Consider the following 46,461-nt stretch of genomic DNA (forward strand, 5'->3'; position numbering starts at 1 on the left):
CGTCCTGCAGGGTCTTCCCGGTGCCGCGTATGCCGTCCAGCGCAGCAGGCCAGACCCCGGTGCCAAAGGCGAGCGTTGCCAGCCCGCAGGCGGCGCCGACAGTACACAGCGATATCGCAACCACCGACCAGCGCCGGTCGAGCAGCGCCCAGAGACCGACCCCAAGTGCCAGATGCGGCTTGATCGCCATCAGGCCCAGCGGCACCCCGGCCCAGCGGGATTTGCGCAGCGCCAAAAGAGCGGTCAGCCCGAAAAGCGTCCCGATCAGGAAACTGTTCTGCCCGGCGCGCAGGATCAACGCAATCAGCGGCAGGAACGCCACCAGAACCGCGTGCCAGTTCTCTCCGGCGATCTTGCGCAGCACCAGCAGATAGGCGGTCAGGGTGCCGCCCATGAACAGGATATAGCCAAGCCAGTCCGGCACCAGTGACAGCGGCGCGACGACCAGATCGAAGGGGGGCGGATAGCTCCAGATCAATAGCGTTCCGTCATAGCCGGGCATGCCGGGCTGACGTGCAAGAAACACCTGCGGGTCATAGGCCGCGTACAGGTTACCTTCGCGGATCATCGTGCTGACAAGGTAGAACACGTCGAAATCGCTGATCTTTTCCTTGCCAAGCGCGACCGGGGCAACAAGCTCAAGCGCCATGTAGCCGATCATCGCCGCGAGCAGGGCACAGATCATCAGGATGGTCACAGGTTTCAGACGGATCATGAATGGGCCTCGAAAGGGGGCGCGAAGGCCCAGAGCCGGGCGCCCAAGTATGACATCAACGGAACAATCCCTGCCACGCCCAGCATCGCCATGGCAAGGCTTGCGCCCAGAGCTGTCGCAACGGCAGTTATCAGGCTGCTCGTACCAAGCGAAAGCAGCGAAAGGGCGATGAACCGCGCAAGATACGGGAGACCGGGCCCGCTGCGCCGAAAGCTGAAGCGCAGGTGGCCCACAAAGGACAGCGTGACGGCAGCGGCAAACCCGGCAAGGTTGCACAGCCCGGCGGGCAGCTCGAACACCGCGTCAACGACAAGGGCGACCAGCACATGTACCAGCGTCGCCGAAATGCCGACCATGCCAAAACGCAGCATCTCGCCGCCAAGTGCCAGGACCTTCGATCTGTCAGATGCCATGCGGCCTCGCACCGGCGGGGCGGGTGGCCTCTGCGGGATGGGACGACCGGACGATGTAAAGCGGCCTTTCGCGGACCTCCGTCAGGATGCGCCCCACATATTCACCAAGGATACCGATGGCGAAAAGCTGAACGCCGCCGAACATCAGGATCAGCACGAGTGTCGAGGCATAACCCGGCACATCGACGCCAAAAACCAACGTGCGCAGGAAAATCCATGCCGCATAAATGAACGACGCGAAGGCGAGCGCGCTTCCGACATAGGTCCAGACGCGCAAGGGCTTGGTGCTTGACGCGAAGATTCCGTCCAGCGCCATATTCCACAGCTTCCAGTACCCCATGCTTGTCTTGCCGGCGCGGCGGCAATTGCGCTGGTAGGTGACCTCGTCGCTGTCGAAACCGACCCAGGCAAAGAGCGCCTTGTTGAGCCTGACCTTTTCGCCCAGCGAGCGGATGATATCGACGACCTGCCGGTCGAGCAGGCGGAAATCGCCCACGTCCGAGGGCATGGGCTGGTCCGACAGCGCGTTGAAGACGCGGTAAAACCCGCGCGCCGTGACCCGTTTCAGCCAACTGTCCGAGGACCGGTCGCGGCGCTTTGCGTTCACGATCTGCGCGCCCAGCTCCCATTTCTCGATCATCTCGGGAATGATCGACACATCGTCCTGAAGATCCACGTCCACCGGAATGACCGCGTCGCCGCGCGCATGGTCCATCCCCGCGCAAAGCGCCGCTTCCTTGCCAAAGTTGCGCGACAGGTTGATCAGGCGGATCCGATCGTCCTTTTGCATGTAGGATCGCAGCACGAATTCGGTGCCATCGCGGCTGCCGTCATTTACGAACAGGATTTCGGTGTCAAAGCGCGCGTCCAGCACGGCGAGTGCCGCTCGGGCCGCGTCAAGAAACGGGCCGATTGCGTGTTGTTCGTTATAGACCGGAACGATGAGGGTCAGCAGCCGCTCCTGCGGTCGGGCAGGTGGTCTGCCACGCTCTCGCTCTTCGACGTAAGTCGATTTCATGTTGCGGTTCCTCATGCGCAGTAATCGCTGCACGGTTCGGCGCCTCTGATGCCGGATAAAACGGGCGTAATTATGACGGGGCGAGCGAAAGGAAATCCGGTTGGCAATTTACGGTCGTAAAAGAAACCAGACCAGGCCCTCCGCGAAGGGAAAACTCCAGACGGAATCGGCAGCGATGTAGCTAAAAGAATGAGAGGCGTTTGACGCTTCTGCGCGTCAGGTTGTTGAATTATAATAAATTAAAAAAGTTGAACCGTGTGATATAAAGATTAACATAAGATGAATGATTAAGATCGCTAAAAAAGCAAACGAATTCTGGATCGTAACTCTGGTCCGGAGATGGGATAGAAAAGAAACTCGCAACTCTGGATAAGCGCCGCGTGGTGTTTCACTTTGGCGTTGAGTAAGTCTCAGAACGTTAAATGGCTTTTGTCTGACACATCCATTTGCGAGTTCGAAGCGAACGAAAGCCGTGTTTGACGCGAACAGCTCTACGGACAGAGTTCACAGGTCAAGCCAATGTAACGGTACGATAAGACGACAGCCCGGGGAGGGGCGATGAATCTTGACCGTACGAGGCTGCAAAGAAAATCCTGTTTTACGTTCACATCAGTCTGCGATGTGGGCACTGCCACGACCGCTCATCACACCGGAAATTCCGAAATTCACGCCCTCCGATTTCAGAGAGGAGAAAAAGCATGCCTGATCGCATTGCGAAGGTTGCGAACCGTCTCAAGGTGATGCCAACCCGCAGTCCGCGCGCCTTGATCGCCGTTGCAGGGCCTCCCGCGTCTGGTAAATCCACCTTTGCCGCGCAACTTGTCGCCCATCTCAACCAGTCCACGCATTCTGCGGTTCTGGTGCCGATGGACGGGTTCCACCTGGATAATTCCGTCCTTGCCCGGCGCGGCCTGCTGGCGCGCAAGGGCGCGCCGGAAACCTTCGACGTTGATGGGCTGGTCAGCGCCATGTGGCGGCTGGCGACCGAACAGCATCTTTATCTGCCCTGTTTCGACCGAGGACAGGACAGGTCCGTCGCCGGGCGGATCGAAGTCAACTCTCAGCACACGCTGGCGGTGATCGAAGGCAATTACCTGCTCTGCCGCGATGCGCCGTGGAACCACCTGCGCCCGCTCTGGTCCATGTCGGTTTTCCTGAATGAACCGAACCACGTGCTCTTCGACCGTCTCGTCCAGCGTTGGCTCGACAACAAACACGACCTGCGCGAGGCTCAGGCGCGCGCGCAGAACAACGATATGGCCAATGTCGCTTTTGTGCGCCGCTCGCTCGACCCGTCTGTCGATCTCGTCTTTGGCAGCGAGGTCGAAATCCAGCAGGGCGCCTGATCCCGGCACCTTACCACGGGGCCGGTACGTCTCTTGACAATCGCTTGACATCACCTGATCCGGCTGCGCAGATGTTGCGCGTTGGTGCCCGGGGTCTGCCCGGGTGAAAAGGGAATGCGACAGGGGCACGACACCGCGCCCCAAGCGCAGCCGCCCCCGCGACCGTGACCAGAGAGGTTGCCCGCTTGCCACTGATCTCCCAAGGTCGGGAAGGCAGGGAAACCGCCAGGGCCCGCCCTGACATCTGCAAGCCGGGAGACCTGCCAGCACAAGTTGACGTGAACCGGGCGGGGTGCCCCGGAGGCGGGTCCGCACGAGGATTCTGGCTCTTTCCCCGCTGAATAAGAATTGGACCCGGCCCGTGCCCGAACCCGACAAGACCGAAGTGCTGGTCTGCACCAAGTGCCGCATGACAGACGATCCGGTGGAAGGCATCCGCCCGGGTGCCGCTCTGTTCAGCGCGCTCGACGCGATGGACTGGCCCGACGGTGTGTCCTTTCGCCCCGTCGAATGCCTGTCGAACTGCACCCGTGGGTGTTCGATCGTGCTGCGCGGCGGCGCCGAGAGGTGGAGCTATGTCTATGGCAACCTGACCCCGGACATGGCCGACACCGTGCTTGATGGCGTCACCCGCTATCAGGCCACTGCCGACGGTCTTGTACCGTGGCGCGAAAGACCTGAACACTTTCGCAAGAATTGTATCGCTAGAATACCCCCATTGGAGTTCCCCGAATGAACGACCTCGCCAAACTGCCGGTTACCGTGATCACCGGTTTCCTCGGCTCCGGCAAGACCACCCTGATCCGCCACCTGATGCAGAACCCGCAGGGCAAGCGTCTGGCCGTGATCGTCAATGAATTCGGCGATGTGGGTGTCGACGGTGAAATCCTGAAATCCTGCGCCATTCCCGACTGCCCCGAGGAAAACATCCTCGAACTCGCCAATGGCTGTATCTGCTGCACCGTGGCCGATGATTTCATTCCTACGATCGAGGCGCTGATGGCGCTTGACCCGCGCCCCGATCACATCCTGATCGAAACCTCCGGTCTCGCCCTGCCAAAACCGCTGCTCAAGGCGTTCGACTGGCCCGATATCCGCTCGCGCATCACCGTCGACGGCGTGATCGCGCTCGCCGATGCCGAGGCGGTCGCGTCGGGTCGTTTCGCGCCGGATGTGGCCCGTGTCGATGCCCAGCGTCTGGCCGATGACAGTCTTGACCATGAAACTCCGCTCTCAGAGGTGTTCGAGGATCAGATCTCCTGCGCCGATATCATCCTCCTGACGAAACCCGATCTTGCCGGCCCCGACGGTCTTGCGAAGGCGCGTGAAGTAATTGCCGCCGAGGCACCGCGCCCGCTCCCGGTGGTCGACGTGGCCGAAGGTGCGGTCGATCCGCGCGTGATCCTCGGTCTCGAAGCCGCCGCCGAAGATGACATGGACGCGCGCCCCAGCCATCATGACGGGGCTGACGATCACGAACATGATGACTTCGACAGTATCGTCGTCGATATCCCCGAGGTGACGGACCCCGCCGATCTGGTCGCGCGCATCGAAACACTGGCGAAATCGCAGAATATCCTGCGGGTCAAAGGCTATGCCGCCGTCGCGGGCAAACCCATGCGCCTTCTGGTGCAGGCGGTTGGTGCGCGGGTCCGCCACCAGTTCGACCGTCCGTGGAAACCGGGCGAGGCCAAGCAGGGCCGTCTTGTCGTCATTGCCGAACATGACGATATCGACGCAACCGCCATCCGCTCGGTGCTGGTGGGCTAGGGCGATGGGATATGCCCGCCATATCCTGACCCGGCTGAAAGGGCGCTGACCCATGCATGTGGTGTTTCGCGAAAGTCAGGGGCTGGAGGAAACGGAAACCCCGACAGATCTGGGCCAGAGCCCGGGCGATCTGGCGGTTCTATCCTTTTCCGACAGCGATCTCGGCGCATTTGCCGCCGGTTGGCACCGTGCGCGCGAAGGCGGTTTCGAACCGACCCTGCGGCTTGCCAACCTGACTGCGCTGAAACACCCGCTTTCTGTCGACACCTATGTGGAACAGACACTTGCCGGGGCCAAGGGCATCCTGATCCGGCTGATCGGCGGTATTTCCTACTGGTCCTATGGGATTCAGCAGGTTCAGGATCTGGCGCGGCGCAATCGCATTGCACTCGCGGTGCTTCCTGCCGATGGCCGCGCCGATCCGCGACTGGATGAGGTGTCGACCCTGCCGGTCTCGACCCTCGCGCGGCTGACCCGGCTCTGCGATATGGGCGGTACGGTCTCGGCACAGGCCGCGCTGGCGCAGCTTGCGCTTGCCGCCGGGTTCTATGCTGGCCCGGTGCGCGGGGCCAAGGCGCTGCCGCAGGTCGGGCTCTGGCACCCTAAGGATGGCGTGATCTGCCCGCTCTCGGCCTATCCTGTCACCCGGGATCGCCCCCGCGCGCTGATCACCTTTTACCGCGCCTATCTCGCCGCCGCCGATACCGCGCCGATCAAATCGATGTATGACGCGCTGACAGGGCAGGGGTTCGACGTGGCAACGCTCTTCGCGCCCTCGCTCAAGGCGCCTGAGGCCGCTGGCTGGATCGAACGGCAGGTTCAGGGCCTCGCGCCGGATATCATCATCAATGCGACCTCATTCTCTGGCATCGGCGCCTCGGGCCATTCCCCGCTCGACATAGCCGGGGTACCCGTCATGCAAGTCGCGCTCTCCACCTCGGGTCGCAAAGCGTGGGATGAGTCCGAACGCGGGCTGTCGCCCAGCGATCTCGCCATGCACGTTGTGCTGCCCGAGGTCGATGGCCGTCTCTTTGGCGGTGTCGTGTCCTTCAAGGAACCCGGCCAGCGGGACACGGCGCTGGAATTCTCTCGCGCCGCCCACATGCCCGAGGATGACCGTATCAATGCCATCGCCCGGCGGGCTGCACGACTGGTGCACTTGAAGTGTACGGATAATGTACGGAAATCACCCGCTCTGATCCTGTCCACCTATCCCGGCAAGGACTGGCAGATGGGCCATGCGGTTGGGCTCGACGCTCCGGCCTCGGCCGAGGCGATTCTGACCTCGCTGGCTGGGCAGGGATGGCAGATCGAGCCGGGCGCACCGCTCACACATTCCCTGCGTGCGGAAACACTCAGCTGGCCGCTGTCAGACTACCGCGCCGCGTTGGAAACCCTGCCGCAATCGCTCCGCGACGATCTGAACGCGGCTTGGGGCGATCCAGAGGACGACCCCGCCTGCAAAGATGCTCAGTTCCATTTCAAGGCCACCCGTCGCGGCGCCGCACTGGTCGCCCTACAACCCGAACGGGGGCAAATCGCGCAGCGCGAAGACGATTACCACGATCTCTCGCGCACGCCACGTCACGGCTATGTGGCCTTTTACCTCTGGCTGCGTCACGCGCTGGGCATCGACGCGCTGATTCACATCGGCGCGCATGGCACGCTGGAATGGCTGCCCGGCAAGGCCGTCGCGCTGTCCGATGCCTGCTGGCCCGAGGCGCTGATCGGCGACCTGCCGGTGATTTATCCCTTTATTGTCAATGACCCGGGCGAAGCAGCTCAAGCAAAACGGCGCATCGGCGCCCTGACGTTGGGCCACCTGCCGCCGCCGATGAAAGCAAGCAAAACGCCCGACCGGTTCATCCATCTCGAGGCGCTGCTCGACGAGTTCTCCAACGCCGACGGACTCGACCCGCGCCGCCGCGACAGGCTACAGGCTGACATCCGGGCCGAGGCGCAATCTCTCGGGGTCGAGGCCGATCTTGGTCTCGATACCGCCGCCAGCACCGCCGAGGCAATCACCCGCATCGACCGCTTCGTCTGCGACATCAAGGAAAGCCAGTTCGGCGACGGGCTGCACATCCTCGGCCAGCCGGTGACCGAAGGCGCACCGTTTGAGACAGATCATTCGGTTTTAAATGAAATCAACAGCCTGCATGCCTCTCTTAAAGCGGAACGCATCCCCGCCGGTCCTTCGGGGTCTCCTTATCGCGGCCGCCACGACGTTCTACCCACGGGTCGTAACCTCTTCACCACCGATCCACGTTCCGTACCGACTCGGTCCGCCTATGCGCAGGGGGCAAAACTCGCCGAGGAACTGGTGCGTCGTCACCTTCAGGATCACGGCGATTATCCCAAGGGGCTGGTCGTCGACCTCTGGGGCTCGGCGACCATGCGCACCGCGGGCGAGGAATTCGCTATGGCGCTGCACTTGCTGGGCGTGCGGCCGGTCTGGGACAAAGGGAGCGAGCGTGTCTCGGGGATCGAGATCCTGCCGATCACCGAACTTGACCGCCCGCGACTGGACGTCACCTTGCGTGTTTCCGGTCTTTTCCGTGACGTGTTCCCCTCACTCTCCGGCATCTTTACGCAGGCAATACAAATGCTTGCGGGCCGTGATGAAAGTTCCGACTGGAACCCTTACGCCGGGCAGCTGGCCGCAGCGCGGGTCTTTGGTCCGGCCCCGGCAAGCTATGGATTGGGCATGGGGCATCTGGCCGAAACCTTCACAGATGAAGCCCGCGCCGCCGCCGGACAGGCGTGGCTGGAAGCAAGCGCGTGGTCGATGGATGGCGAGCAGATCACCCGCGATGGCGCGGGCATCGCGGCACGTGTCGCCAATGCCGATGCCTTCGTTCACCCGCAGGACCTGCCGGAAAGCGATCTGCTCCTCGCCGCCGACTACGCCACCCATGAGGCCGGATTTGCTGCCGCGAAATCCATCACCGGCGGGCGCAAGGCGGCGCTCTATCACCTCGACAATACCCGGCCCGAGACGCCGCGCGCCCGCGCGCTGGCCGAGGAAATTGCCCGCGTGGTGCAGGCCCGCGCCGCCAATCCCGATTGGATCGCGGGCATGCGGCGGCACGGCTTTCGGGGCGCGGCGGAAATTGCGGCAACCTTGGATCATATGGCCGCATTCGCCAATCTCGCCGATGCGGTTGGCCCGCATCTCTTTGATCTCTATTATGAATCAACGCTGGGCGACGCCGAGGTCGACAGCTTCTTGCAAACCGAAAATCCCGAAGCGCATCGCGCCATGCACGACCAATTCGCCGCGCTCGATGCCGCCGGGCTATGGCAGACCCGGCGCAACTCTATACGCGCCCGACTGGACCAACCCGCATGAACATGCCACGCGTTTCCCCTCCCGAGGTCAAGGGCTGGTGCCCCGGTGCCTTTACCCCGATGCGTTCGGGCGACGGACTGATCCTGCGCATCCGCCCGCATATGGGGCGGCTGAGCCGCGAACAGGTGCTGGGCCTCTGCGTCGCCGCGCAGGAACACGCGAGCGGCTTTATCGACCTGACCAACCGCGCCAACCTGCAGCTGCGCGGTGTGCGCGACGAGGCCTATGATGCGCTGCTCGCGGCACTGCTGAAACTCGACCTGCTCGATCCTGACCCAGAGACGGAACGCCGGCGCAACATGATCGTCACCCCCTTCTGGCAGACCGGCGACCTGACCGAACGCCTTGGGCTTGAGCTGATCAGCCGTCTCTCCGAACTTCCTGACCTTCCAGCAAAATTCGGTTTTGCCATTGATAGCGGCAGTGCCCCGGTGCTGGGCGCGGATTCTGCCGATATCCGGGTTGAGCGGACCGAGACGGGCGGCGTGCTGGTGCGCGCCGACGGGACGGAATGGGCCCGCGCGGTGGATCTCGACCGGGCCATCGGCATGGTCATCGAGCTTGCCCATTGGTTTGCCGAAAACAGCGATCAGGATCGGCGCCGCATGGCGCAGGTGGTCGAACATCTGCCACAGGACTGGCGGCAGGAACTGCCCGCTCCCTCTGCACCGCCGGGCCGGGCAGGGCCGCGTGGCGGCGGTATGATGGTCGGCACGGCCTTTGGATCCTGTCCGGCGGTTGCCTTAGCAGAACTCATGCGCCAAAGCGACGCCCGCGAGCTGATCCTCACCCCGTGGCGACTGTTTTTCCTGCCCGGTGTCACGACCCTCCGCAGGCCAGGTTTCATCACCGACCCACAGGATCCGCTTTTGCGTGCAAGGGCCTGTCCCGGCGCGCCATTTTGCACTTCGGCCAGCGTTGAAACCCGCCGGATTGCCGCCGAACTCGCACCGCGCGTCTCCGGCGATCTGCACGTCTCGGGGTGTAGCAAGGGTTGCGCCCATCCGCGCAAGGCCGATGTAACGCTCGTCGGAGTCGAGGGCCGCTTTGATCTTGTCCGGAACGGCGCATCGTGGGATGACCCGGTGCGGCGCGGATTGACGCCCGATGAACTACTGTCCGGGGTGGAACCTCACTGATGCCTTATGAATACCAGACCGACGGCGCGGCGATTTACGCGCAATCCTTTGCCACGATCCGCGCCGAGGCCGATCTTGCCCGGTTCGACCCGGACGAAGAACAGGTCGCCGTGCGCATGATCCACGCCGCCGGGATGGTCGGGCTTGAGGAACATATCCGCTTTTCCCCCGGTTTCGTGAGTGCCGCCCGCAACGCGCTGAACGCGGGCAAGCCGATCCTCTGCGATGCGCGTATGGTCAGCGAAGGGGTCACCCGCCCGCGCCTGCCCGCCGATAACGCGGTCATCTGCACCCTGCATGATGAGGGCGTGCGCGAAAAGGCGACCCAAATGGGAAACACCCGCTCCGCCGCGGCTTTGGAGCTGTGGCGCCCGCATCTGGACGGCGCGCTGGTGGCGATCGGCAATGCGCCCACGGCGTTGTTCCACCTGCTGAACATGCTCGAAGACCCCGATTGCCCGCGCCCTGCCGCGATCATCGGCTGCCCCGTCGGCTTTGTCGGCGCGGTCGAATCCAAGGACGCGCTGTGGGAGGCGCAGCCAGTGCCCAGCGTCATCGTCAAGGGCCGCCTTGGCGGCAGCGCGATCACCGTGGCGGCGATCAACGCCATTGCGAGCCGCGCGGAATGAGCGGGACAGTCTATGGTCTCGGCCTCGGGCCCGGCGATCCGGACCTGCTCAGCGTGCGCGCGGACCGGCTCTTGCGGCAGGCGCGCCACGTGGCCTTCTTTCGCAAGGCTGGTCGCAAGGGGCAGGCGCGCCAGATCGTCGAGAGTATGATTCCGGCAGATGCTGTCGAAATCCCGATGGAATATCCGGTCACGACCGAAATCCCGCTCAGTGATCCGCGCTATAACGAGATTCTGTCCGCCTTTTACGCCGAGCAGGCCGAAAAGCTTTCGGCGCTGGTGGCCGACGGGCATGACATCGTGGTCCTCTGCGAGGGTGATCCGTTCTTTTACGGGTCGTTCATGCACCTGCATTCGCGGCTCAAGGACATCGCGAATGTCGAGGTCGTGCCCGCCATCACCGGGATGTCGGCGGCATGGACAGCGACTGATATGCCAATCACATGGGGCGACGACGTGCTCACCATTCTGATGGGCACGCTGCCCGAGGAAGAACTGCGTCGCCATATGCAGGACACCGACGCGCTCGTCATCATGAAGATCGGCACCAATATCGCCAAGATCCGGCGCGCGTTGGATGCCGTCGGCCTGACCGAGAAAGCTTGGATGGTGCAATACGCGGCCATGCCGCGCCAGACTGTGACACCTCTGGTCGAGGCGGATTGCGAAAAGGCACCCTATTTCTCGATCATCGTGGTGCATGGACAGGGGCGGCGCCCGTGATGGGCCGCGTGACCATCGTTGGCCTGGGGCCGGGGTCTGATGACCTCGTGACGCCCGAGGTGACGGCCGCGCTTGCGCAGGCGACCGACGTCGTCGGTTATATCCCTTATGTCAAACGGATACCCCCGCGCGACGGGCTGACGCTTCACGCCAGTGACAACCGGGTCGAGATCGAACGCGCCACTCATGCGCTTGAAATGGCAGAAGCTGGGCGGCAGGTGGTCGTGGTTTCCTCCGGCGATCCGGGCGTCTTTGCTATGGCCTCGGCGGTGTTCGAAGCGATGGAGCTTGACCTTGACCGCTGGCGCGAGACGGATGTGCAGGTCATGCCCGGCATCACCGCGATGTTGGCCGCCGCCGCCCGCGCCGGGGCGCCGCTTGGCCATGATTTCTGCGCCATCAACCTGTCGGACAATCTCAAGCCCTGGCCCCTGATCGAAAAACGCCTGCGCCTCGCGGTCGAAGGCGACTTTGCCATGGCCTTCTACAATCCGCGCTCGAAATCCCGTCCCGAAGGGTTCGCGCGGGCACTGTCACTCTTGCAGAAGGCTTGCGGCGATGCGCGCCCGGTCATATTCGCCCGCGCCGTATCGACGCCCGAAGAGGAACTGGCCTGCGTCCCGCTGACCGAGGCTACGCCGGAAATGGCCGATATGCGCACTGTCGTTATCGTCGGCAGTTCCCTGACCCGTGTCATCACCCGCAGCGGCGCACCGCTGATCTATACGCCCAGATCGGTGCCGGACACGCCGGAGGGTGTATGAGAAAGCCATCTCATAACATCCTGAACTTCATGGGTTTCATGCCGGTCGGGCAGCGCGGGGCGGTCGATCATCAGCACCGGAATGCCCAGTTCGCGGGCGGCATCGATCTTTGCCCGCGCAGCGCTGCCGCCCGCGTTTTTCGACACGACAAAGTCGATGGCATGGCGTTCCATCAACGCCCGGTCGCCGTCAAGCGTGAAGGGGCCGCGCGACACTTCGACCGCGTATTCCGGAAACGGCAGCGCTCCGGGCACATCGACCAGCCGCAGCAGATAGAAATGCTGACGCAGGGGCGCAAAGGATTCGAGGTACATGCGGCCGATCGCCAGCATCACCCGCTGCCTCGCCCCTTCCAGCGCGCGCACCGCAGCAGTAATATCCGGCACATGCTGCCAGCAATCCCCGGCCTGCGCGACCCACGGAGCTCGCGTCAGCGCGATCAGCGGAATGTTCACCTGCTGACAGGCGGCAATCGCATTCCGGCTCATCTGCGCAGCAAAGGGATGTGTGGCATCAATTACATGGCTCACCGCGTTTTCGCGCAGCCAGTTCGCCAGCCCGTCGACCCCGCCAAATCCGCCCGTGCGGATCGGCAGTGGTTGCGGTCGGGGCTGTTCGACACGGCCGGCATAGGAAAACACGCCCTCGATCCCGGCCTCGCTCACAGCCTTGGCCAGCGCCGAGGCTTCGCTCGTCCCGCCAAGGATCAGCAGGTTCGGTTTCATGTCTGACACGCGCTCCAATGACGGCCCATGGCTTACGATTATCGGAATTGGCGAGGATGGGCCAGACGGTCTGACCGTGGAAAGCCAAGCCGCTTTGGCTGATGCCGAAATAGTCATGGGCGCCGAACGTCATCTATCGCTGATCCCGGAAATAAAAGCTGAAACAGTGGTTTGGCCGGTGCCGTTCAAGAACGGGTTAAACCTTCTCGACGGCTATCGCGGTCGCCCCACTGTCGTTCTGGCGTCGGGCGATCCTTTCTGGTTCGGTGCGGGATCGGTTCTTTCGGGCCGATATGAGCGCGCGGAATGGCGAGCGATCCCGGCGATCTCTACGTTCCAGCTTGCCGCTTCCCGGATGGGCTGGCCGCTGGAAAAAACCACCTGCCTAGGGCTGCACGCGACCCCTTTGTCGCAATTGCGCCCCCGTCTCGCGACGAAAGCCCGGATGATCTTATTGCTGCGCGATGGTGAGGCGGTCGGCACGTTGGCGAACTGGCTGGTTGAGACAGGTTTCGGTGACAGCGACCTCATGGTGATGGAGGCTCTTGGCGGTCCGCGCGAAAGGCTGCGCAGCCGGAACGCACAGGGATATGACCTTAACGATGTGGCCCATCCGGTCTGCGTCGCGCTGGAGTGTCAGGGTACGGGGGCGGTCATGCCGCAAAGTTCCGGCCTGACGGACGACTGGTTCGACCATGACGGGCAGATCACCAAGCGACCGGTGCGCGCTCTGACCCTCTCGGCCCTCGCGCCACGCCCTTTCGAACATCTCTGGGACATCGGCGCCGGATCGGGATCGATCGGGATCGAGTGGCTGCTGCGTGATGCCAGCCTGACGGCCACGGCCTTCGAGTCTAACGTGAGCCGCGCCGCACGAGTGCATGAAAATGCTGGAAAATTTGGTTTGGGTGGGCGCATTGATGTGGTCGAAGGAAAAGCAATCGAGCACCTCGATCAACAATCCATACCAGATGCGGTTTTTATCGGCGGCGGGCTGGAAGAGGCGATGCTGCAAAAGCTCTGTGCCATCCTTCCCACCGGCACCCGGCTTGTCGCCAACGCGGTGACGTTGGAAAGCGAGGCCTTGCTGGCAAACTGGCAAGCCAACAAGGGCGGAGAGCTTCTCCGCATCGAACTTGCCGAGGCCGCGCCGCTGGGACGTAAACGCGGCTGGAAATCGGCCTATCCCATCGTTCAGTGGAGCGTGACCCTGTGATTGTCGCCGGTTTCGGTTTTCGCCAGACGGCAACACTGGCAAGCCTCCAATCCGCGCTGGCCGCCACAAAGGCGTTTCCAACTGCCCTTGCCGCACCACATGATAAATGCGCCGCAACCATCATGATAACGCTGGCACATTCCATGAAGCTGCCGCTAATCCCAGTGCCCGTCGACGACCTCACCAAAGCGGAAACACTCACACGGTCCGAACGAGTGATGGAAGAACGCGGCACGGGAAGCGTCGCCGAAGCCGCCGCACTGGTTGCAGCGGGACCCGGCGCGCGGCTACAAGCGCCCCGATGCGTGTCGCAAGACCGACTGGCCACCTGCGCCATTGCCGAAAGGAAGTTGCCATGACCGTTCATTTCATCGGTGCCGGGCCGGGCGCGGCCGATCTCCTCACCCTGCGCGGTCGCGATATCGTCGCTTCCTGTCCGGTCTGCCTCTATGCAGGTTCCTTGGTGCCGCAGGAAATCCTGTCGCATTGTCCCGAGGGTGCGCGGATCGTGAACACCGCGCCGCTCGACCTCGACGCCATCATCGCCGAGATCAAAACAGCACATGACGCCGGGCAGGATGTGGCGCGTCTGCATTCCGGCGATCTTTCGGTCTGGTCGGCGATGGGCGAACAGCTGCGCCGCCTGCGGGCCGAGGGCATTCCCGTCAGCGTGACACCCGGTGTGCCGTCATTCGCCGCTGCCGCCGCCGCCATTGGGGCCGAACTGACCCTGCCGGGCCTCGCGCAATCGGTGGTCCTGACCCGCACGCCGGGCCGTGCTTCGGCCATGCCAAGCGGCGAGAGCCTTGCCAATTTCGCGGCCACCGGCGCGACGCTGGCCATTCACCTGTCGATCCACAATCTTGTCCAAGTGGTAGCGGACCTGACCCCGCCTTATGGCGCGGATTGCCCAGTTGCGGTGGTCTATCGCGCAAGCTGGCCCGATCAAAAGATCCTGCGTGGCACACTTGCCGATATTGAGGCACAGATGAGCGCCGAGATCGAGCGTACCGCGCTGATCCTTGTCGGCCCCGCGCTGGCGGGTGAAGGTTTCGACGAAAGTTGCCTCTATTCAACGGATTACGACCGGAGGTTCAGGCCACAGCAGGCAGATGGAGGGCGCTGGAATGAATAACCCGCCCGGCATCCTGATTTCCGCCCCCGGGTCCGGCACCGGCAAGACCACGGTGATGCTGGGCCTCTTGCGCGCCTTCGCCGAAGACGGCCTTGCCGTACAGCCCTTCAAAAGCGGCCCGGATTACATCGATCCGGCCTTTCACCTTGCCGCCGCCGGGCGCAATAGTTTCAACCTCGATACCTGGGCGATGGACGACGCACTACTCTCTGCTGTCGGTCAGCAGGCCAAGGGCGCCGATCTGATCATTGCCGAAGGATCGATGGGCCTTTTTGATGGGGTCGCTTTCAAAGGCGCGACCGGGCAGGGCACCAGTGCCGAAACCGCGATCCGCATGGGCTGGCCGGTGGTACTGGTCCTTGATGTCAGCGGGCAGGCGCAATCCGCCGCCGCCACGGCGCTTGGCTTTGCGACCTATCGCGACGACATCAACCTCGCCGGGGTCATCCTGAACCGCGTCGCCAGCCCGCGACACGAACGGCTGACCCGGCTGGGCATGGAAAAGGCCGGGGTCAAGGTTCTCGGCTCCTTGCCGCGCCGGGGTGACCTGACCCTGCCAGAGCGTCACCTTGGCCTGATACAGGCGGTCGAACACCCCGATCTTGATGCTGCCATCGCCGGTTACGCGGCCTTCCTGCGCGAAAACGTCGATCTCGCCGCAATCCGTGCTGCCGCCACCGGCCGCCCGCTGACCCGGACGGGCAGCCTGCCTACGCCACCCGCCCAACGCATCGCACTGGCCCGGGACGCGGCCTTTTCCTTTACCTATCCGCATCTGCTCGAAGGCTGGCGCAACGCCGGGGCCGAGATCCTGCCGTTCTCTCCATTGGCGGATGAGGCACCGGACCCGGACGCCGATCTGGTCTGGCTGCCAGGCGGCTACCCGGAACTGCATGGCGCGACGCTGGCCAACGCCGGGACTTATATTAAGGGCCTTCGCAAACACGCCGAAACCAGGCCCGTCCACGGCGAATGCGGGGGCTATATGGCGCTGGGGCAGGCGCTGATCGACAAGGAAGGCAACCGCCACCAGATGGCCGGACTTCTGGGTCTTGTGACCTCTTATGAGAAACGCAAGTTCCACCTCGGCTACCGTCTCGCCCGGCTCAACGCCGCGATGCCCGGCCAGCCCGAGGGCACCTATCTGCGCGGCCATGAATTCCACTATTCCACGATCCTCGAGGAACCGGATGCACCGCTGGCCCATGTCACCGATGCCGAAGGCGCCACGGTACCGGAAACCGGGTCAATCAAGGGCCGTGTCACCGGAACCTTCTTTCACCTGATCGCGAGGTCCGCATGACCGGGTTCGTCAGCTTTGTCGGCTCCGGCCCCGGTGACCCGGAGCTTCTGACGCTCAAGGCGGTGGACCGGATGAAGCGTGCCGATGCGATCCTGTTCGACGATCTTTCCTCGGGGCCGATCCTTGCCCATGCCGGGCGCGGTGCCGATCTGGTCGGTGTCGGCAAGCGGGCAGGGCGACCCTCGCCGAAACAGGACCACGTCAGCCGCCTGCTGGTCGATTACGCGAAAACCGGCGCCCGCGTGGTGCGGCTCAAATCCGGCGATGGAGGCATGTTCGGCCGGCTCGAGGAAGAGTTGATCGCCCTGCGTGAGGCCGGGATCGACTATGAGATCATTCCCGGCATCCCCTCTGCCTGCGCCGCCGCCGCTGCAGCCGGGATCCCGCTGACCCGCCGCTTGACCGCGCGGCGCGTGCAATTCGTCACCGGCCACGATGTTTCGGGGGCCTTGCCCGAGGATCTGAACCTTGCCGCGCTGGCCGATCCGTTGGCAACCACCGTCGTTTTCATGGGCAAACGGACTTTTCCGCGCCTCGCCGATCTACTGACCGGCGCGGGCCTGCCGCCCGACACACCCGCGCTTCTGGCCGAATCCGTCTCGACCCCGGATCAGCAGTTGATGCGCTCCACAGTCGCCGGTCTGGCTGAGCGTTTCGCCAATGACCCGGGGCCCGCCCCGGCGCTGATCCTCTACGGCGCTCTGGCAACCGCCTCTTAACTGTTTCTTCCTTGACCTGAAGGCATGATTTGGCCAATGGTCACGAAACGGTGCTCTCATTTGCTTGAGGGTTAAAAGGGAATGGGGTGCAAGGCCCCGACTGCCCCCGCAACTGTAAGCGGTGTGCCTGTTCAGCGATCCACTGGCGATGCCGCCGGGAAGGAAGAACAGGGCCGATAGCCGCGAGTCAGGAAACCTGCCGTATGAAACCAATTGGGCCTCAAGGCCCGCAAAATCGCCGGGGTTGGCGGAAGGAGACGACAAATGCATATCGAACCAGGCATCGTGCATGGCGCAAAAATGGCGCTGGCCTATGGCACAGCGGCCGCAGCGGCGGGCTATTCGCTCAAGATGATCGCGGATGACCTCAAGACTCACGCGGTGCCCTCCTTTGTCGCCCGGGCCGCCCTTGCTGTCGTGGCCGTGCTGGTCTTCTTCGAAATCCTGCCGCATTTCCCGGTCGGCGTGTCCGAAGTTCACCTGATCCTCGGTACCACGCTCCTGTTGCTTCTCGGGACTGGCCCGGCAGCGGTCGGCCTTGCAGGCGGTCTCGCGATCCAGGGCATGTTCTTCGCCCCGACCGATCTGCCGATGTACTTCGTCAATGTCACCACGCTGCTGGTGCCGCTCTTCGCGATCCACGCCATCGCGCGCAAGGTGCTGCCGCAGGGCGTCGCCTATGTGGACCTCGGCTACGGCGACGTGCTGAAGCTTTCCGTGGCTTACCAGGGCGGTATTGTCGCCTGGGTCGCTTTCTGGGCCTTCTACGGCCAGGGTGTCGGCGCGGAAACCTTCGCCTCGGTTGCCACCTTCGGTGTCGCCTACATGACCGTCGTGCTGATCGAACCGATCGCCGATCTCGCCGTTCTCTGGGTTGCCAAGTCGCTGCGCGGCCTTGAAAAATCCGGCCTCGTCACCCGCCGCCTCTACAACGCGGCCTGAAGACCGGCCAAACCCTGAAGAAAGGAAGCCCCGGTCGCGCAGGCGCCGGGGCTTTTGCATGGCATGGAACATCTTTTCCTGATCGGTATCGGCACCGGCAATCCCGAACATGTCACCGGAGAGGCTCGCCGCACCCTGCGCGAGGCCGACCTTATCCTGATCCCCCGCAAAGGCCCGGACAAGGCCGATCTGGCCGACCTGCGCCAGCAGATCTGCGCCGAGGTGCTCGACGATCCCGCCACCGTCATCCGCGAATTCGACCTGCCGGTCCGCGATGCCTCGGGGGATTACCGCAAAGGCGTGGACGATTGGCACGATGCCATCGCAATGGCATGGGCTGAAGCTATCGCGCGCCACGAAAAACCCGTTCACCGCGTGGCCCTGCTGATCTGGGGCGATCCCTCCCTCTATGACAGTTCGCTCAGAATCGCCGCCCGGCTCACCCCCCAGCCGATGATCCGCGTGATCCCCGGCATCACCGCGATGCAGGCGCTTACCGCCGCCCATGCGATCCCGGTGAACGACATCGGCGCGCCCTTCATCGTCACCACCGGTCGCCAGATCCGCGATCACGGCTGGCCCGCCGGTACCGACACGGCGATTGTGATGCTCGACGGCCAGTGCTCTTTCCAGTCCCTCCCGGCAAAAGATTTCGACATCTGGTGGGGCGCCTATCTCGGCATGAAGGAAGAACTCCTGATCCGCGGCCCCCTCGACATCGTCGCGAATGAAATCGTCGCTCGCCGCGCCGAGGCACGGGCCGAGCACGGCTGGATCATGGACATCTACCTCCTGCGCCGCCGCAGCTGACCCGCGCCCCGCCGCCAAAGACAAAATCCCCTGCTTCTTTGGGTTCTAAAATATCCCCGCCGGAGGCTCCCGCAGCCGCACCCTGCGCCAACGTCCGCGCAAAGAAAAACCCCCGGTCCATCAACCGGGGGCTTCTACAAATCCTGACGGATTTTTAAAGGCTTACGCCGCTTTCGCGAGGTTGCGCAGCACGTAATGCAGCACGCCGCCATGTTCGATGTATTCGATCTCGATGGCCGTATCGATCCGGCATTTCAGCTTGATCGACTTTTTCGACCCATCTGCCATGACGATATCGCAATCGACCACTTCCTGCGGTTTGATCGTGTCGAGCCCGTGGATCGAAACGGTCTCTTCCCCGGTCAGACCCAGCGATTTGCGGGTATCGCCCCCGGTGAACTCGAACGGGATGACGCCCATGCCAACAAGGTTCGAGCGGTGGATACGCTCGAAATTCTCGGCGATCACGGCTTTCACGCCCAGCAGTGCCGTACCTTTGGCCGCCCAGTCGCGCGAGGACCCCGCGCCATACTGTTCGCCGCCAAAGATCACCAGCGGGGTGCCGGCTTCCTGATAGGCCATGGCCGCGTCATAGATCGCTGCCTGTTCGCCATCCGGACCCTTGGTATAGCCGCCTTCGACCCCGTCCAGCATCTCGTTCTTGATACGGATGTTGGCGAAAGTGCCGCGCATCATCACCTCGTGGTTGCCACGACGCGACCCGTACGAGTTGAACTCGCGCACGGGAACCTGACGCTCGACGAGGTATTTCCCGGCCGGGGTGGTGTCCTTGAACGATCCCGCCGGCGAGATGTGGTCGGTGGTGACCATGTCGCCCAGCACCGCCAGTACACGCGCGTTCTCGATGTTGGAAATCGTCCCCGGATCTTTGGACATGCCCTGGAAGTAAGGCGGGTTCTGCACATAGGTCGAGCTCGCGGGCCAGTCATAGGTCTCGCCACCGGAAACTTCGACGCCCTGCCACTTGTCATCGCCCTTGAACACGTCGGCGTATTTATCCTGGAAGGCATCGCGGGTGACGGTCTTTTCAACCAGCTCGGCGATCTCGGCATTCGATGGCCAGATGTCTTTCAGATAGACATCGTTGCCGTCCTTGTCGGTGCCAAGCGCGTCCTTGGTGATGTCGACATTCATGTCGCCGACCAGCGAATAGGCCACGACCAGCGGCGGTGAGGCAAGGTAGTTCGCACGCACATCGGGGGAAATCCGGCCCTCAAAGTTCCGGTTGCCCGACAGGATCGACGTCCCGATCAGATCGTAATCGTTGATCGCCTTGGAAATCGGTGCCTCGAGCGGGCCCGAGTTACCGATACAGGTGGTGCAGCCATAGCCGACAAGGTTGAACCCGATCGCGTCCAGATGTTCTTGCAGGCCAGCGGCCTCAAGATACTGCGACACAACCTGCGACCCCGGTGCCAGCGAGGTTTTCACCCAAGGCTTGCGGGTCAGGCCCAGCTCATGGGCCTTCTTCGCGACCAGACCGGCGCCGATCATCACATAGGGGTTCGACGTATTGGTGCAGGAGGTGATCGACGCGATCACGATGGACCCGTCATGCAACTGGTAGGCACCGTCATCGGTTTTGTACCAGCCCTTGGCGTGATGGCCTTCGTCGCCCGGAATGTCGCGCGGCTCGGGCGCGCCGCCTTCACCTTCCCAGCGGACCTCTTCCTTGACCGAGGCATCCTTGCCGCTGCGCACGCCCTTGACGTATTCGGCAAAAGCAGGCGCCGCCTTGTCGAGCGCGATGTAATCCTGCGGACGTTTCGGACCCGAGATTGCGGGCACGATGGTGCCCATGTCCAGTTCCAGCGTCGAGGAATAAACCGGGCTGTAATCCGCGCCGCGCCACATGCCGTTTTCCTTGGCATAGGCTTCGACCAGTTTCACGCGGGCTTCGTCGCGGCCGGTATTGCGCAGATAACGCAGGGTTTCGTCGTCGATCGGGAAGAACCCACAGGTCGCGCCGTATTCCGGTGCCATGTTGGCGATGGTCGCACGCTGCGCCAGCGGCAGGTTATCCAGACCTTCGCCATAGAATTCGACGAATTTCGACACCACGCCATGTTCGCGCAGCATTTCGACGACTTTCAGAACGAGGTCGGTACCGGTGGTGCCTTCCATCATCTCGCCGGTCAGCTTGAAACCGACAACTTCGGGAATCAGCATCGAAATCGGCTGGCCCAGCATCGCGGCCTCGGCCTCGATCCCGCCAACACCCCAGCCAAGCACGGCCGCGCCGTTCACCATGGTGGTGTGGCTGTCGGTGCCGACCAGCGTATCGGGATAGGCGACTTCCTCGCCGTTCTGGTCCTTGTCGGTCCAGACGGTCTGGGCCAGATACTCAAGGTTCACCTGATGGCAGATGCCGGTGCCCGGCGGCACGACGCGAAAGTTTTCAAACGCGGTCTGGCCCCATTTCAGGAACTCGTAGCGCTCCATGTTGCGCTCGTACTCGCGGTCCACGTTCATCTGGAAGGCGCGCGGGTTGCCGAATTCGTCGATCATGACCGAATGGTCGATGACAAGGTCGACGGGGTTCAGCGGGTTGATCTTCTGTGCGTCGCCGCCCAGGGCCTTGATGCCGTCGCGCATCGCGGCAAGGTCGACAACGGCGGGAACGCCGGTGAAATCCTGCATCAGCACGCGGGCAGGGCGATAGGCGATCTCGCGCGGGTTCTGGCCACCGTTCGCGCCCCATTCGGCAAATGCCTTGATGTCGTCGGTGGAAACGGTCTTGCCGTCCTCGAAACGCAGCATGTTCTCAAGAACCACTTTCAGCGCGGCTGGCAGGTTCGAGAAATCGCCCAGACCGGCTTCGGTCGCGGCGGGAATCGAGTAATACGAGATGGTAGTGCCGTCCACGCTCAGCGATTTGCGTGTTTTGGCGGTGTCCTGTCCGACGGTGATGGGCATGAATGGCCTCCTCATTATGCGGAAAATGGGAATTCGCTACACGCTATCTGCCTCAGCCCGCGTTGGCATTCAATAGCGATCATCCGAAGTGCGCGAATTTTTGTATACCATTGCACACAATTTGTGATCGCTTAGGGTTTTTGTTGGTTTTTTGTCGCGCTCAAGGATTATCAGGCGGGATTCGGGGCAGCTTTATCACCATTGTTTCACCTATGATTGATTGGCCATTACAAGCGGTGCCAACTACACCAGCCGCACGCTCACCCGGAAAGATGAATATGAAACTGCCCGCTACCCTTCTTGCCTCAGCCCTCTCCCTGATACCTGTCAGCTTGTGGGCCGAGGACGATCCGGTTGTGGTCGAACTGTTCACCTCGCAGGGCTGTTCCTCCTGTCCACCGGCCGACCGGCTGCTCAAGCGGCTCACCGCACGCGGCGACGTGATCGCGCTCGCGCTGCATGTGGATTACTGGGATTATATCGGCTGGGTGGATGAATTCGCTGATCCGGCCTTCACCAAGCGCCAGAAACGCTATGCCAAGGCGGCGGGCCGTCACATGATCTACACGCCGCAGATGATCGTGAACGGTCTCGACGATCTGGTGGGGGCACATGACCTCAAGCTGACCGACCTGATCGCGGCGCATAAGGAAAAGCCGCCGCGCGCCAAGATCAACCTGGCCGAGAAGGACACGGAACTGACCATCACCATCGCGCCTCTGGCCGGGCCGCTCAAAGGTCCGTTCGACGTGCATCTCGTGACCTACGAACCCGAGCAGACGGTCAAGATCAAAAAGGGCGAAAACGCCGGTCTCAGCCTTGATTACGTGAACGTGGTGACAAGCTGGACGCACGTGGGCACATGGGACGGGCAAGGCGAAACCGTCATGGAGACGGATCTCGGCGGTCCACTGCCGACCGTCGTGATGGTGCAGGAAACCGGCCCCGGAGAGATCCTTGCCGCCGCCGTTGCGGATTAAGCGAACCGTTTAACCGGGACGGTCGGTTTCCAGCCCCACGTCGAACCACGGTTTCCAGCGCCGGTGAATCCAGAACCACTGGCCCATATGCTCGCGCACCAGGGCTTCAAGCCCGTCATTCAGGTCCTGCGTCATGGTCTTGGCGTCGGTGTGAGGAATCGGCGGGTGCATGACGATCTCGAAATCCAGCCCGTTTTCCTGCCGGATCGCATAGACCGGCAGCATAATCGCATTGTGCTTTAGCGCCAGTTCCGCGGGCACGGTCGAGGTCACCGCCGGTTTGCCAAAGAAATTGATCGCGACGCCGCCATGGCTGTGCAGGTCTCCGACAATCGCGATCAAGCCGCCGCCTTTCAGATAGCGCACCATCTCGATCATGCCGCGCCGTCCCTGTTCGAACATCGGCGTGCCGACGGCCGACAGGGCGCGCACGTAATGCTCGTTGAAATAGGGGTTGGCCATCCGGCGATAAAGCGCGCCGATTTCATAGCCGCGATTGATCATATGCGCCCGCGCGGCATCGTAATTGCCGAAATGCCCGGTCATGAAGACCACCGGACGGCCCTCGGCCCGCGCCTCTTCCAGCGCGGCAAGCCCCGGGCCGCTGACCTTTGCCGCATAGGCGCGTTCCAGAAAGGGACGCCCGGAGTACAGTTCGATCAGCGCGCGCCCCGCATTGTCGGGCACCTCGCGGCATAGCCGCTCAACATCCGCCTTGGGCAGCTCGGGCATCACCAGTTTCAGGTTGTTGCGTATCCGTTTGCGCCCGCCCGCCAGCGGGCTCAGCACCCGCGACACCAGCCACCCCATCATTGGCACCCGCCAGCGATAGGGCACAAGTAGGGCAAGCCCGATCAAAGCCCGCAGGACTAGGTTGCTGCAGAAATACCCGGCTCGCGCCGGTCTGGAGAGTTGGGAAATGTCAGCAGGCACAGGCGTCAGCGCAATTGGTATGTTTCACGATACCAGACATAAAGACCCGCCCCCGCGATCACAAGGGAACCGATGATGGTCCAGCCGTCGGGCATTTCCGAGAACAGCGTCATCCCCCAAAACGCCGCAAAGGCCAGATTGAGGTAGTTATAGGGCGCCAGCATCGTCGCTTCGCCACGGGTAAAGGCTTGAATCAGCGCCATTTGCCCAATGGTCCCCGCCAGAACGATCATGATCATCAGCCCGATCGAGGTTGCATCCGGCGTCACCCAGCGGAACGGCACCGCGATGCTCAGCAGGATCGTGCCGACAAGTCCGGTGTAAAAGAGCGAGGTCCAGACATCCTCATCCGGGCCAAGCCGCCGCGTGAGCAGCGAATAGCTGGAATAGGACAGGGCAGCGGCCAGCGGGAAAAACGCTGCCGGTGTAAACACGTCGCTGCCGGGCCGGATGATGATCAGCGCCCCGATGATGGCGACGACGATACCGGTGATCCGGCGTGGCCCCAGTCTTTCCCCAAGGAAAAGCGCCGCCCCCAGAGTGATCAGCACCGGGTTGGTCGCCATCAGCGCGGCCGCATCGGTCAGCGGGATAAAACTCAGCCCGGTGAAAAAGAACGCGGTCGCGCTCATCAACAGGATCGAACGAAAGATCTGCAGCTTGGGATAGCGGGTGCGCACCACACGGCTGAACCTCGGCAGGATCAGGAGGGTCACAAGCGCCATCTGGCCCGCATAGCGCACCCAAAGCGAGGGCAGCACACCGACCCTTGGCGCCAGCGCCTTCACACTCATGTCCATGACGGAAAAGCAGAAAATTGCTGTTACCATCAAGAGGATGGCGCGATTCTGGTCCGACATGGGGACAGAGGTGCTCATTCCGCCACGGCCAGGCCGGGCAGGCAGGAGAGATCGAAACAGGCGGGGTAAGCGTGCATACTGTACCTGTTAAGCGTCTCTCTCCGAACTGTCCATGCCGTTCGTCGCCGTTACACCGCCACGCGGTCGCGGGGGATCACTCTTCCTCTTCGTCGTCCTCTTCCGTCTGCATTTCGATATCACCCAAATCGAAAAGTTCGCGGATCGAAGCTACAACTGCCCCCATGGCCTCTTCGGCCTCTTTCTTTTTGACCTTACCCTTGTCCGTAATCTCGTCGCGCAGGTTGTCCGCCATGCGCTGGGACATGTTGTCGAGCAGGAAATCGACAACGCCCGAGGTCTCGGGGTCGGTGGCGCCCGCCATCGCAGTGACAAGCACCGCCGGGTCGCAGGCGCGTACCACCGCTGGCACATCCGCCGGTTTCACCCGGATCGAGATATGGGCGAAGGTAAAGATCTCCTTGCGGACCCTTTCGGCGAATTCGGCGTCCGTTTCGTCGAGCCCAGTCAGCATGTCATCGCGAGTCTTTGCCGCCGACTGGTTGAGAATGGCGCCCACGCGCGTGTTGGGCCGCGCCTGAAAGGCGATTTCAGGGCGCTCGTCAAGCTGTGCGGCCAGCGACAGGCCGATCCGGTCCACCGCCTCGGGCGTCACGGATTCGGTCTGCGATACCGCGTAGGTAATGCGCCGGGCCAGCGGCCCGGGCAGTTTGCCAAGCAGTTCCGCCGCCTTCTTTGTTTCGATCTTTGACAGAAGCACCGCCGCGACCTCGATGCTTTCGTTTTCCGCGAATCCGATCAGGTCCTCGATGGGCAGGGCGCGCAGCCGCTCCCACGGGTCGCCCAGCTGCCGCACCCCGGCCTCTTTGCGCAGACGGTTGGCGGTCTGGCGGCTGATCTTGCCGTCGAGCGCGTTCAGCGCCCCCGCGATCCCGTTGGTAAAGGCCAGCCCGACCCGCTCCAGCTCATCCGCGAATTCATCGACCACCGATGCCAGCGTGTCGCGGTCGATCAGGCCCATCTGTCCCATCTGCTGCGTTAGCTTGGCCTGAAGATCCTCGGGTAGGGATTCCAGCGGAATATCCGTCCCGTCATTGATCAAGAGCCGGACCACGATGGCCGCCTTGGCCCGTGCATCCAGCTGTTTCGGTGCGCCGCCGGTTTTCATCGGCGACGGTGCCGGGCCCGACGTCATCATCGGGAGACCCGGAAAGCCCAGATCGTCTTGCAAAACTACGCCCTCGTTAACAAAAAAATGCCCCTTCCAGAGGTCGGGGCAATCTAGGACGAAAGTCGTAAATATTAACTGAAACGATCAGTAGCTATAGGTCATCCCGGTGCGGATCGCCTCGCGCAGAGAAGCCTCGGCCCAGCTACCTTCGCCGCCGCGCGCCTTGATCTCACGCCACTGGGCGATGGCTTCATCGGTGCGGCCTTCTGCCACGAAACCCTGCGCCATGTAGGACCGCGCCAGCATGTTGCCCGGGTTGGCTGCAATCGCCTGCTCATAGAACATGTTGGCGGTTTCGAGATCGCCCATCTTGCGGTGGGTAAAGCCCCAATAGGTCAGGACACGGTCGTCCTGCTGGTCGGGCATCTGGGCCAGAACCGCCTGCGCATCGGTGTAGCGCCCGGCATAGGCCAGCTCGCGCACCGCGCCGTAAAGCGTGTCGGTATCGAGCGAGGATTCCTTGGGATCGACGCAAGACTGGGTCTTGTCGTCCCAGACCTGTGTGCCTTCGCACTCGCTCGTGGTTTTCGTGGTCTTGGGCGGGCTCGACATGTCACTGCCAGCCGCAAAGGCAAAACTTGGCATCGCAACCGCAAGGGCAAGAAGAATACGCATAATGAACTCCAATCAGAAACGGGGCCTGTTGCGAATAACCATGCGATTCCATCTCGGGTTATCCGCAACAGGCGTTGAACTCGCCATCAGACTAGTAGAGGATTCGGGTTCAGCTCGTAACCTGCTTCACACAAGATTGCGATTGTGCGTCCCAGCTTGTGCCTTCGGCGCAGGATTGGGCGCGTTTTTCGGAGTTGCACCCCATCGCAAGGCCAAGGGTGGGAACAAGGGTCAGGGCAAGGGCAGTCAGGGCGGCTTTGATCGGCATCAGTTTCGTCCTCTCTTGTGCTGAGTATGTGCGCTCAGGCTAAACCCGATTGACGCTGCGTCAAAACGCTTTTGGTCCCGCTCACGCGTCTGTGCAGTGATTTGGCCCCTGATGCATCGGAATTGATTTTTTCCGGGGCTTAGTTACCCTTTGGTTGAACCATCCGGAAATTTCCGCGTTGCGTTGAAAATGCACCGGACAGGCCAAAACGCGGCAGGGCAGGCGTTCCGCGCGTTCCTGGCGACTACGGACACGTCTTTTTGAAAAGGAAAACCCATGCGTTGCACGAAATTTCTCAAGGCCCTGCCGCTTGCGACCCTCCTTGCCAGCGCCCAGAGCCTGCCTCTCCCTGCCGCCGGTCTTGCCCCGACAGCGGCCCCCGGCAAATACGAACGCATCTGCGCCACCCGGCTGGCCACCCGTCTCGGCGTGCCGCTCTTCACCATCCAATACGCGCCGCGCGAGGTCACCGAGGTCGGCAACACCGTGGTCCACGTCCATTCCAACGATGGCCTAGGCCGCGCCGCATGCGAAATCAGCAGCAGGGGCGTATTGGTGCAGGTGGTTATTCAGGTGTGAAACGGCTGAAAGCGCTGCACCCAAACTGAACCCGTCCAGAACTTCTCACCAGTCAAATTTTGTAACGATCCAGAAAAGACACTGCGTCATTGCAGCACTCTTTACAATACTTCGCCAGATCTGTTGGTATCCCCGCCAGATCGCTATTCAAAGCATCAACGCTTACCAAGTATCCGTGCAGAAATTTGATGGCTTTTTCTGCCGTCTCCATTTTTGGGATGTGCATCGTTCTTTCTTCATCAAGATGGGCGAGGAACTTATCTCGATATGTGCGCATCCCAGTGATGTAATCTTGGAATTGATCGGAGTTTAAATTAATCTCTTCGAGCATATCGGAATAAAATTCCTTACACATGACAACTTTGTTCCAGTAGTGTTTTCCTTTTCTGTCTCCAAAAATCTTGCACCATTCAAGCACAGCAATATCGATGAAGTTGCCGTCGATAGTCGCGCAGATTTCGCCCAGTTTACCGGGCGAAAGTCGCTTGTGCCAAACCCGATAGTAGGCCAAATTCCTCGAAAAATGAATGCAGAGCAGTGCAGTCCGGCGAAACCGTTCTTTGTCAGATAATGTATTCATTGTCCTCTTCTCTACTCTCACAAAACACGCTATGTACTCGTTTCTTTAAGTTCGGAGCTTTCTTTTGCCAACCAACTTTCATTTTTATCTTAACTGTTGAACTTTTGAAATTTTGGTTTTTGAAATATTAGTGTTTGCGGGAGTCAGGTTAACGAATTTGCAGATAAATGCGATGGGTTTGAATGCAAAAATGTAACGTCCTTTTTCGAGAATTCCGAATGTCTATGAACTCGATGTATGAACAGAAAAAGGCCCCTCGCGGGGCCCTCTGAACGCATCGTGTTTGTCGCCGGGACTACTCGCCGAACACCCGCTTGAAAATCGTATCCACATGTTTCGTGTGGTAATCCATGTCGAATTTCTCGTTGATCTGCTCTTCGCCAAGCGCGGCGACGACGTCCTTGTCGCCCAAGAGCTGTTCGCGGAAATCGACGCGGTCTTCCCAGACTTTCAGCGCGTTGCGCTGCACCATCGCATAGGCGTCCTCACGGCTCACACCGGCCTGAGTCAGCGCCAGCAACACCCGCTGGGACATCACCAGACCGGGGAACTTGTTCATGTTGTCGAGCATGTTTTCGGGGAAGATCAGCATGTTCTCGACCACGCCCGCCAGCCGGTTCAGCGCGAAATCGAGCGTGATGGTCGCGTCGGGGCCGATGCCGCGCTCGACCGAGGAATGCGAAATGTCGCGCTCATGCCAAAGCGCGACGTTCTCCATCGCCGGGATCACCGCCATGCGGACCAGACGCGCAAGACCGGTGAGGTTCTCGGTCAGAACCGGGTTCTTCTTGTGCGGCATCGCCGAAGAACCTTTCTGGCCCATCGAGAAGAATTCGGCCCCCTCCAGCACCTCGGTGCGCTGCATGTGGCGGATTTCGATCGCGACGTTTTCGATAGAGGAGGCGATGACGCCCAGCGTGGCAAAAAACATCGCGTGACGGTCGCGCGGGATCACCTGGGTCGAGATCGGCTCGGGCTTGAGGCCCAGCTTGGCGCAGACATGCTCTTCGACAGCGGGGTCGATATTGGCGAATGTTCCCACCGCGCCGGAAATCGCACCGGTGGCGACCTCTTCGCGCGCCGCCTGCAGACGTGCCTTGTTGCGGTCCATCTCGGCATAGAAACGGGCAAAGGTCAGACCCATCGTGGTCGGCTCGGCATGGATGCCATGGCTGCGGCCCACGCGCACGGTCATCTTGTGCTCCATCGCGCGTTTCTTGAGCGCGGCCAGCACCTTGTCCATATCGGCCAGAAGGATATCGGCGGCCCGCACCAGCTGCACGTTGAGGCAGGTATCCAGCACGTCCGATGAGGTCATGCCCTGATGGACAAAACGCGCTTCCTCGCTGCCCACATGCTCGGCTAGATGGGTAAGGAAAGCGATCACGTCATGCTTCGTCACGGCTTCGATCTCGTCGATCCGGGCGACGTCGAACTCGACATCCTTGGCCTTCCAGACCGCCTCGGCATTCTCGCGCGGGATCACGCCCAGATCGGCCATTGCATCGCAGGCATGGGCTTCGATCTCGTACCAGATGCGGAATTTCGTCTCCGGGGACCAGATGGCGACCATGTCGGGGCGGGAATAGCGGGGGATCATTGGCAGCAGCACCGTTTGTTGATTGCAAGTGTGTTCGCCCGCGTCTTAGACCGGAGCCGTCAGGTCAGCAAGACGGGGGAGCGCCGCACACCCCGAATTGCGAGATGAAAAACGGCAAAACCGAGTGTAAAAGGGCTGCAATGGCGATGAAACCGCTGAAACTCGCCGATTTCGAGGGCAACTGGACGCTGACCCGGCGCATCCTGCAGAAAAACGCGCCGTCCGCACGGTTCGAGGGAACGGCCCGCTGGCTGCCGGATGGCGACGGCATGGCCTATCATGAAAGCGGCACACTGATGCTGGATGGCCAGCCACCCATGCAGGGCGAGCGCCGCTATCGCTGGCAAGAGGATCTGACCGTCTGGTTCGAGGATGGCCGGTTTTTCCATCAGGTGCCGGGGCAGGGCGGGGCGACACGCCACTGGTGCGACCCGGACCTTTACCGCGTGCAGTACCGCTTTGGCCGCTGGCCCGATTTTGAAACAGTCTGGCGGGTGACCGGTCCGCGCAAGAATTACGCGATGATCAGTCATTTCATCCGGTTGAACCCATAGCGTCAGGTCCGGCGCTAACATCATAGACGCTTGCGATGGCACCCCAACTCGGGCATCTAAATACGAAACACCATTTCCGGAGGAATAACATGTCGTCAGTTTCTACCACGCGGGTACTCAGCCAAAGCTTTGGCGCGCAGGAAGGCACCGCGCTCCGTCTCAAGCAGGCGGCGCTGGTGGTTGTCGGGATCGCGATTCTGGCCATCTGTGCCAAGATCCGTGTACCGATGTGGCCGGTGCCGATCACCATGGGCACGTTTGGCGTGCTGGCGCTTGGCGCGGCCTATGGCGCGCGGCTCGGTCTGGTGACGATCCTTGGCTACATGGTTATCGGCATGCTTGGCTTTGATGTCTTCGCGGGCAGCTCGGCGGAAACCAATGGCATTGCCTACATGATGGGCGGCACCGGCGGCTATCTGGTCGGCTACGTTCTGGCGACCGCCGTCCTGGGTGTGCTGGCCGCACGTGGTTGGGACCGCTCCTTTGGCTGGATGGCGCTGGCTCTGTTGATCGGCAATGTCGTGATATACGTCCCCGGCCTTGCATGGCTCGGCACGCTTTACGGTTGGGACAAGCCGATCCTCGAGTGGGGCCTGACCCCCTTCCTCGTCGGCGACGTAATCAAGCTGGCGCTGGCCGCCATGCTGCTGCCAACCCTGTGGAAGCTGACCGGCAAAGCCCGCGGCTGACCCGCACCCTATTGAATACAAAGGGCGGTCCGGTGGGCCGCCCTTTTTCGTTCTGCTGAACGCCGGCAAAAGGGGTGCACGGGGGGTGTACAGTTTGTGTACGGCTTCTGTACGGATCGTGCATCTGCTTTTCCGGTTCCACGCCCGGGTTCGCACCCTCTCATGCATTCTGTGAACAGGCGCCGACCCAAGCCTAAGTTTTCCGATTTGATCAAATTCAGGGCGGACGATCGGAACCGATAGGAAATCCTTTCATGAACGCGACGTTCCGGGCGATTCCGGCTCGGGTTTTTCGCTGACCGGTGCTAGGGCAGGGCATGACCACGCCGTTACAGAAAACTCTGCCTTATGACCCGGTTGCGCAGCGTGCCCTGCCGGGAATCCAGCCCCTGCCGCCCGAGGAGTGGCTGATCATTGACGAAGCCTATGCAGGCCAGATGGCGCTGAGGGACGCGTTGCTTGCCGATCATCGGGACAAGGTGCTGGCGCTGGATGAGTCGGCCCGTGAGGCCGCGCTGGAAATGCTCGATATGGTGCTGCATCAGTCCTATCCCGGCGCGGGCGATAGCGTGACGCGCCCGGATGGGGTGACGGTAATCATCGATAGGGATGATCCGCTGGGCACTATCGGCAGGCTGATCCAGGAAGACGTGAATATCCTGCAGAAACAGGGCGATGAACATGTACTGACCGGCGGCGTCATGTGCTTCCCCGCCAGCTGGACGCTGTCTGAAAAATTCATGCGCCCAATGGTGCGCATCCACAAGCCCGTTACCGACTATGACGAAAACATCGCCAAGCGGGTACAACGGCTGTTTGACGGCATCCGGCCGGGCAAACCGCTCTGGCGGTTCAACGTGCTGGGGTATCACGATCCGGCCTTGCACCAGCCCCGCACTGAAGACGCGCCTCGCAACAAAAAGTCTGCGGAACCAGCAGGTTACCTGCGCAGCGAACGTCAGGTCATGATGCGACTGCCACGCACGGGGGCGGTGGCCTTTATCATCCACACCTACGTGATCGCGCGCAAAGATGCGCCGCCAGGCGTGTTGGACACCTGACGGCGCGGGGGGACCGGTTTACCGGACAGATTGCAGGGTCAGTATGCCAGCTGGGCCGCAATCAGTTCCCGTGCGCCGGCAGGTACTGCCAGAAAGATCAGCGTCGTGATGGTGAGCACATGCGTGTTGATGCGCAGGTCTTCGCCCCGTACCAGATTGACCACCGCCATCAGAAGCGCCACCGGGGCTGACAGGAAGGCCATCATCAGGGTCATGCCCCAGACCGCCAGTCGCCGAACGTCGTTCTGCTCTTCGGCGGGCACCAGCGCTCCACGGAAACTCGGGCTGCCGGGGCCGGTATATTCGATCGGATCGGGGTTGACCGGTGCAAAAGCCGTGAGAAACTCCTCGGCTGTCAGTAAGGACAGCGGATCGAGCCATTCGACCATGCGCACATCATGGTCGGAAATCATCCGGTAGAGCATCACCACCAGCAACAGCTCGGAAATATCCGGATCATCGCGCGATGGATCTGCAGGGTGCATGGCCAGCTGGATGCGCCGCTGCTTGTGCTCGGGCGCCGTGTCATGTGAGTGGGGCTTTGCAAAGGGTTGAAATATAAGCCCCCGCTGGCCGGCCATGCCGTGTGCCATTTCCTGTACCGGACGCAGGTCGACGCGATAATGCGCCGCCGTGATCGAGGCGCCATGATTTTCGTCAAAGGCAATGCGCTCAACTGGATGCCCGTAGTCTTCGAATGTCTCAGCGATTATCTTGCTGAACGTATTAATAAGAGCCGCCTCATCGCCTACCGCAATGAGACCGCCATGATAATAATGATCGTTATAATCGAATTTCATCGTAATAGCCTCCCAAGGACCAGTGAAACTCATTATGCACCCGAAGGTTGCGCAAAATTTGGCGAAAAAGACCAAATGTTTCTGGGAGCCTTGGGATGAGCAAGATTACGCCGGTCTTTGGAAACAATGGGGATTTACGCCGGGTTAACGTTCTCACAGGCGGAATTGTGGCCTAATCCTGTATCAAATGTGGCAGAAATGTGGCCTTACCCGGTCATTGTTCGATCCGTGCTGCCATAATTGCGATGGCTTGTTGATACACGGTTGCGCTATTCCACTGCTCAATCACTTTAAAGTTGTGTTCGCCCGGTTGATACCCCTGACCGGGCCGCCATCCCTTGGCTCGCAGAAAGTTGGCGGTCGAAGCCAGCGCATCCGTCATGTTGTAGAAATCGACCTTTCCATCTCCGGTAGCATCGACCCCGTAGGTCAGCGCGTTGCCGGGCAGGAACTGGGTATGGCCGAGCTCACCGTGTTTCGCGCCACGGGTGTCGCTGGTGATTGACCCCTGATCCACCAGTTTCAGCGCGCCGATCGCATGCGGGATAAAGAAATCGGACCGGCGGCAGTCATAGGCCAGCGTCGTGATGGCGGAAACCACGCGGCTGTCGCCCATGAACCCGCCAAAGGCGGTTTCCATACCATGCAACGACAGAAGGATCCCGGCGGGCACGCCGTAAAGCCGTTCGAGTGTCGCGTAATACTCCGGATTCCGCGCCAGACGCTTGCGGCCCTGCGCGACAATCGTATCCGCGCCGCGCACCTGCATGAATTTTTCGAGCGAATAGCGAAAGCTCTTCTGATTCCGGTCAGCGGCGATGGTGCTGGTGGCATATTGCGCCTGCGCCAGCGCCTGCAACCCCCGTTGCCCGACACCGGCGCGGCTTGCCGTTTGGGCAAAAGCTTGTTTCCAGCTATCGAACCCGGCGCCGGTATTGCCGCAGCTCTGCGCGCTTACAGCGCCGGATGACAGGATGAATGCGGTGGCAAGCGCGGTAAGGCAGGCGGGCAGGCGTGGCATATAGGAACTCCGGCAAATGGGTTACGCCGCGATGCTATCGCGACGCCTTTGGTCTGAGAACCCGTTACCGGATTATTGAGGCGGCGAGACCAGGCTCAGATCGTTGGAAAACGCAGATTTGATGACCTTCTGCGGAATATCGAGTATGGGCAGACCGACCCATAGAAACAGGCCAAGCCCGACCAGCAGGATCCAGGTCGACTTGCTGCCTTTATCTGTGCGTTTATCGGTCGAGTAAGCACCCGAACTTGGGGCCGACCAATCGTCCGGGTATTCGGCCGCAATCGGGGCAGCGGCCGGGCTGGTCGCTGTTTGAACAGGAAACGCGGGCAGCTGCGGCGAGGTGCCTTCGGGTTCGGGCCAGAAAGACACCAGAACACAGGCGCGCCCATCGCGCGAGGTCGCGTGCCGCACGTATAGGGAAATGTCCAAAGAACCGCTGATCGTGTCGCCATCGCCAAGCGCGACAGCGCCATTCAGATTCTGATGAATCAGGGTGTCGATCAGCGTGGTGACCATATCCTCCGGCACCTTGGCCGGCACGCCACGCAACACCAGTTCGCGCCCGACAAAATGCCGGGACTGATGAAAGACATATTGCTGGCCAGTCTGCCCTTCGGGTCCGACCACATCGGTCAGCTTTTCAAGCGATAGGAACAGGTGCGGGGTAAGCGTTGCGTCGAGATCTTCAAACACATCGGCGCTGAAGAACCGATCCGAGGCGGCGATATGCATGCTCTTGCAGGGCGCGGCCTCGTGTACGGACCGGGCCAACTGCTGCAACAGCGATGCCATCAGGACAACAGACACGGGTTCGGGTTTGTCAAAAGCGACGGGATCGGAGCCGCTCCGGACCGAAATCACCACATGCGCCTTTGAGACCGCGAGCTTTTCGCCGCTCGTGCCACCAAGGCGCAGCGGTGTGTCGTGAATTGCTATAGTCGCATGCAGGATGTCATTGCCGAAAAGCGCGAAAACCTCGGTGCTCTGCGGTTTGATCATCAGCGCCCCGTGCCCGGTCTCACGCAGGACCATATTGGCAGCCCCGGTCAGCGCGGCAAAATCGAACCTCGGCGCCGCGTCATAGACAAGGCTGGCCTGCATCGGGAATTCTGTGTCGGTCATGGGCGGACTCTGTGCGAAGGCGAATACCGGTTTCGGGACCTAGGATAACCGGCAATCATGGCCTCGGTAGGGCTTGTTGACGACATGAACCGGTCATCCGCTGCCGGTGGGCAGGAGGTTTCAATTAGTTCCGGTCAAACGGGGCTCGGCCTCTTCCCGGGGAAACAGCATCAGCGCGATCGGGCTGTCCGACTGCATCAGGTTCTCGCGCAGGCTCTCGGGCAGCAGCCGTTCCGGCCCGGCCGCAAAGGCGGCAATGATCGCCGTGCCCGCAACCACCGGAAAGACAAGCCGCGCAAAGAGGCCTGACAACAGGCTGCGGCTTGGGCAATCATCATGGGGCTTGACCGGTTCATCGGGAAGCGGCGCGAATTCGGCCTTCTGGCCACTGGCGGCGCGTGCCTCGATGCGGGCGATACGAGTGGCAAAGTCGGTCTGAACCGGCATGGGGGTGCTCCGTCAGTCTTGGTCTGACGGCACATTCGCCACGAAACTAGCCTGTTATGTGCGTTTAATGTGGCAATATTCTGGAAAGTCGCCCGGTTTGTCACCTCTCGGGAAACGGTGTTTTCCCGGCCCGGAAAAGAAAAGGGCGCCCCGCAAGGGACGCCCCGATAAAGGACCGAGGGAACGGTCGCTTAGCAGCTGTAGTACATGCCGAACTCGACCGGGTGCGGCGTGTGCTCATAGGTTTCGATCTCTTCCATCTTGAGAGCGATATAACCTTCGATCTGGTCCTTTGTGAACACGTCACCGGCCAGCAGGAAGTCCATGTCGGCTTCGAGCTCTTCCAGCGCCTCACGCAGGCTGCCGCAGACGGTCGGGATGTCGGCCAGCTCTTCCGGCGGCAGGTCATAGAGGTTCTTGTCCATGGCCGGGCCCGGATCGATCTTGTTCTTGATCCCGTCAAGGCCAGCCATCAGCAGTGCGGCAAAGCACAGATAGGGGTTCGAGGACGGATCGGGGAAACGGGCTTCGACGCGCTTGGCTTTCGGCGATTCCGACCATGGGATACGAACGCAGCCCGAACGGTTACGCGCGGAATAGGCCCGCAGCACGGGAGCTTCAAAGCCCGGGATCAGACGCTTGTACGAGTTGGTTGACGGGTTGGTGAACGCGTTCAGCGCCTTGGCGTGCTTCAGGATGCCGCCGATGTACCACAGTGCCTCGTCCGACAGGTCAGCATATTTGTCGCCGGCAAAGAGCGGCTTGCCGTCCTTCCAGATCGACATGTTGACGTGCATCCCGGTGCCGTTGTCACCCGCGATGGGCTTTGGCATGAAGGTCGCCGATTTGCCATAGGCATGCGCGACGTTGTGGATGACGTACTTGTATTTCTGCAGCTCGTCCGCCTGCTTGGTGACGGTGCCGAAGATCAGGCCAAGTTCGTGCTGGCAGGACGCAACTTCGTGGTGGTGCTTGTCGACCTTCATGCCCAGACGCTTCATGGTCGAGAGCATTTCCGAACGCAAATCCTGCGCTTCGTCGGTCGGGTTCACCGGAAAGTAGCCGCCCTTGACGCCGGGACGGTGGCCCATGTTGCCCATCTCGTAGTCGGTATCGGTGTTCCAGGACGCGTCGGTCGCGTCGACCTCATAGGATACCTTGTTGATGGTGTTGCAGTACTTCACGTCGTCGAAGAGGAAGAATTCAGCTTCCGGACCCATGTAGGCTGCATCGCCGATACCGGATTCGATCAGGTACTGCTCGGCCTTTTCGGCGGTGCCGCGCGGGTCTCGCTCATAGGCTTCGCCAGTGTCGGGTTCGACAACCGAGCAATGGATGCAAAGCGTCTTTTCCGCGTAGAACGGGTCGATATAGCTGCTTTCGGTGTCGGGCATCAGCTTCATGTCGGAGGCTTCGATCGACTTCCAGCCGGCAATCGAAGAGCCGTCGAACATGAAACCTTCTTCGAGGAAATCCTCGTCGACCTGGTCCGACATGACGGTGACGTGCTGCAACTTGCCGCGCGGATCCGTGAAACGGATGTCGACATATTCGATGTCTTCATCCTTGATTAGCTTGAGAACTGCGTCCTTGCTCATTCCCTATCTTCCCCTATTTCTGAGAGTTTGACTTATCAAAGCGCGTCCGAGCCGGTTTCCCCGGTCCGGATGCGGATGGTCTGTTCAACCGATGTGACAAAGATTTTCCCATCCCCGATCTTGTCGGTCTTCGCGGCTGCGATGATCGCCTCGATGGCACCATCGACCTGATCGTCGTCCAGCACCACCTCGATTTTCACCTTCGGCAGAAAGTCGACCACGTATTCTGCGCCACGATATAGTTCGGTATGGCCCTTCTGGCGGCCAAATCCCTTGACTTCGATCACCGAGAGCCCCTGGACCCCAACGTCCTGCAACGCTTCCTTCACCTCGTCCAGCTTGAACGGTTTGATGATGGCTTCGATCTTTTTCATTGGGGGCTCCTCTCAACCGCGTTTCGTCCGGGTCAGATCATTTCTGCCTACCCGCCACAATCGGTTAGGGGTATTGGGGTTTGGGTGGCAAGACAGAACCGGATTGTGCGATATTTTTTTGTGCGTTGCGATGAAAAATTAGTCATTTTGTGAACGGAGGCGGCGATATGACCGAAGTCTGGACAGCAGAGCACATGCGCGAAGCCGAACAAAGCGCCATTCAGGGCGGCCGGACAAGCGGGGCCGAGTTGATGGAAAACGCTGGGCGGGCGTTGGTAAAGGCCATTTTCGGGACCTGGCCCGGACTGGCCACAGAACCGGGAACGGCGGTGGTTCTCTGCGGTCCCGGCAATAATGGTGGGGATGGTTTCGTGATCGCCCGACTGCTTCGCGACAGGGGCTGGCAGGTCGATCTGCACCTCTTTGGCGATCCGGCGAAACTACCCCCCGACGCCCGTGCGAACCACGCGCTCTGGTCTGAAAAGAACCCCGTCATGCCTTGGGAACAGCCCCCGGTTCAAAACCCGGATCTCTGCATCGACGCGCTCTTTGGCACCGGGCTGACCCGCCCGCTCGACGACATCAACCGCCTGCATCCGGCGCTGAACGCCAGCGACGGGCGCCATCAACCGAAACGGGTCGCCGTCGACATTCCCAGTGGGCTTTGTAGCGATTCCGGCCGCGACATGGGTGCCATTCCCGCCGATCTCACCATCACCTTTCACCGTGCCAAGCTGGGCCATTACCTAGCCGATGGTCCTTCCTATTGCGGAAAGCTCGTGATTGCGGATATCGGCCTTTGATTTTCCTCTTGCCCGAAATACTCCCGCCGGAGGCGGAAAGATGACACCGGTTCACCTGCTCGAAACATCCGATATCGATCTCGACGCGCTCGCCAAGCGCAGTGCCGATCACAAATACGGCCATGGCCACGCGCTCGTGCTCTCGGGCGGTCCGGGCAAGACCGGCGCGGCAAGGCTCGCGGCGCGCGGGGCGCTTCGGATCGGCGCGGGGCTGGTGACGCTGGGCGCGCCGCCTGCCGCCTGTCACGAATCGGCGATGCATCTGACCGCTATCATGCTGCGACGCATCGCGGATCGGGCAAGTCTCGACGCCGCGCTCGAAGACCCGCGGCTCAACGCGCTCTGCCTGGGGCCGGGACTGGGGCAGGAGAGGGCGCGCGATCTCGTGCCCGCCGCGCTAAAGACGGCCCGCCCGACAGTGCTCGACGCGGATGCGCTCAGCGCCTTTGCCGATACCCCCGATACGCTCTTCGACGCGTTGCACGACGCTTGTGTCCTGACCCCGCATGGCGGCGAATTCGCACGGCTCTTTCCTGATCTCTCCGAAAAGCTCAGCGGCACGCCAACTACGGGACCGGCCTATTCTCGGGTCGATGCGGCGCGCGCGGCGGCGCGACGGGCCGGCTGCACCCTGCTGCTCAAGGGCCCCGATACGGTGATCGCCGATCCCGGCGGGCGTTGCCTCCTGAATGCCGCCGTCTATGACCGTGCGGCGCCCTGGCTTGCGACGGCGGGGGCGGGCGATGTGCTCGCCGGTTTCATTACCGGCCTGCTGGCGCGCGGATTTCCGCCACTCAAGGCGGCCGGTACCGCGGCATGGCTGCATGTGGAATGTGCGCGCAGCTTTGGCCCGGGCCTCATCGCCGAGGACCTGCCGGAACAGCTTCCACAGGTTTTTCGCGACCTGCTGAATGGCAAGTGTGGCCCGTAAGATGCGTTCGAAAATGGCCGTCAGGTAAGGTAAATTAGCCCTCGCATCCCGCATTTACCTTTGCTATGAGGCGCCAGCGCAGCGGACATCTGTCCCGGCGCAGGCGGGTGTGGCGGAATTGGTAGACGCACCAGATTTAGGTTCTGGCGCCGCAAGGCGTGGGGGTTCAAGTCCCTTCACCCGCACCATTTTTCCTCTTCTTGCATCACCCGTCAAACGCTTCGGATATCTGGCATCCGTGCCTGCAGACTTCGGCCGGCAACGACCTTCGTTTTTCGCGAATAGTCTCCGATCGTGAAATCGCCAGTCAATTGCTGGTGAGCGAGACAGGGGTAGTCGGAAGCCGCATTGCCGCTAGTTCCCCCTCATGACCCAGATGAATTCAGCAACCGGCCAAGAGCCGACAGCCAAAAATGAGGATATGACCATGGGGGCCCCAATCGAATTCGAAATCCGCCGCCGCACACTTGTCGCGAGCAGTGCGGCAGTCGCGATCGGCGCGGCGACCGGCCGGCGGTCAGCAGCGCAAAGCAGAGCGGCCCTTACGCCGTCCGGCGCCGAAAATTCAACCATCACGCTTACCGTCAATGGGGTAGAACAGGAACTGACGGTCGACAACCGCACCACGCTGCTTGATCTTCTGCGTGAAAATCTGAAGCTCACCGGCACAAAGAAGGGCTGCGACCACGGTCAATGTGGCGCTTGCACCTGCACGGTGAACGGTCAGCGGGTGAATTCCTGCCTCTCGCTCGCGGTCATGCATGACGGTGACGAGGTTCAGACGATCGAAGGCGTCGGTACGCCCGACGATCTCGACCCGATGCAGGCGGCTTTCGTGGCAAATGACGGGTTTCAGTGCGGCTATTGCACTCCCGGCCAGATCATGTCGGCCCGCTCGGTGCTGAACGAAATCCGTGCCGGAATCCCCAGCCACGTGACCGACGATCTGACCGCGCGGATCAAGATGACAGATGACGAAATCCGCGAACGTATGTCCGGCAATATCTGCCGCTGCGGTGCCTATTCGAACATCCTCGCCGCGATCACCAAGGTAGCGGAGGAACAGGCATGAGACCCTTTTCCTACGAACGCGCCGGCGACGCGGCGCAGGCAGCGGCGCGCGCCGCCGAGGTCGAAGGCGCCAAGTTCATCGCGGGTGGTACCAACCTGCTCGACCTTATGAAGCTCGAGATTGAAACGCCTGTCCACCTGATCGACGTGAACGGTCTGGGGCTGGACGAAATTTCCGCGACCGACGATGGCGGTCTTCGCATCGGCGCGCTGGTAAGCAACACCGATCTGGCCGCGCATGAAACCGTGCGTCGCGATTATGGTGTGCTCAGCCGTGCATTGGTGGCAGGTGCTTCGGGGCAGTTGCGTAACAAGGCGACGACCGCCGGGAACTTGCTGCAAAGAACGCGTTGTCCATATTTTTACGACACGGCCCAACCCTGCAACAAGCGCGAGCCGGGTTCGGGCTGTGGTGCGCTCAGCGAAGGCGCTTTCTCGCGCCAGCTTGGGGTCATCGGTACGTCGGACAGTTGCATCGCCACCCATCCAAGCGATATGGCCGTAGCCATGCGGGCCCTGGATGCAGCGGTAGAAACGATCACGCCGGTCGGCATGACGCGCCAGATCCCGCTGGCCGATTTCCACAAGCTTCCCGGCGACACGCCGGAGCAGGAAAACGCGCTGATGCCGGGGGAGATCATCACCGCCGTGACCCTGCCAGCCCCTGTTGGCGGCACTCATGCCTATCACAAGGTGCGCGACCGGTCGTCTTATGCTTTTGCGCTCGTATCCGTGGCCCTGATCCGTCAGCCGGATGGCACCGGGCGGGTGGCGCTTGGCGGCGTCGCGCCGAAACCTTGGCGGTCTGATGAGGCCGATGGCGAGCTGCCGAACGGCGCACGCGCCGTCATGGCGCGCCTGCTCGAGGGTGCACGTCCGACCGAGGAAAACGCATTCAAGATCACGCTGGCTGAGCGCACGCTTGCCGCCATGCTGGCAGAGGAGTGAAACGATGGAATTCAATGAACCAGCCGGAGAAAACGTCTTTGACGATTCCAAAGTCGTCGGCAAACCCACGCCGCGTGTCGACGGACCGCTGAAGGTATCGGGCCGGGCTCCTTATGCCTACGAACGCCATGATGCCGCCGAGGGTCAGCTTGTTGGCTACCCGGTGGTTTCGACCATCGCTCAGGGCCGCATCACCAACATGGACACCGAGGCCGCGCTCAACGCGCCGGGTGTGGTCGCTATCGTCACCACGCTCGACACGGGCGAGATGCCGATCCCCTCAGACATGAACGTTGCGCCGCTTTTCGGCGGCGCGGAGGTCGCGCATTACCATCAGGCCATTGGTGTCGTTGTTGCAGACACCCTTGAACAGGCTCGTGCCGCCGCTGCCCTGATCAAGGTGGACTATGATGTGACGAAGGGCAGCTATGACCTCGAAGCCGCGTGGCAGGAAAAGCGCGAGGATCGTTCCGATCCGGTCAGCCGGGTTGGCGATTTCGAAGCGGCGTTCGAAGCGGCCGAGGTGACGCTCGATCAGGAGTACCGCACGCCCAGTCAGAGCCATGCGATGATGGAACCGCATGCGTCCATCGCCGCATGGAAGGACGGAAAGCTGACGGTCTGGACCTCGAACCAGATGATCGAATGGACACGGCAAGCGCTGGCCACGACGCTTGAAATGGACCCGGAATATGTGCGGATCGACAGCCCCTTCATCGGTGGCGGCTTCGGCAGCAAGCTGTTCCTGCGGGCGGATTCGGTATTGGCCGCGCTTGGCGCGCGCAAGGCCGGTCGACCGGTCAAGGTGATGCTGCCGCGTCCGATGGTGATGAACAATACGACCCACCGGGCGTCGACGATCCAGCGCATCCGGATTGGCGCGCAACAGGATGGGAAAATCACCGCCATCGCGCATGAGGCCATCTCGCATACCTTTCCCGGCGGAGATGGAGAAAACGCGATCAGCCAGACCCAGAAGTTCTACGCTGGCGAAAATCGACTGATCGTCAAGCATCTGGCGGAAATGCACCTGCCCGAAGCGAACGCGATGCGCGCACCTGGCGAGGCGGCCGGTCTCATGGCGCTGGAAATCGCGATGGATGAGATGGCGGAGAAGCTGGGCATGGATCCGGTGGAATTCCGCGCCATCAACGACACCCAGGTCGATCCCGAAGACCCGGACAAGCCTTTCTCGGAACGGCATTTTGTTGAATGCCTGAACCAGGGTTCAGAGGCCTTTGGCTGGGGTGATCGCAACGCCACGCCGGGCGAGCGGCGCGACGGCAACTGGCTGATCGGTCATGGTATGGCGGGCGCGTATCGCGGTAGCCCGGCCCAGGACTCCGGGGCACGGGTCAGGCTGCAGCCCGACGGTCGGCTCATCGTCGAAACCGACATGACCGACATCGGCACAGGGTCCTACACGATCATCGCGCAGACTGCTGCCGAAACAATGGGCTTGCCGCTCGACATGGTCGAGGTTCGGCTGGGTGACAGTGACTTTCCGGTTTCCGCCGGTTCAGGCGGGCAATGGGGCGCGGCAAGCTCGACCGCAGGCACCTATGCGGCCTGCCTTGCCTTGCGCAGCGAGATCGCCAAGAAGATCGGGGTGAACGATACCGACTCGCTCACTTTCAAGAACGCGGGTGTCCATACGGGCGAAAAACAGATGACCCTCGCATCGATTGCCTCTGAGGGCGAGATCGTCGCCGAATACTCGATGGAATTCAGCGATTCCCGCGACGAGGAAATCGTTTCGACTTTCGCCGCGCATTTCGTCGAGGTCGGCGTGCATGTGGCAACCGGTGAGATCCGGCTGCGCCGTATGCTGGCGGCCTGCGACGCGGGGCGCATCCTTAACCCGATTACCGCGCGCAGTCAGGTGATCGGCGGCATGGTGATGGGCGTCGGCGCGGCAATGATGGAAGACCTTGCCATCGACGAGGGTCGCGGCTTTTTCGTGACCCATGACCTCGCGAATTATGAGGTGCCGGTCCACATGGACATCCCCGATCAGGAGGTGATCTTCCTGGACACGCTTGATCCCCAATCGAGCCCGCTCAAGGCCAAGGGCGTGGGTGAGCTTGGGCTCTGCGGTGTGGCGGCGGCAGTCGCGAACGCGGTCTACAATGCAACCGGGGTGCGCGTGCGCGACTATCCGGTGACGCTGGACAAATACCTCGATCAGCTGCCAGCTGTATGATCTTTGACCGGGCCGGACGCGCAGATCGTCCGGCCCGGTCTGGCTTTACCATTGCTGAATGACTGGTTGGTGGGCTCCAATTTAGTCTTCTTGGTGCGCTCGCACACGGCGCATCTGTCCGACGGCCCAAGCCGCAAACACCTCTTCCCGTGCCGACAATCTATCCGGCCAGCGCCTTTTCCAGCCTTGGCGCGGCGAAATCGATGAAAGCCCTCAGCTTTCGCGGCACAAGACCGTCACGAAACAGGATGCTGACCGGCCAGGGTGAAGGCTCGTACTTTTCCAGCAGGATCTCAAGCTGCCCCGAGGCCACGGCGTCAGCGACCTGATAGGATAGCACGCGGGTCACGCCCAAACCGGCAACAGCGGCATCGATGGCGGCCTCGGCCGTATTCACGGTCAACCGCGAGCGGATCGGCACCGCGCGCTTGTCCGTCCCATCGCCGAATGACCAGCGCTCATTGCTCATGAGGTTTTCGAAAACGATGCAGTCATGTGTGCTCAGGTCGCTGGGCTTGTCCGGACGGCCTCTTTTTTTCAGGTAGGCCGGGCTGGCACAGACCACCTGCCGGACCGCGCCCACCCGCCTTGCCCGCAGGCTGCTGTCGGGCAGGTGGCCAATCCGGATCGCCGCATCCACATGTTCTTCGCTCAGGCTGATCGGCCGGTCGGTCTGTTCCAGCCGCAGCTCCACCTCGGGGTATTCTTGTAGAAATCCGACCGCACAGGGCAGCACATGCAAACGCCCGAACACGATCGGCGTCGACAGCGTCAGCACCCCGCGCGGCACGGAGAATTCACCAGAAGCAATGCGTTCCGCTTCCGAGACCTCTTCGAGAATGTGCCGACAGGCAGCGACATAGGCCGCACCGGGGTCAGTCAGTTTCACTCCCCGTGCCGACCGGTGCATCAGCTGCGTGCCCAGACTGGACTCCAGATCGGCGATCCGGCGGCTGACCGTGGCAAGGGGCAGGCCGAGTTGGCGCGCGCCCGCAGACAGGCTTCCGGCATCGACGGCTGCAACAAGGATGGACATGGAATCGAGACGGTCCGCCATATTCCCACTTTCCGGAAGGGTGCCTTGCAATCTTACGATCTGTTTTCGAAACGCGGAAGGTGCAAGTTTAGCCGGACAAACGGTTCTCGGGAACAAGCCACAAGTGAGTATGAGCGGATGCGACAGGAACCAGCCGACCGTCCATGACCCGACGAAGGATAAAAGCGTATCGAAAGGCAGAGGGACCACACCATGACCCATCATACACCCAGCGACATTGCCTTTTCACCGTCCGTCAAGGCGCAGCAAGAGGCCAAGGGGTCGCGCGATCTCTTTGTCGGCGGCGATGCCCAGAATCCCTGGCCGGACCGGATTACGCCCGATCTGGCAGATTTCATCGCCGCCCAGACCAGCGTGTTTCTCGGCACCGCAAGCGCCGGAGGGCAGCCCTATATCCAGCATCGTGGCGGCCCGGCCGGGTTTCTTAAGGTGCTCGACGATTATCAGATCGGGTTCGCCGATCTGGCGGGCAACCGGCAGTATATCACGCTCGGCAATCTCTCCGAAAATCCGCAGGCCTTCCTGTTTCTCATTGACTACGCGCAGCGCCGCCGGATCAAGCTCTGGGGCAGGGCGCGCGTGGTCGAGGACGATCCCGCCTTGCTGGGACGCCTGGTATCGGAAAACGGCAGGGGCCGTCCGGAACGGGCAATCCTGTTCGACATCGGCACATGGGACGTGAACTGCCGCCAGAACATACCCCAGCGCTTCGAGGCAGAAGATGTGCGCGCGGCGCTGATGCAACGGGACGAAAGAATCGCACAGCTCGAAGCGGAACTCGCCGCCCGTCCCAAGCCGTGAAGAAACCTAAAGGCGCAGTCTACCGGCTGCGTCGCTTCCCGCTTCGACGGCGTTTCATGTCGATCATGACCCAAAGCGCCGAACCCGCCACTAGCGCGCAGAGCATGGCCTTGGATAGGGTGCCCATGGTGCCGTCGATCAGCAGCGCGTGGACGATGGTGCTCGCCACGATCACCACCGCCAACGCCATGTGGATCCACTGCCATTGTCGTGACGAAAGACGCAGCCGACGGCGCAGCGCTGCGATCAAACCGGTCAGGAAAATCGTCCACATGGCAATGACGCCCCATGCCGAAAACGGCGTGGGCGACGCAAAGGTCAGCGCGTCGATCACATCGGGCGGGCTGGTCACCCACAGGCCTGCGACATGGACGATCACCACCGCCACCAGCAGGGCACCCAGAAACCGGTGTATCCTCCGCGAGACTGGCAGGGTGAGGCCCGGCAGGCGACCCGAGGCAAGTAGCGGTTGCAGGAGCAGCATCGCCAAGCCGCAGACCCCGGCGAAACCGGCGATGATATAGATCGGTTGCCGCCAGGCCAGCAGCGGACTGGAGGCAGCGATGGCAAGCGGTCCAACGATCGCGACAACCAGCGCGAGCCAGATCAGGAAAGGACGCAAGGACACCCTGCGTCAGGCGGGTTTGAGCACGAAATCCGCACTGAGACTCGTGTCATTCGGGCTGCTCATGACAGGCCTCAGAAAGACCGTCTCGAACGCCGGGTCGTCATAAGCCAGATGGCCATGCGCCTGTCCAAAGGCGGGAATGATCTGTGGCATCTCCAGCCGGAATGTCCCATCCGCCCGGGTCAGCGTCGCGCCATGGCTGTGCGGGTCGCGTTCGTGGCCTTCGGTGGTGTGGGCCCAGATCTGGATGCGTACGCCTTCCAGCGGCGCACCGTCCCCGGAACGACGCACGGTGCCCGACATCCAGAACCCGCCGCCGCCAATCCGCTCGACGATTGGCGCGCCTGGCAGGTAGTTGTTTGCGCCGCCGCGCATCGAAGGGGTCGGCGCAACGCCTGCGGCGCGGGCGGGTGTCACCAGCCCGCCGCCGGTTGTTACGGCCGCGGCTGCGGCGGCACCGGTCAGGACAAGGGCACGGCGGGTGGGGCGGTACGGGGTCATTTCTGTCTCCCTTCGTGTCTGTGCGAAGCGGCATCTTGCCTGCAAGGCAAGGCCACCGGCCGCATCCTTGCGACCTCCGCGACATATGGATTCATATGATAGATGGGGCGCTGGCCACGACAATAAACGATCCGCACGGCATTGTGAAAAAACAAGCCTCGGTATCGGATGTTCTGCGCAGCCAGCCATCGGAAAGAAGTCCAGAGCGGCGTCTCTTATCCGCGTCGCCGAAAAACCGCGCCCGTACGGGCGCGCTGCCTGCTTCGGCAAAACTTCCCTACAAGCCTTTCCGTTGGCCCCCGTCGGCCTCAGCCATCTTGCATCCTCGGCGCTCGGGGCCGACAGTTCGCTCGGGGCCGACAGTTCGGGCGGGGCCGACAGTTCGGGGAGGTGATTTACCCGGGCGTTTCCGCAGGTTATGACGTTCGGGCACAGGAGATTTGTTCATGAAGATTGCGATGATCGGCACCGGCTATGTCGGCCTTGTCTCGGGCGTATGTTTTTCCGATTTCGGGCATGAGGTGGTCTGC

General features: G+C 61.7%; 46 protein-coding genes, 1 tRNA gene, 1 pseudogene and 2 riboswitches (1 of these 50 cut by a window edge). Of the genes and pseudogenes, 27 read left to right on the forward strand and 21 right to left on the reverse strand.

Annotated elements, in window-relative coordinates:
* The 3 genes in view from ACU0FH_RS22680 to ACU0FH_RS22690 are tightly spaced (each overlapping or abutting the next) and all read right to left on the reverse strand, a layout consistent with a single transcriptional unit that may run on beyond the window.
* Nucleotides 1-715, reverse strand: the 5' portion of a protein-coding gene (locus ACU0FH_RS22680) for a glycosyltransferase family 87 protein (protein ID WP_446196936.1). It extends 500 nt beyond the left edge of the window; 715 of the gene's 1,215 nt are visible here — the first part of the coding sequence; it begins with the start codon at nucleotides 713-715; its stop codon lies off the left edge, out of view.
* Nucleotides 712-1,128: a GtrA family protein gene (locus ACU0FH_RS22685; protein WP_446196937.1), complete on the reverse strand. Its 417-nt coding sequence runs from the start codon at nucleotides 1,126-1,128 to the stop codon at nucleotides 712-714. The genes ACU0FH_RS22680 and ACU0FH_RS22685 overlap by 4 nt, the downstream gene beginning before the upstream one ends.
* Nucleotides 1,118-2,146: a glycosyltransferase family 2 protein gene (locus tag ACU0FH_RS22690; protein WP_446196938.1), complete on the reverse strand. Its 1,029-nt coding sequence runs from the start codon at nucleotides 2,144-2,146 to the stop codon at nucleotides 1,118-1,120. The genes ACU0FH_RS22685 and ACU0FH_RS22690 overlap by 11 nt, the downstream gene beginning before the upstream one ends.
* A 698-nt stretch (nucleotides 2,147-2,844) precedes the next feature.
* On the opposite strand from ACU0FH_RS22690, the gene ACU0FH_RS22695 reads away from it, so the two are divergent.
* The 8 genes from ACU0FH_RS22695 (at nucleotide 2,845) to cobJ (ending at nucleotide 11,868) form a co-directional block, all read left to right on the forward strand.
* The gene (locus tag ACU0FH_RS22695; RefSeq protein WP_446196939.1) at nucleotides 2,845-3,492 is read left to right on the forward strand and encodes a nucleoside/nucleotide kinase family protein; all 648 of its coding nucleotides are present in this window, start codon (nucleotides 2,845-2,847) and stop codon (nucleotides 3,490-3,492) included.
* A gap of 65 nt (nucleotides 3,493-3,557) precedes the next feature.
* Nucleotides 3,558-3,774: riboswitch (cobalamin riboswitch) on the forward strand.
* Nucleotides 3,775-3,853: 79 nt separating this feature from the next.
* Nucleotides 3,854-4,228, forward strand: coding sequence for a DUF1636 family protein (locus tag ACU0FH_RS22700; RefSeq protein ID WP_446196940.1), 375 nt, complete (start codon nucleotides 3,854-3,856; stop codon nucleotides 4,226-4,228).
* Nucleotides 4,225-5,262, forward strand: a complete 1,038-nt coding sequence (cobW, locus tag ACU0FH_RS22705) for a cobalamin biosynthesis protein CobW (protein WP_446196941.1) — start codon at nucleotides 4,225-4,227, stop codon at nucleotides 5,260-5,262. The genes ACU0FH_RS22700 and cobW overlap by 4 nt, the downstream gene beginning before the upstream one ends.
* A 52-nt stretch (nucleotides 5,263-5,314) precedes the next feature.
* Complete coding sequence (cobN, locus tag ACU0FH_RS22710; RefSeq protein ID WP_446196942.1) at nucleotides 5,315-8,614, forward strand: cobaltochelatase subunit CobN; 3,300 nt, start codon at nucleotides 5,315-5,317, stop codon at nucleotides 8,612-8,614.
* Nucleotides 8,611-9,753, forward strand: a complete 1,143-nt coding sequence (gene cobG, locus ACU0FH_RS22715) for a precorrin-3B synthase (protein WP_446196943.1) — start codon at nucleotides 8,611-8,613, stop codon at nucleotides 9,751-9,753. Before cobN ends, cobG begins: the two co-directional genes overlap by 4 nt.
* Nucleotides 9,753-10,382 carry a precorrin-8X methylmutase gene (locus ACU0FH_RS22720; protein ID WP_446196944.1) on the forward strand — a complete coding sequence of 210 codons (630 nt, stop codon included), beginning with the start codon at nucleotides 9,753-9,755 and terminating at the stop codon, nucleotides 10,380-10,382. Before cobG ends, ACU0FH_RS22720 begins: the two co-directional genes overlap by 1 nt.
* Complete coding sequence (locus ACU0FH_RS22725) at nucleotides 10,379-11,104, forward strand: precorrin-2 C(20)-methyltransferase (protein WP_446196945.1); 726 nt, start codon at nucleotides 10,379-10,381, stop codon at nucleotides 11,102-11,104. The genes ACU0FH_RS22720 and ACU0FH_RS22725 overlap by 4 nt, the downstream gene beginning before the upstream one ends.
* Complete coding sequence (cobJ, locus tag ACU0FH_RS22730) at nucleotides 11,104-11,868, forward strand: precorrin-3B C(17)-methyltransferase (protein ID WP_446197012.1); 765 nt, start codon at nucleotides 11,104-11,106, stop codon at nucleotides 11,866-11,868. The genes ACU0FH_RS22725 and cobJ overlap by 1 nt, the downstream gene beginning before the upstream one ends.
* On the opposite strand, the gene ACU0FH_RS22735 is transcribed toward cobJ, so the two are convergent.
* Complete coding sequence (locus ACU0FH_RS22735; protein ID WP_446196946.1) at nucleotides 11,826-12,593, reverse strand: cobalt-precorrin-6A reductase; 768 nt, start codon at nucleotides 12,591-12,593, stop codon at nucleotides 11,826-11,828. The genes cobJ and ACU0FH_RS22735 overlap by 43 nt on opposite strands.
* Between ACU0FH_RS22735 and cbiE the strand changes: the two genes are divergently transcribed.
* From cbiE to cobF, 7 genes are all read left to right on the forward strand, one after another.
* Complete coding sequence (cbiE, locus tag ACU0FH_RS22740; RefSeq protein ID WP_446196947.1) at nucleotides 12,592-13,809, forward strand: precorrin-6y C5,15-methyltransferase (decarboxylating) subunit CbiE; 1,218 nt, start codon at nucleotides 12,592-12,594, stop codon at nucleotides 13,807-13,809. The genes ACU0FH_RS22735 and cbiE overlap by 2 nt on opposite strands.
* Entirely contained in the window at nucleotides 13,806-14,168 is a 363-nt protein-coding gene (locus tag ACU0FH_RS22745; protein ID WP_446196948.1) for a cobalamin biosynthesis protein, read from the forward strand. Before cbiE ends, ACU0FH_RS22745 begins: the two co-directional genes overlap by 4 nt.
* Complete coding sequence (cobM, locus tag ACU0FH_RS22750; protein ID WP_446196949.1) at nucleotides 14,165-14,944, forward strand: precorrin-4 C(11)-methyltransferase; 780 nt, start codon at nucleotides 14,165-14,167, stop codon at nucleotides 14,942-14,944. Before ACU0FH_RS22745 ends, cobM begins: the two co-directional genes overlap by 4 nt.
* The gene (locus ACU0FH_RS22755; protein ID WP_446196950.1) at nucleotides 14,937-16,247 is read left to right on the forward strand and encodes a cobyrinate a,c-diamide synthase; all 1,311 of its coding nucleotides are present in this window, start codon (nucleotides 14,937-14,939) and stop codon (nucleotides 16,245-16,247) included. Before cobM ends, ACU0FH_RS22755 begins: the two co-directional genes overlap by 8 nt.
* Nucleotides 16,244-16,966 (forward strand): uroporphyrinogen-III C-methyltransferase, encoded by a 723-nt coding sequence (cobA, locus tag ACU0FH_RS22760; protein ID WP_446196951.1) that lies wholly within the window; start codon nucleotides 16,244-16,246, stop codon nucleotides 16,964-16,966. The genes ACU0FH_RS22755 and cobA overlap by 4 nt, the downstream gene beginning before the upstream one ends.
* Nucleotides 16,967-16,997: 31 nt before the next feature.
* Nucleotides 16,998-17,184: riboswitch (cobalamin riboswitch) on the forward strand.
* Between the two features lie 46 nt (nucleotides 17,185-17,230).
* A complete protein-coding gene (locus ACU0FH_RS22765; RefSeq protein WP_446196952.1) occupies nucleotides 17,231-17,908 on the forward strand; it encodes an energy-coupling factor ABC transporter permease in 678 nt (225 codons plus the stop codon).
* A gap of 63 nt (nucleotides 17,909-17,971) precedes the next feature.
* A complete protein-coding gene (cobF, locus tag ACU0FH_RS22770; RefSeq protein WP_446196953.1) occupies nucleotides 17,972-18,718 on the forward strand; it encodes a precorrin-6A synthase (deacetylating) in 747 nt (248 codons plus the stop codon).
* Between the two features lie 162 nt (nucleotides 18,719-18,880).
* Here the strand turns inward: cobF and acnA are convergent, their stop codons facing one another.
* On the reverse strand, nucleotides 18,881-21,655 hold the full coding sequence (gene acnA, locus ACU0FH_RS22775) for an aconitate hydratase AcnA (protein ID WP_446196954.1): 2,775 nt from the start codon (nucleotides 21,653-21,655) through the stop codon (nucleotides 18,881-18,883).
* Nucleotides 21,656-21,933: 278 nt separating this feature from the next.
* On the opposite strand from acnA, the gene ACU0FH_RS22780 reads away from it, so the two are divergent.
* Nucleotides 21,934-22,635, forward strand: a complete 702-nt coding sequence (locus ACU0FH_RS22780) for a DUF1223 domain-containing protein (RefSeq protein ID WP_446196955.1) — start codon at nucleotides 21,934-21,936, stop codon at nucleotides 22,633-22,635.
* Between the two features lie 9 nt (nucleotides 22,636-22,644).
* On the opposite strand, the gene ACU0FH_RS22785 is transcribed toward ACU0FH_RS22780, so the two are convergent.
* The 5 genes from ACU0FH_RS22785 to ACU0FH_RS22805 form a co-directional block, all read right to left on the reverse strand.
* Entirely contained in the window at nucleotides 22,645-23,568 is a 924-nt protein-coding gene (locus ACU0FH_RS22785; RefSeq protein ID WP_446196956.1) for a lysophospholipid acyltransferase family protein, read from the reverse strand.
* Between the two features lie 5 nt (nucleotides 23,569-23,573).
* Nucleotides 23,574-24,446 (reverse strand): DMT family transporter, encoded by an 873-nt coding sequence (locus ACU0FH_RS22790; protein ID WP_238370481.1) that lies wholly within the window; start codon nucleotides 24,444-24,446, stop codon nucleotides 23,574-23,576.
* A gap of 136 nt (nucleotides 24,447-24,582) precedes the next feature.
* Nucleotides 24,583-25,644, reverse strand: coding sequence for a flagellar motor switch protein FliG (locus ACU0FH_RS22795; protein WP_446197013.1), 1,062 nt, complete (start codon nucleotides 25,642-25,644; stop codon nucleotides 24,583-24,585).
* Nucleotides 25,645-25,761: 117 nt separating this feature from the next.
* Nucleotides 25,762-26,292: a tetratricopeptide repeat protein gene (locus ACU0FH_RS22800; protein WP_446196957.1), complete on the reverse strand. Its 531-nt coding sequence runs from the start codon at nucleotides 26,290-26,292 to the stop codon at nucleotides 25,762-25,764.
* Nucleotides 26,293-26,401: 109 nt separating this feature from the next.
* The gene (locus ACU0FH_RS22805; protein ID WP_446196958.1) at nucleotides 26,402-26,560 is read right to left on the reverse strand and encodes a hypothetical protein; all 159 of its coding nucleotides are present in this window, start codon (nucleotides 26,558-26,560) and stop codon (nucleotides 26,402-26,404) included.
* A gap of 276 nt (nucleotides 26,561-26,836) precedes the next feature.
* Between ACU0FH_RS22805 and ACU0FH_RS22810 the strand changes: the two genes are divergently transcribed.
* Complete coding sequence (locus tag ACU0FH_RS22810) at nucleotides 26,837-27,139, forward strand: hypothetical protein (protein ID WP_446196959.1); 303 nt, start codon at nucleotides 26,837-26,839, stop codon at nucleotides 27,137-27,139.
* 52 nt (nucleotides 27,140-27,191) lie between these two features.
* On the opposite strand, the gene ACU0FH_RS22815 is transcribed toward ACU0FH_RS22810, so the two are convergent.
* Entirely contained in the window at nucleotides 27,192-27,719 is a 528-nt protein-coding gene (locus ACU0FH_RS22815) for a hypothetical protein (RefSeq protein ID WP_446196960.1), read from the reverse strand.
* Nucleotides 27,720-28,014: 295 nt separating this feature from the next.
* Nucleotides 28,015-29,319 carry an adenylosuccinate lyase gene (purB, locus tag ACU0FH_RS22820; RefSeq protein WP_446196961.1) on the reverse strand — a complete coding sequence of 435 codons (1,305 nt, stop codon included), beginning with the start codon at nucleotides 29,317-29,319 and terminating at the stop codon, nucleotides 28,015-28,017.
* Nucleotides 29,320-29,465: 146 nt separating this feature from the next.
* Between purB and ACU0FH_RS22825 the strand changes: the two genes are divergently transcribed.
* The 3 genes from ACU0FH_RS22825 to ACU0FH_RS22835 all read left to right on the forward strand — a co-directional run bounded on the left by ACU0FH_RS22825 (nucleotide 29,466) and on the right by ACU0FH_RS22835 (nucleotide 31,623).
* Nucleotides 29,466-29,873 carry a DUF6314 family protein gene (locus tag ACU0FH_RS22825; RefSeq protein ID WP_446196962.1) on the forward strand — a complete coding sequence of 136 codons (408 nt, stop codon included), beginning with the start codon at nucleotides 29,466-29,468 and terminating at the stop codon, nucleotides 29,871-29,873.
* 89 nt (nucleotides 29,874-29,962) lie between these two features.
* The gene (locus ACU0FH_RS22830; protein ID WP_446196963.1) at nucleotides 29,963-30,562 is read left to right on the forward strand and encodes a biotin transporter BioY; all 600 of its coding nucleotides are present in this window, start codon (nucleotides 29,963-29,965) and stop codon (nucleotides 30,560-30,562) included.
* A gap of 317 nt (nucleotides 30,563-30,879) precedes the next feature.
* Nucleotides 30,880-31,623, forward strand: coding sequence for a heme-dependent oxidative N-demethylase family protein (locus ACU0FH_RS22835; RefSeq protein WP_446196964.1), 744 nt, complete (start codon nucleotides 30,880-30,882; stop codon nucleotides 31,621-31,623).
* A 38-nt stretch (nucleotides 31,624-31,661) separates the two neighbouring features.
* Here ACU0FH_RS22835 and ACU0FH_RS22840 read toward each other — a convergent pair whose 3' ends face one another.
* The 6 genes from ACU0FH_RS22840 to ACU0FH_RS22865 all read right to left on the reverse strand — a co-directional run bounded on the left by ACU0FH_RS22840 (nucleotide 31,662) and on the right by ACU0FH_RS22865 (nucleotide 36,988).
* Complete coding sequence (locus tag ACU0FH_RS22840) at nucleotides 31,662-32,423, reverse strand: hypothetical protein (protein ID WP_446196965.1); 762 nt, start codon at nucleotides 32,421-32,423, stop codon at nucleotides 31,662-31,664.
* Between the two features lie 214 nt (nucleotides 32,424-32,637).
* Nucleotides 32,638-33,444: a lytic murein transglycosylase gene (locus tag ACU0FH_RS22845; RefSeq protein ID WP_446196966.1), complete on the reverse strand. Its 807-nt coding sequence runs from the start codon at nucleotides 33,442-33,444 to the stop codon at nucleotides 32,638-32,640.
* A 72-nt stretch (nucleotides 33,445-33,516) separates the two neighbouring features.
* Nucleotides 33,517-34,569, reverse strand: a complete 1,053-nt coding sequence (locus ACU0FH_RS22850; RefSeq protein WP_446196967.1) for a hypothetical protein — start codon at nucleotides 34,567-34,569, stop codon at nucleotides 33,517-33,519.
* Nucleotides 34,570-34,689: 120 nt separating this feature from the next.
* Nucleotides 34,690-35,016: a hypothetical protein gene (locus ACU0FH_RS22855; RefSeq protein WP_446196968.1), complete on the reverse strand. Its 327-nt coding sequence runs from the start codon at nucleotides 35,014-35,016 to the stop codon at nucleotides 34,690-34,692.
* A gap of 191 nt (nucleotides 35,017-35,207) precedes the next feature.
* Nucleotides 35,208-36,614, reverse strand: coding sequence for a type I glutamate--ammonia ligase (glnA, locus tag ACU0FH_RS22860; RefSeq protein ID WP_238370494.1), 1,407 nt, complete (start codon nucleotides 36,612-36,614; stop codon nucleotides 35,208-35,210).
* A gap of 35 nt (nucleotides 36,615-36,649) precedes the next feature.
* Nucleotides 36,650-36,988, reverse strand: coding sequence for a P-II family nitrogen regulator (locus ACU0FH_RS22865; RefSeq protein ID WP_088632625.1), 339 nt, complete (start codon nucleotides 36,986-36,988; stop codon nucleotides 36,650-36,652).
* Nucleotides 36,989-37,155: 167 nt separating this feature from the next.
* Here ACU0FH_RS22865 and ACU0FH_RS22870 point away from each other — a divergent pair.
* From ACU0FH_RS22870 to paoC, 5 genes and pseudogenes are all read left to right on the forward strand, one after another.
* Nucleotides 37,156-38,722: pseudogene (locus ACU0FH_RS22870) on the forward strand (NAD(P)H-hydrate dehydratase).
* 103 nt (nucleotides 38,723-38,825) lie between these two features.
* Nucleotides 38,826-38,910: transfer RNA gene (locus ACU0FH_RS22875), tRNA-Leu, on the forward strand.
* A 239-nt stretch (nucleotides 38,911-39,149) separates the two neighbouring features.
* Nucleotides 39,150-39,794: an aldehyde dehydrogenase iron-sulfur subunit PaoA gene (paoA, locus tag ACU0FH_RS22880; RefSeq protein ID WP_446196969.1), complete on the forward strand. Its 645-nt coding sequence runs from the start codon at nucleotides 39,150-39,152 to the stop codon at nucleotides 39,792-39,794.
* Nucleotides 39,791-40,741, forward strand: coding sequence for an FAD binding domain-containing protein (locus tag ACU0FH_RS22885; protein ID WP_446196970.1), 951 nt, complete (start codon nucleotides 39,791-39,793; stop codon nucleotides 40,739-40,741). The genes paoA and ACU0FH_RS22885 overlap by 4 nt, the downstream gene beginning before the upstream one ends.
* A 4-nt stretch (nucleotides 40,742-40,745) precedes the next feature.
* Complete coding sequence (paoC, locus tag ACU0FH_RS22890) at nucleotides 40,746-42,944, forward strand: aldehyde oxidoreductase molybdenum-binding subunit PaoC (protein WP_446196971.1); 2,199 nt, start codon at nucleotides 40,746-40,748, stop codon at nucleotides 42,942-42,944.
* Nucleotides 42,945-43,104: 160 nt separating this feature from the next.
* Here the strand turns inward: paoC and ACU0FH_RS22895 are convergent, their stop codons facing one another.
* Nucleotides 43,105-44,001, reverse strand: a complete 897-nt coding sequence (locus ACU0FH_RS22895; protein WP_446196972.1) for a LysR family transcriptional regulator — start codon at nucleotides 43,999-44,001, stop codon at nucleotides 43,105-43,107.
* Between the two features lie 192 nt (nucleotides 44,002-44,193).
* On the opposite strand from ACU0FH_RS22895, the gene ACU0FH_RS22900 reads away from it, so the two are divergent.
* Nucleotides 44,194-44,802, forward strand: coding sequence for a pyridoxamine 5'-phosphate oxidase family protein (locus tag ACU0FH_RS22900; RefSeq protein ID WP_446196973.1), 609 nt, complete (start codon nucleotides 44,194-44,196; stop codon nucleotides 44,800-44,802).
* A 19-nt stretch (nucleotides 44,803-44,821) separates the two neighbouring features.
* On the opposite strand, the gene ACU0FH_RS22905 is transcribed toward ACU0FH_RS22900, so the two are convergent.
* Nucleotides 44,822-45,424, reverse strand: coding sequence for a ferric reductase-like transmembrane domain-containing protein (locus ACU0FH_RS22905; protein ID WP_446196974.1), 603 nt, complete (start codon nucleotides 45,422-45,424; stop codon nucleotides 44,822-44,824).
* Nucleotides 45,425-45,436: 12 nt separating this feature from the next.
* Nucleotides 45,437-45,931, reverse strand: coding sequence for a twin-arginine translocation pathway signal (locus ACU0FH_RS22910; RefSeq protein WP_446196975.1), 495 nt, complete (start codon nucleotides 45,929-45,931; stop codon nucleotides 45,437-45,439).
* A gap of 446 nt (nucleotides 45,932-46,377) precedes the next feature.
* On the opposite strand from ACU0FH_RS22910, the gene ACU0FH_RS22915 reads away from it, so the two are divergent.
* Nucleotides 46,378-46,461 (forward strand): hypothetical protein (locus ACU0FH_RS22915; RefSeq protein WP_446197014.1); only part of this gene is annotated, 84 nt, incomplete at its 3' end.

Source organism: Heliomarina sp., assembly GCF_052826185.1.

Bases quoted from the DNA above. Each gene is read 5' to 3' on its own strand.
- ACU0FH_RS22690 (WP_446196938.1), bottom strand. From the start codon at position 2,146: ATGAAATCGACTTACGTCGAAGAGCGAGAGCGTGGCAGACCACCTGCC.
- ACU0FH_RS22755 (WP_446196950.1), top strand. From the start codon at position 14,937: ATGAATAACCCGCCCGGCATCCTGATTTCCGCCCCCGGGTCCGGCACC.
- ACU0FH_RS22720 (WP_446196944.1), top strand. From the start codon at position 9,753: ATGCCTTATGAATACCAGACCGACGGCGCGGCGATTTACGCGCAATCC.
- cobM (WP_446196949.1), top strand. From the start codon at position 14,165: ATGACCGTTCATTTCATCGGTGCCGGGCCGGGCGCGGCCGATCTCCTC.
- ACU0FH_RS22895 (WP_446196972.1), bottom strand. From the start codon at position 44,001: ATGGCGGACCGTCTCGATTCCATGTCCATCCTTGTTGCAGCCGTCGAT.
- acnA (WP_446196954.1), bottom strand. From the start codon at position 21,655: ATGCCCATCACCGTCGGACAGGACACCGCCAAAACACGCAAATCGCTG.
- ACU0FH_RS22800 (WP_446196957.1), bottom strand. From the start codon at position 26,292: ATGCGTATTCTTCTTGCCCTTGCGGTTGCGATGCCAAGTTTTGCCTTT.
- ACU0FH_RS22805 (WP_446196958.1), bottom strand. From the start codon at position 26,560: ATGCCGATCAAAGCCGCCCTGACTGCCCTTGCCCTGACCCTTGTTCCC.
- ACU0FH_RS22725 (WP_446196945.1), top strand. From the start codon at position 10,379: ATGAGCGGGACAGTCTATGGTCTCGGCCTCGGGCCCGGCGATCCGGAC.
- ACU0FH_RS22780 (WP_446196955.1), top strand. From the start codon at position 21,934: ATGAAACTGCCCGCTACCCTTCTTGCCTCAGCCCTCTCCCTGATACCT.
- ACU0FH_RS22845 (WP_446196966.1), bottom strand. From the start codon at position 33,444: ATGCCACGCCTGCCCGCCTGCCTTACCGCGCTTGCCACCGCATTCATC.
- cobF (WP_446196953.1), top strand. From the start codon at position 17,972: ATGGAACATCTTTTCCTGATCGGTATCGGCACCGGCAATCCCGAACAT.
- purB (WP_446196961.1), bottom strand. From the start codon at position 29,319: ATGATCCCCCGCTATTCCCGCCCCGACATGGTCGCCATCTGGTCCCCG.
- paoA (WP_446196969.1), top strand. From the start codon at position 39,150: ATGGGGGCCCCAATCGAATTCGAAATCCGCCGCCGCACACTTGTCGCG.
- cobN (WP_446196942.1), top strand. From the start codon at position 5,315: ATGCATGTGGTGTTTCGCGAAAGTCAGGGGCTGGAGGAAACGGAAACC.
- ACU0FH_RS22885 (WP_446196970.1), top strand. From the start codon at position 39,791: ATGAGACCCTTTTCCTACGAACGCGCCGGCGACGCGGCGCAGGCAGCG.
- ACU0FH_RS22835 (WP_446196964.1), top strand. From the start codon at position 30,880: ATGACCACGCCGTTACAGAAAACTCTGCCTTATGACCCGGTTGCGCAG.
- ACU0FH_RS22695 (WP_446196939.1), top strand. From the start codon at position 2,845: ATGCCTGATCGCATTGCGAAGGTTGCGAACCGTCTCAAGGTGATGCCA.
- ACU0FH_RS22765 (WP_446196952.1), top strand. From the start codon at position 17,231: ATGCATATCGAACCAGGCATCGTGCATGGCGCAAAAATGGCGCTGGCC.
- cobA (WP_446196951.1), top strand. From the start codon at position 16,244: ATGACCGGGTTCGTCAGCTTTGTCGGCTCCGGCCCCGGTGACCCGGAG.
- paoC (WP_446196971.1), top strand. From the start codon at position 40,746: ATGGAATTCAATGAACCAGCCGGAGAAAACGTCTTTGACGATTCCAAA.
- cobJ (WP_446197012.1), top strand. From the start codon at position 11,104: ATGGGCCGCGTGACCATCGTTGGCCTGGGGCCGGGGTCTGATGACCTC.
- ACU0FH_RS22855 (WP_446196968.1), bottom strand. From the start codon at position 35,016: ATGCCGGTTCAGACCGACTTTGCCACTCGTATCGCCCGCATCGAGGCA.
- glnA (WP_238370494.1), bottom strand. From the start codon at position 36,614: ATGAGCAAGGACGCAGTTCTCAAGCTAATCAAGGATGAAGACATCGAA.
- ACU0FH_RS22865 (WP_088632625.1), bottom strand. From the start codon at position 36,988: ATGAAAAAGATCGAAGCCATCATCAAACCGTTCAAGCTGGACGAGGTG.
- ACU0FH_RS22850 (WP_446196967.1), bottom strand. From the start codon at position 34,569: ATGACCGACACAGAATTCCCGATGCAGGCCAGCCTTGTCTATGACGCG.
- ACU0FH_RS22830 (WP_446196963.1), top strand. From the start codon at position 29,963: ATGTCGTCAGTTTCTACCACGCGGGTACTCAGCCAAAGCTTTGGCGCG.
- cbiE (WP_446196947.1), top strand. From the start codon at position 12,592: ATGTCTGACACGCGCTCCAATGACGGCCCATGGCTTACGATTATCGGA.
- cobG (WP_446196943.1), top strand. From the start codon at position 8,611: ATGAACATGCCACGCGTTTCCCCTCCCGAGGTCAAGGGCTGGTGCCCC.
- ACU0FH_RS22900 (WP_446196973.1), top strand. From the start codon at position 44,194: ATGACCCATCATACACCCAGCGACATTGCCTTTTCACCGTCCGTCAAG.
- cobW (WP_446196941.1), top strand. From the start codon at position 4,225: ATGAACGACCTCGCCAAACTGCCGGTTACCGTGATCACCGGTTTCCTC.
- ACU0FH_RS22825 (WP_446196962.1), top strand. From the start codon at position 29,466: ATGAAACCGCTGAAACTCGCCGATTTCGAGGGCAACTGGACGCTGACC.
- ACU0FH_RS22910 (WP_446196975.1), bottom strand. From the start codon at position 45,931: ATGACCCCGTACCGCCCCACCCGCCGTGCCCTTGTCCTGACCGGTGCC.
- ACU0FH_RS22735 (WP_446196946.1), bottom strand. From the start codon at position 12,593: ATGAAACCGAACCTGCTGATCCTTGGCGGGACGAGCGAAGCCTCGGCG.
- ACU0FH_RS22685 (WP_446196937.1), bottom strand. From the start codon at position 1,128: ATGGCATCTGACAGATCGAAGGTCCTGGCACTTGGCGGCGAGATGCTG.
- ACU0FH_RS22790 (WP_238370481.1), bottom strand. From the start codon at position 24,446: ATGAGCACCTCTGTCCCCATGTCGGACCAGAATCGCGCCATCCTCTTG.
- ACU0FH_RS22815 (WP_446196960.1), bottom strand. From the start codon at position 27,719: ATGAATACATTATCTGACAAAGAACGGTTTCGCCGGACTGCACTGCTC.
- ACU0FH_RS22795 (WP_446197013.1), bottom strand. From the start codon at position 25,644: ATGATGACGTCGGGCCCGGCACCGTCGCCGATGAAAACCGGCGGCGCA.
- ACU0FH_RS22810 (WP_446196959.1), top strand. From the start codon at position 26,837: ATGCGTTGCACGAAATTTCTCAAGGCCCTGCCGCTTGCGACCCTCCTT.
- ACU0FH_RS22840 (WP_446196965.1), bottom strand. From the start codon at position 32,423: ATGAAATTCGATTATAACGATCATTATTATCATGGCGGTCTCATTGCG.